Origin of the sequence: Pseudomonas sp. NPDC086581 (genome assembly GCF_044746165.1) — a bacterium.
GTDB lineage: Bacteria > Pseudomonadota > Gammaproteobacteria > Pseudomonadales > Pseudomonadaceae > Pseudomonas.
The window spans coordinates 55,605-110,160 of record NZ_JBIVBR010000010.1 but is presented as its reverse complement, the minus strand read 5'-3'; the positions used below and the strand labels follow the sequence as shown (position 1 = coordinate 110,160).

56 protein-coding genes and 1 pseudogene (1 of these 57 running past the window's edge) are annotated in these 54,556 nt (G+C 65.3%); 29 read left to right on the top strand and 28 right to left on the bottom strand.

Annotation, left to right across the window (positions count from 1 at the left end):
* Positions 1-862: 862 nt before the first annotated feature.
* Entirely contained in the window at positions 863-1,831 is a 969-nt protein-coding gene (locus ACIPK7_RS20485; protein WP_192433300.1) for a sensor domain-containing diguanylate cyclase, read from the bottom strand.
* A gap of 137 nt (positions 1,832-1,968) precedes the next feature.
* Complete coding sequence (desA, locus tag ACIPK7_RS20480; RefSeq protein ID WP_192433302.1) at positions 1,969-3,150, bottom strand: delta-9 fatty acid desaturase DesA; 1,182 nt, start codon at positions 3,148-3,150, stop codon at positions 1,969-1,971.
* Positions 3,151-3,329: 179 nt separating this feature from the next.
* On the opposite strand from desA, the gene ACIPK7_RS20475 reads away from it, so the two are divergent.
* From ACIPK7_RS20475 to ACIPK7_RS20445, 7 genes are all read left to right on the top strand, one after another.
* Positions 3,330-5,603, top strand: a complete 2,274-nt coding sequence (locus ACIPK7_RS20475) for a putative bifunctional diguanylate cyclase/phosphodiesterase (RefSeq protein WP_401089848.1) — start codon at positions 3,330-3,332, stop codon at positions 5,601-5,603.
* A gap of 141 nt (positions 5,604-5,744) precedes the next feature.
* Positions 5,745-5,927, top strand: a complete 183-nt coding sequence (oscA, locus tag ACIPK7_RS20470) for a sulfur starvation response protein OscA (protein ID WP_017520779.1) — start codon at positions 5,745-5,747, stop codon at positions 5,925-5,927.
* 158 nt (positions 5,928-6,085) lie between these two features.
* Positions 6,086-7,084, top strand: coding sequence for a sulfate ABC transporter substrate-binding protein (locus ACIPK7_RS20465; protein ID WP_401089846.1), 999 nt, complete (start codon positions 6,086-6,088; stop codon positions 7,082-7,084).
* Positions 7,085-7,351: 267 nt separating this feature from the next.
* A complete protein-coding gene (gene cysT / locus ACIPK7_RS20460) occupies positions 7,352-8,170 on the top strand; it encodes a sulfate ABC transporter permease subunit CysT (RefSeq protein WP_138213716.1) in 819 nt (272 codons plus the stop codon).
* Between the two features lie 10 nt (positions 8,171-8,180).
* A complete protein-coding gene (cysW, locus tag ACIPK7_RS20455; protein WP_401089844.1) occupies positions 8,181-9,053 on the top strand; it encodes a sulfate ABC transporter permease subunit CysW in 873 nt (290 codons plus the stop codon).
* A gap of 14 nt (positions 9,054-9,067) precedes the next feature.
* Positions 9,068-10,057, top strand: a complete 990-nt coding sequence (locus ACIPK7_RS20450; RefSeq protein WP_192433309.1) for a sulfate/molybdate ABC transporter ATP-binding protein — start codon at positions 9,068-9,070, stop codon at positions 10,055-10,057.
* A 125-nt stretch (positions 10,058-10,182) separates the two neighbouring features.
* Positions 10,183-10,932, top strand: a complete 750-nt coding sequence (locus ACIPK7_RS20445) for a sulfite exporter TauE/SafE family protein (RefSeq protein ID WP_192433311.1) — start codon at positions 10,183-10,185, stop codon at positions 10,930-10,932.
* A 207-nt stretch (positions 10,933-11,139) separates the two neighbouring features.
* On the opposite strand, the gene ACIPK7_RS20440 is transcribed toward ACIPK7_RS20445, so the two are convergent.
* Positions 11,140-11,703, bottom strand: a complete 564-nt coding sequence (locus tag ACIPK7_RS20440; RefSeq protein WP_401089841.1) for a TetR/AcrR family transcriptional regulator — start codon at positions 11,701-11,703, stop codon at positions 11,140-11,142.
* A gap of 103 nt (positions 11,704-11,806) precedes the next feature.
* Here ACIPK7_RS20440 and ACIPK7_RS20435 point away from each other — a divergent pair, with 103 nt between their 5' ends.
* Positions 11,807-12,535, top strand: a complete 729-nt coding sequence (locus tag ACIPK7_RS20435) for an SDR family oxidoreductase (protein ID WP_192433315.1) — start codon at positions 11,807-11,809, stop codon at positions 12,533-12,535.
* Between the two features lie 35 nt (positions 12,536-12,570).
* Positions 12,571-13,161, top strand: a complete 591-nt coding sequence (locus tag ACIPK7_RS20430; protein WP_401089839.1) for a 2-hydroxychromene-2-carboxylate isomerase — start codon at positions 12,571-12,573, stop codon at positions 13,159-13,161.
* Positions 13,162-13,271: 110 nt separating this feature from the next.
* Here the strand turns inward: ACIPK7_RS20430 and ACIPK7_RS20425 are convergent, their stop codons facing one another.
* Entirely contained in the window at positions 13,272-13,673 is a 402-nt protein-coding gene (locus tag ACIPK7_RS20425; RefSeq protein WP_401089837.1) for a hypothetical protein, read from the bottom strand.
* Positions 13,674-13,801: 128 nt separating this feature from the next.
* Between ACIPK7_RS20425 and ACIPK7_RS20420 the strand changes: the two genes are divergently transcribed.
* Positions 13,802-14,605, top strand: coding sequence for a helix-turn-helix domain-containing protein (locus ACIPK7_RS20420; protein WP_192433320.1), 804 nt, complete (start codon positions 13,802-13,804; stop codon positions 14,603-14,605).
* 6 nt (positions 14,606-14,611) lie between these two features.
* Here the strand turns inward: ACIPK7_RS20420 and ACIPK7_RS20415 are convergent, their stop codons facing one another.
* Positions 14,612-15,136 (bottom strand): DUF962 domain-containing protein, encoded by a 525-nt coding sequence (locus ACIPK7_RS20415; protein ID WP_401089835.1) that lies wholly within the window; start codon positions 15,134-15,136, stop codon positions 14,612-14,614.
* Between the two features lie 74 nt (positions 15,137-15,210).
* Here ACIPK7_RS20415 and ACIPK7_RS20410 point away from each other — a divergent pair, with 74 nt between their 5' ends.
* The 3 genes from ACIPK7_RS20410 to ACIPK7_RS20400 all read left to right on the top strand — a co-directional run bounded on the left by ACIPK7_RS20410 (position 15,211) and on the right by ACIPK7_RS20400 (position 17,628).
* A complete protein-coding gene (locus ACIPK7_RS20410) occupies positions 15,211-15,900 on the top strand; it encodes a Crp/Fnr family transcriptional regulator (protein ID WP_401089833.1) in 690 nt (229 codons plus the stop codon).
* Between the two features lie 192 nt (positions 15,901-16,092).
* Positions 16,093-16,590 carry a porin family protein gene (locus ACIPK7_RS20405; protein ID WP_401089831.1) on the top strand — a complete coding sequence of 166 codons (498 nt, stop codon included), beginning with the start codon at positions 16,093-16,095 and terminating at the stop codon, positions 16,588-16,590.
* A gap of 270 nt (positions 16,591-16,860) precedes the next feature.
* Entirely contained in the window at positions 16,861-17,628 is a 768-nt protein-coding gene (locus ACIPK7_RS20400) for a hypothetical protein (protein WP_192433327.1), read from the top strand.
* A gap of 4 nt (positions 17,629-17,632) precedes the next feature.
* On the opposite strand, the gene ppk2 is transcribed toward ACIPK7_RS20400, so the two are convergent.
* Positions 17,633-18,514 (bottom strand): polyphosphate kinase 2, encoded by an 882-nt coding sequence (ppk2, locus tag ACIPK7_RS20395; protein WP_192433460.1) that lies wholly within the window; start codon positions 18,512-18,514, stop codon positions 17,633-17,635.
* Between the two features lie 196 nt (positions 18,515-18,710).
* Positions 18,711-19,676, bottom strand: coding sequence for a magnesium transporter CorA family protein (locus ACIPK7_RS20390; protein WP_192433329.1), 966 nt, complete (start codon positions 19,674-19,676; stop codon positions 18,711-18,713).
* 89 nt (positions 19,677-19,765) lie between these two features.
* Between ACIPK7_RS20390 and ACIPK7_RS20385 the strand changes: the two genes are divergently transcribed.
* The 3 genes from ACIPK7_RS20385 (at position 19,766) to ACIPK7_RS20375 (ending at position 23,304) form a co-directional block, all read left to right on the top strand.
* Positions 19,766-20,047 carry a hypothetical protein gene (locus ACIPK7_RS20385; protein ID WP_401089828.1) on the top strand — a complete coding sequence of 94 codons (282 nt, stop codon included), beginning with the start codon at positions 19,766-19,768 and terminating at the stop codon, positions 20,045-20,047.
* A gap of 81 nt (positions 20,048-20,128) precedes the next feature.
* Positions 20,129-20,362: a TIGR02647 family protein gene (locus ACIPK7_RS20380; RefSeq protein ID WP_081515198.1), complete on the top strand. Its 234-nt coding sequence runs from the start codon at positions 20,129-20,131 to the stop codon at positions 20,360-20,362.
* A 92-nt stretch (positions 20,363-20,454) separates the two neighbouring features.
* On the top strand, positions 20,455-23,304 hold the full coding sequence (locus ACIPK7_RS20375; protein ID WP_401089826.1) for a class I adenylate cyclase: 2,850 nt from the start codon (positions 20,455-20,457) through the stop codon (positions 23,302-23,304).
* A gap of 45 nt (positions 23,305-23,349) precedes the next feature.
* On the opposite strand, the gene rnk is transcribed toward ACIPK7_RS20375, so the two are convergent.
* The 4 genes from rnk to ACIPK7_RS20355 all read right to left on the bottom strand — a co-directional run bounded on the left by rnk (position 23,350) and on the right by ACIPK7_RS20355 (position 25,516).
* Positions 23,350-23,754 (bottom strand): nucleoside diphosphate kinase regulator, encoded by a 405-nt coding sequence (gene rnk, locus ACIPK7_RS20370; protein ID WP_192433335.1) that lies wholly within the window; start codon positions 23,752-23,754, stop codon positions 23,350-23,352.
* Between the two features lie 184 nt (positions 23,755-23,938).
* Positions 23,939-24,145 (bottom strand): DUF1289 domain-containing protein, encoded by a 207-nt coding sequence (locus tag ACIPK7_RS20365; protein ID WP_401089824.1) that lies wholly within the window; start codon positions 24,143-24,145, stop codon positions 23,939-23,941.
* Complete coding sequence (gene cyaY, locus ACIPK7_RS20360; protein WP_401089822.1) at positions 24,123-24,458, bottom strand: iron donor protein CyaY; 336 nt, start codon at positions 24,456-24,458, stop codon at positions 24,123-24,125. Before cyaY ends, ACIPK7_RS20365 begins: the two co-directional genes overlap by 23 nt.
* Positions 24,455-25,516 (bottom strand): AraC family transcriptional regulator, encoded by a 1,062-nt coding sequence (locus ACIPK7_RS20355; RefSeq protein WP_401089820.1) that lies wholly within the window; start codon positions 25,514-25,516, stop codon positions 24,455-24,457. Before ACIPK7_RS20355 ends, cyaY begins: the two co-directional genes overlap by 4 nt.
* 153 nt (positions 25,517-25,669) lie before the next feature.
* Here ACIPK7_RS20355 and ACIPK7_RS20350 point away from each other — a divergent pair, with 153 nt between their 5' ends.
* From ACIPK7_RS20350 to ACIPK7_RS20325, 6 genes and pseudogenes are all read left to right on the top strand, one after another.
* Positions 25,670-25,810 (top strand): lipoprotein, encoded by a 141-nt coding sequence (locus ACIPK7_RS20350; RefSeq protein WP_081515193.1) that lies wholly within the window; start codon positions 25,670-25,672, stop codon positions 25,808-25,810.
* 106 nt (positions 25,811-25,916) lie between these two features.
* A pseudogene (locus tag ACIPK7_RS20345) lies at positions 25,917-26,132 on the top strand (diaminopimelate decarboxylase); the annotation flags it as partial.
* A 13-nt stretch (positions 26,133-26,145) separates the two neighbouring features.
* Positions 26,146-26,976, top strand: coding sequence for a diaminopimelate epimerase (gene dapF / locus ACIPK7_RS20340; RefSeq protein WP_401089818.1), 831 nt, complete (start codon positions 26,146-26,148; stop codon positions 26,974-26,976).
* 11 nt (positions 26,977-26,987) lie between these two features.
* Positions 26,988-27,689, top strand: a complete 702-nt coding sequence (locus ACIPK7_RS20335) for a DUF484 family protein (protein ID WP_045215418.1) — start codon at positions 26,988-26,990, stop codon at positions 27,687-27,689.
* Positions 27,690-27,723: 34 nt separating this feature from the next.
* Positions 27,724-28,629 carry a tyrosine recombinase XerC gene (gene xerC / locus ACIPK7_RS20330; protein ID WP_401089816.1) on the top strand — a complete coding sequence of 302 codons (906 nt, stop codon included), beginning with the start codon at positions 27,724-27,726 and terminating at the stop codon, positions 28,627-28,629.
* Positions 28,626-29,318: an HAD family hydrolase gene (locus ACIPK7_RS20325; protein WP_401089814.1), complete on the top strand. Its 693-nt coding sequence runs from the start codon at positions 28,626-28,628 to the stop codon at positions 29,316-29,318. Before xerC ends, ACIPK7_RS20325 begins: the two co-directional genes overlap by 4 nt.
* A 227-nt stretch (positions 29,319-29,545) precedes the next feature.
* Here the strand turns inward: ACIPK7_RS20325 and sutA are convergent, their stop codons facing one another.
* The 4 genes from sutA to glnK form a co-directional block, all read right to left on the bottom strand.
* Positions 29,546-29,878: a transcriptional regulator SutA gene (gene sutA / locus ACIPK7_RS20320; protein WP_045215410.1), complete on the bottom strand. Its 333-nt coding sequence runs from the start codon at positions 29,876-29,878 to the stop codon at positions 29,546-29,548.
* Positions 29,879-29,956: 78 nt separating this feature from the next.
* Positions 29,957-30,382: a secondary thiamine-phosphate synthase enzyme YjbQ gene (locus ACIPK7_RS20315; protein ID WP_401089812.1), complete on the bottom strand. Its 426-nt coding sequence runs from the start codon at positions 30,380-30,382 to the stop codon at positions 29,957-29,959.
* 107 nt (positions 30,383-30,489) lie between these two features.
* On the bottom strand, positions 30,490-31,824 hold the full coding sequence (locus ACIPK7_RS20310) for an ammonium transporter (protein WP_026079237.1): 1,335 nt from the start codon (positions 31,822-31,824) through the stop codon (positions 30,490-30,492).
* Positions 31,825-31,865: 41 nt separating this feature from the next.
* Entirely contained in the window at positions 31,866-32,204 is a 339-nt protein-coding gene (gene glnK / locus ACIPK7_RS20305; protein ID WP_003457590.1) for a P-II family nitrogen regulator, read from the bottom strand.
* 403 nt (positions 32,205-32,607) lie between these two features.
* Between glnK and ACIPK7_RS20300 the strand changes: the two genes are divergently transcribed.
* Positions 32,608-32,889: an accessory factor UbiK family protein gene (locus ACIPK7_RS20300; protein ID WP_192433348.1), complete on the top strand. Its 282-nt coding sequence runs from the start codon at positions 32,608-32,610 to the stop codon at positions 32,887-32,889.
* A gap of 39 nt (positions 32,890-32,928) precedes the next feature.
* Positions 32,929-34,419 (top strand): YifB family Mg chelatase-like AAA ATPase, encoded by a 1,491-nt coding sequence (locus tag ACIPK7_RS20295; RefSeq protein ID WP_192433350.1) that lies wholly within the window; start codon positions 32,929-32,931, stop codon positions 34,417-34,419.
* On the opposite strand, the gene ACIPK7_RS20290 is transcribed toward ACIPK7_RS20295, so the two are convergent.
* Positions 34,416-34,904: a RidA family protein gene (locus ACIPK7_RS20290; RefSeq protein ID WP_192433352.1), complete on the bottom strand. Its 489-nt coding sequence runs from the start codon at positions 34,902-34,904 to the stop codon at positions 34,416-34,418. The two genes, ACIPK7_RS20295 and ACIPK7_RS20290, sit on opposite strands and share 4 nt — an antisense overlap.
* A 26-nt stretch (positions 34,905-34,930) precedes the next feature.
* The gene (locus ACIPK7_RS20285) at positions 34,931-35,161 is read right to left on the bottom strand and encodes a DUF1127 domain-containing protein (protein WP_192433354.1); all 231 of its coding nucleotides are present in this window, start codon (positions 35,159-35,161) and stop codon (positions 34,931-34,933) included.
* Between the two features lie 184 nt (positions 35,162-35,345).
* Here ACIPK7_RS20285 and ACIPK7_RS20280 point away from each other — a divergent pair, with 184 nt between their 5' ends.
* The gene (locus ACIPK7_RS20280) at positions 35,346-36,794 is read left to right on the top strand and encodes a PLP-dependent aminotransferase family protein (RefSeq protein WP_401089809.1); all 1,449 of its coding nucleotides are present in this window, start codon (positions 35,346-35,348) and stop codon (positions 36,792-36,794) included.
* Between the two features lie 82 nt (positions 36,795-36,876).
* The gene (locus ACIPK7_RS20275; protein WP_401089807.1) at positions 36,877-37,680 is read left to right on the top strand and encodes a prolipoprotein diacylglyceryl transferase family protein; all 804 of its coding nucleotides are present in this window, start codon (positions 36,877-36,879) and stop codon (positions 37,678-37,680) included.
* Between the two features lie 13 nt (positions 37,681-37,693).
* Here the strand turns inward: ACIPK7_RS20275 and ACIPK7_RS20270 are convergent, their stop codons facing one another.
* From ACIPK7_RS20270 to ACIPK7_RS20255, 4 genes are all read right to left on the bottom strand, one after another.
* Complete coding sequence (locus ACIPK7_RS20270) at positions 37,694-39,670, bottom strand: methyl-accepting chemotaxis protein (RefSeq protein WP_401089805.1); 1,977 nt, start codon at positions 39,668-39,670, stop codon at positions 37,694-37,696.
* A 339-nt stretch (positions 39,671-40,009) separates the two neighbouring features.
* On the bottom strand, positions 40,010-41,062 hold the full coding sequence (locus tag ACIPK7_RS20265) for a haloacid dehalogenase-like hydrolase (RefSeq protein ID WP_401089803.1): 1,053 nt from the start codon (positions 41,060-41,062) through the stop codon (positions 40,010-40,012).
* Between the two features lie 184 nt (positions 41,063-41,246).
* Positions 41,247-42,155 (bottom strand): AraC family transcriptional regulator, encoded by a 909-nt coding sequence (locus ACIPK7_RS20260; RefSeq protein WP_401089801.1) that lies wholly within the window; start codon positions 42,153-42,155, stop codon positions 41,247-41,249.
* A gap of 48 nt (positions 42,156-42,203) precedes the next feature.
* The gene (locus tag ACIPK7_RS20255; protein WP_401089799.1) at positions 42,204-43,124 is read right to left on the bottom strand and encodes a LysR substrate-binding domain-containing protein; all 921 of its coding nucleotides are present in this window, start codon (positions 43,122-43,124) and stop codon (positions 42,204-42,206) included.
* A 139-nt stretch (positions 43,125-43,263) separates the two neighbouring features.
* Here ACIPK7_RS20255 and ACIPK7_RS20250 point away from each other — a divergent pair, with 139 nt between their 5' ends.
* Entirely contained in the window at positions 43,264-44,649 is a 1,386-nt protein-coding gene (locus ACIPK7_RS20250; RefSeq protein ID WP_401089797.1) for a NorM family multidrug efflux MATE transporter, read from the top strand.
* On the opposite strand, the gene ACIPK7_RS20245 is transcribed toward ACIPK7_RS20250, so the two are convergent.
* Positions 44,642-46,318, bottom strand: coding sequence for a bifunctional diguanylate cyclase/phosphodiesterase (locus ACIPK7_RS20245; RefSeq protein ID WP_192433368.1), 1,677 nt, complete (start codon positions 46,316-46,318; stop codon positions 44,642-44,644). The genes ACIPK7_RS20250 and ACIPK7_RS20245 overlap by 8 nt on opposite strands.
* 295 nt (positions 46,319-46,613) lie before the next feature.
* Between ACIPK7_RS20245 and rep the strand changes: the two genes are divergently transcribed.
* The gene (gene rep, locus ACIPK7_RS20240; RefSeq protein WP_138217085.1) at positions 46,614-48,623 is read left to right on the top strand and encodes a DNA helicase Rep; all 2,010 of its coding nucleotides are present in this window, start codon (positions 46,614-46,616) and stop codon (positions 48,621-48,623) included.
* 322 nt (positions 48,624-48,945) lie between these two features.
* Positions 48,946-49,521, top strand: coding sequence for a xanthine phosphoribosyltransferase (locus ACIPK7_RS20235; RefSeq protein WP_192433370.1), 576 nt, complete (start codon positions 48,946-48,948; stop codon positions 49,519-49,521).
* Between the two features lie 151 nt (positions 49,522-49,672).
* On the opposite strand, the gene ACIPK7_RS20230 is transcribed toward ACIPK7_RS20235, so the two are convergent.
* The 6 genes from ACIPK7_RS20230 to dadA all read right to left on the bottom strand — a co-directional run.
* A complete protein-coding gene (locus ACIPK7_RS20230; protein ID WP_401090027.1) occupies positions 49,673-51,514 on the bottom strand; it encodes an acetyl-CoA hydrolase/transferase C-terminal domain-containing protein in 1,842 nt (613 codons plus the stop codon).
* 197 nt (positions 51,515-51,711) lie between these two features.
* On the bottom strand, positions 51,712-52,140 hold the full coding sequence (locus ACIPK7_RS20225) for a cytochrome c5 family protein (protein ID WP_045217660.1): 429 nt from the start codon (positions 52,138-52,140) through the stop codon (positions 51,712-51,714).
* A 172-nt stretch (positions 52,141-52,312) separates the two neighbouring features.
* Positions 52,313-52,861, bottom strand: coding sequence for a cupin domain-containing protein (locus tag ACIPK7_RS20220; protein WP_138217086.1), 549 nt, complete (start codon positions 52,859-52,861; stop codon positions 52,313-52,315).
* A 163-nt stretch (positions 52,862-53,024) separates the two neighbouring features.
* The gene (gene alr / locus ACIPK7_RS20215; protein ID WP_401089794.1) at positions 53,025-54,104 is read right to left on the bottom strand and encodes an alanine racemase; all 1,080 of its coding nucleotides are present in this window, start codon (positions 54,102-54,104) and stop codon (positions 53,025-53,027) included.
* Between the two features lie 79 nt (positions 54,105-54,183).
* Complete coding sequence (locus ACIPK7_RS20210) at positions 54,184-54,537, bottom strand: RidA family protein (protein ID WP_192433374.1); 354 nt, start codon at positions 54,535-54,537, stop codon at positions 54,184-54,186.
* On the bottom strand, positions 54,512-54,556 hold the final stretch of the coding sequence (gene dadA, locus ACIPK7_RS20205) for a D-amino acid dehydrogenase (protein WP_192210541.1). It continues 1,251 nt past the right edge of the window; only the last 45 of its 1,296 coding nucleotides appear in the window; its start codon lies off the right edge, out of view; it ends in the stop codon at positions 54,512-54,514. The genes ACIPK7_RS20210 and dadA overlap by 26 nt, the downstream gene beginning before the upstream one ends.

Genomic DNA, 54,556 nt, shown 5'->3' with positions numbered 1-54,556 from the left:
GGCCGAAGTTGCTGTTTCAGGAATGAAACAGAGTGCGTCTGGCGCGGACCTGATTCAGCGGAAAGTTCATGGTTGTTACACCCGGACTTACAACTTGAGAGAGGGGCATAACAAAATCTCGAACTAACGAAATTAGCTCGACTAACCTTCTTATTAACGCCACGGGGATTGGCGTCAAACTTCCGCAGTTTCAGCAGCGAAACACTTCCCGCCTGGGAAGCGTCGTTCTTTTTGCTTGAAAGGACGGACTTGGAAGTTCCGTCACTTTGTATTCTTCCAGCGGCCATCGTCACTCACTCCAGTCCAGGAGGTGCTCTACGCCGGGCCAACTTTAAAATTCGAAGACAAGGCTACCGCCCGAGTTCGAATGACCCGATTCGATTAACGACAATCAACTGTTCGTCCCTGGAGTGGCCGTTACTTTTCGCTGGGCAAAGCTACCGCCCATCGGCCAAGTTCCGAAAATCTGGAAAAACAAAAGCAAAAATCTATCGCGCTTCCGCAGCGAGGTACTGGCGAAAGTTGTCAGGCAGCGATAGGAAAATGACAGGAAGAAGAGGTGGCAGAATCTTCCATGACCTTACTGCTCGTGCGACTGCTCCCTGAGGTGTCTCATCCGGACACCACACGATATTGCTATGTGGATAGTAATAGTGGGGGGGAGGAAGGCATGTCAATGTAGGAAGCCTTCCTACGCCGGGATTCCGACAGAAGGCAAATCACGATTCGTAACTCATTGATTATTAAAGCGCCATAAAGCCGACACGGGCATTTTGACAGCAAAAACATACGGCCCCGAATCTGCGAAAAAGGGATTAATCAGAAAGTATTAATGTTTCCAGCGCGGACAGGCTGGAGTGTTTCATCCCTGAACAATGCGGTCCTTGCCGGTGCGTTTCGCCTGATACAGGGCCGCATCGGAACGGCTGTAGAGCGCGGAAAGATTCTGGTCATCCGGCTGTAACAGTGTCATCCCCTGGCTGATGGTCACGCTGAAGAAATGCTCACCCTCGTTGAAGCGCAGGCGCTGCACCTCGCGCTGCAGGCGCTCGCCGATCTGCCGCGCCATATTCTCATCGCAGCCGGGCAGCAGCACGGCGAACTCCTCGCCGCCGATACGCCCGAACAGGTCGCCGCGACGCAGCGCGCCTGCACCGCTCTGGGCGATGCGCTGCAGGACCACGTCACCGACCTGGTGACCGTAGACGTCGTTGATCTTCTTGAAGTCGTCCACGTCCAGCAGCAGGAAGGCCAGCGGCGTGGAGGTCGCCTTGCAGTCGCGGAAGGCCTGCTCGGCGCTGTCGAAGAAGTAGCGGCGGTTGCTGCTCTGGGTCAGCACGTCAGTGGTGGCCAGTCGGTGCAGCTCGGTTTCCAGGTGCTTCTTGTCGGTGATGTCCTCGGCGATGCCGACGATCATCAGTGGGAGGCCGGCATCGCTGTGCTGGCTGACGAAGCATTTGTCGCTGAGCCAGCGCACTTCGCCGTCGGCACGCAGGATGCGGTATTCGCGCTGCTCGATAGCGCCGCGCTGCAGGACTTCCTGCAGGGTGCTCTGGGCGTAGTCCAGGTCATCGGGGTAGATGCAGTTGCGCCACTCGTTGTAGTCCGCCAGCAGCAGGGCGGCGGAGCGGCCGAAGATGCGCTCGTACGCCGGGCTGACATAGACCATGCGCTGGGCTTGCCAGTCGAAGGCCCAGAGCACCGAGTTCACGCTCGCCAGCAGCGCGCTGAAAAGCTGTTCGCGCTCCTTCAGCCGCGTCACCTCGGCGCGGCTGTGCAGCAGTGCCAGCAAAGCCTCTTCCTGATCGGCCGGCAATTTATTCTCATCCATGTATCAGCGTCCTCCCGCTCATTGACCGGGGCTATGACCGCAAACTACGCCAGGCTGCTGCAAATTAAACGAAAAGCCCGCCGAACGGCGGGCTTTTCTGAGACGCATCTCTCAACGTCCTAGGACGTTTCCGCCAATCAGACGGCCGGACGCAGGGAGTAGGTCTTCAGTTGCTCGGCGAACTCGCGCAGGGACTGGATGCCACTGGCTTCCGCCTCGTGCACCCACTGCTTGATTGCGGCGAGCATGTCGTGGCCGTTGGCACTGGTTTTCACCCAAATCTGCTGCAGGGCCAGGCGCTTCTCGTAGATCACCTGCAGGGACTGGCTCTGCGCGAGCAGGTCCTGGATGCGCGCGTGGTGGCGCTCTTCCAGCAGGCTGGTTTCACGCGAGAGCAGGCGCTTGGCGCGGCGGAACAGGTGGCGCACCGACTCGTCGGCCTTGGCCAGTTCCTGCTTCACCAGCGGGCCGATCACCAGCTTGCGGTACTGGGCCATGATCTGGAAACGGTTGTTGAGGATGGCCATGGCGGTGTCCATGTCCAGGCTTCCCTTGCCTTCCACACGATGTGCGATGGGCGCCACGCGGGCGACCTTGGCCAGTCGCAGGAAGCTGAACACCTTGATCCAGGCCCAGCCCAGGTCGAACTCCCACTTCTTCACCGACAGCTTCGCCGAGTTTGGGTAGGTGTGGTGGTTGTTGTGCAGTTCCTCACCGCCGATCAGGATGCCCCAGGGCACGAGATTGGTCGCGGCGTCGCGGCATTCGAAGTTGCGGTAGCCAACGGCATGGCCCAGGCCGTTGATGACACCGGCAGCCCAGACGGGGATCCACATCATCTGCACGGCCCAGACGGTCATGCCGAGCACGCCGAACAGGGCGAGGTCGATGATCGCCATCAGCACGATGCCACCGATGGGGTAGCGCGAGTAGACGTTGCGCTCGATCCAGTCTTCCGGGCAGTTCTTGCCGTAGATACGCAGGGTGTCGGGGTTCTCCGCCTCCTTGCGATACAGCTCGGCGCCGGTGCGCAGCACGGTGCCCAGGCCCTTGTATACCGGGCTGTGCGGGTCTTCGGCAGTTTCGCACTTGGCGTGGTGCTTGCGGTGGATGGCGGTCCACTCGCGGGTGTTCATGGCGGTGGTCATCCACAGCCAGAAACGGAAGAAATGCTGCAGCGCCGGATGCAGCTCGAGCGCGCGGTGCGCCGAGTAGCGATGCAGATAGACGGTGACGCTGACGATGGTGATATGCGTCAGGACCAGAGTGACTGCCACCAGTTGCCACGGCGACAGGTCAAGGAAACCGTTGTACCACATAGGCGATACTGTACCTCGGAAGGGGTGTAGGACTACGCCCTGCTGGGCGTGCTGTACCGGGAAAAGACAGCCGCATTATCACCAAGCAGGTCCGGATTACCATCCGGTCTTTTAGATACGAATGTGGCCACGTGGCCATCATTTATACTGCACAGCCAATAAATCCAACCCACTACCGCATGAATCCACGCCTTAGCGCCCTGCGCATCAGCTTTCTGTACCTGGTCGCCGCCACCCTCTGGGTCTGGCTGGGTGACCAATGGTTACAAAATGTCCTGCTCGACCCCGCCGAGCTGGCGCGGGCAATGGAGCTGAAGAAATACGGATTCCTCGCGGTTACCTTCCTCGTGCTGTTCTTCCTGCTCTGGCGGCACTTCCGCCGGCAGTACGCCGCCTTCACCGCGCTGGCCGACAACGAGCAGCGCCTGAGCCGCGCTTTCGCGGTGGTCGAGGACGGCATCTGGGACTGGGACCTGGAAACCCAGCGCGTTTATTATTCATCCGGCTACGCCAACTTGCTCGGCCTGCCCCTGGAGCACCTGAGCGATGACGTGCTGCTGTGGGAAAACCGCCTGCATCCGGAAGACCGCGCACGCGTCCTCGCCCTCCACCAGGATTGCCTCCAAGGCCTGCGCACGCGCCTGGAGTGCGTCTACCGCATCCGCCACAGCGACGGTACCTACCGCTGGGTACGCAGCAGCGGCCGCCTGACCCGCGGCGAGGATGGCCGCGCGCTGCGCCTGACCGGCGTCAACCGCGACATCACACACCAACGCAGCAACGAAGATCATCTGCGCCAAGCCGCCGCGGTCTTCGAGGCGACCCAGGAAGGCCTGCTGGTGACCGACGCGGGCGGTGTGATCGTGCACACCAATTCCTCCTTCTCGCGCATCACCGGTTACAGCGCCGAGGACGTGCTCGGCGGGCAGCCGTCGCTGCTCAAGTCGGGCCGCCAGGACGACGCCTTCTATCAGCGCATGTGGACCGCTCTGCGCGAAAACGACGTGTGGAGCGGCGAGATCTGGAATCGCCGCAAGAGCGGCGAGGTGTACCCGCAATGGCAGCACATCCGCGCCGTACGCAATGACGAGGGCGAACTGACCCACTACGTCGCGGTGTTCTCCGACCTCAGCAGCCTCAAGCGCTCGCAGCACGAACTGGATTTTCTCGCCCACCACGACCCGCTGACCGGACTGCCCAATCGCCTGCTACTGCGCGAGCGCATCGAACAGGCGCTGGCTCGCGCCGAGCGCGAACAGGGCGGCGGCGCGCTACTGAGCATCGACCTCGATCACTTCAAGCACATCAACGACAGCCTCGGGCACAACATCGGCGACCTGCTGATCCGCTCGGTGGCCCAACGTCTGGAAAACTGCCTGGACGAACGCTGCTGCCTGGCGCGACTGGGTGGCGACGAGTTTGCCGTAGTCCTCGAAAGCCAGCAGCCGCACCACGCCAGCAGCCTCGCCCAGCGCCTGCTGGAGGCGATGAGTGCGCCCTTCGAGGTCAACGACCAGGTCATCTACATATCGGCGAGCCTGGGCGTCAGCCTGTTCCCCGAAGACGCGCGCAACGTCGACCACCTGCTGCAGCACGCCGACGCCGCGCTGTTCCAGGCCAAGGCCAGCGGACGCAACCTCTACGCCTTCTATACACCCGAGTTGACCGCCCGCGCGCGCTCCCACGTGCAGGTGGAATCCGCTCTGCGCCACGCACTGGACCACGACGAACTGCGCCTGTATTTCCAGCCGGTGCACGACCTGGCCAGCGGCCGCATGGTTGGCGTGGAGTCGCTGGTGCGCTGGCAGCACCCGACCCAGGGGCTGATCCCGCCCAGCGAATTCATCCCGGTGGCCGAGGAAAGCGGCCTGATCACCGCCATCGACGCCTGGGTGCTGGAGCAGGCCTGCCGGCAGATGCGCCAATGGCTGGACGCTGGCGTCAGTCTGGACTTCATCGCGGTCAACGTCTCCAGCCGCCTGTTCGGTCGTGGCGGCCTGGAGGAACGCGTGGCTCTGGCTCTGGAGCAGAGCGGCCTGGAGCCCCATCACCTGGAGCTGGAAGTCACCGAGAGCGCGGTGATGGAAAACTTCGACCAAGCCCTGGAACTGCTCTGCCAGCTGCGCCTGCTGGGCGTTCATCTGGCCATCGACGATTTCGGTACCGGCTATTCGTCGCTGATGCGCCTGAAGCGCATGCCGGTGCACAAGTTGAAGATCGACCAGGGCTTCGTCGCCGGCCTGCCGGACGATTCCGAAGACGCCGCGATCGCCTGCGCGGTGATCGCCCTGGGCCAGAGCATGGGCCTGCAAGTGGTCGCCGAGGGCATCGAGCGCCCTGACCAGGCTGCTTTCCTCCTTACTCACGCCTGCAACTTCGGCCAGGGTTACTGGTACGGTGCCCCGCAGCCGGCCACTACGCTGCTGGCACAATTGCCTCGCGACCCCGCATAAAATCGCGCTAAAAACTTTCGGATATATAAAAATTCTTAAACAGTATTTTTAAGAATATCCAGCTCCTGCCTAAGATGCGCTCACACCGCACGCGCCGTTGGTGAATCGGCCGGTGGTCAACCCTTCTAGGAGCAGATACCCATGAGCGCAACCCTCCGTAGCCTGGACGGCCAGGACGAAGCCAACATCCTGCGCGAAGTGCAGAGCGCCCTGCGTGGCCTGCGTTTCGGCGCCGTCGAGATCACCGTGCACAACGGCCAGGTCGTGCAGATCGAGCGCAAGGAAAAATTCCGCCTGCAACAGAGCCCCGGCAAACCTGCCTGAGCCCTGATCGAACCGACTGGACATCCGGAGCGTCGCCATGACCGAACTGCCCCACCGGTATTGCAGCTGCCAGCCACGAATGCGTGGCTGACACCGCCCCTCCCCCGAAAGACCCTGCCAAACAAACATAAAGAACTGCATTTTTTCAGGAGCTGCACATGTCCATCCGCCGTTTCGCCCTGGCCGCACTGGCCAGCGCATTGATTGCCGGCCCGGTTTCTGCCGCCACCCAACTGCTGAACGTTTCCTACGACCCGACCCGCGAGCTGTACCAGGCCTACAACGCCGCCTTCATTAAGCACTGGAAGGCCCAGGGCGGCGACGACCTGACCGTGCAGCAATCCCACGGTGGCTCGGGCAAGCAGGCCCGCGCCGTGATCGACGGCCTGAAGGCCGACGTGGTGACCCTGGCCCTGGCCGGCGACATCGACGAGCTCAACAAGCTGGGCAAGCTGCTGCCCGCCGACTGGCAGGCCCGCCTGCCCGATAACAGCACCCCTTACACCTCGACCATCGTGTTCCTGGTGCGCAAGGGCAACCCGAAAGGCATCAAGGACTGGGGCGACCTGACCAAGCAGGGCGTGGAAGTCATCACCCCGAACCCGAAGACCTCCGGCGGCGCCCGCTGGAACTTCCTGGCCGCCTGGGCCTGGGCGAAGAAGCAGTACGGCAGCGAAGAGAAAGCCCAGGAATACGTGCAGAACCTGTACAAGCACGTGCCGGTTCTGGACACTGGCGCCCGCGGTTCGACCATCACCTTCGTCAACAACAACATCGGCGACGTGCTGCTGGCCTGGGAGAACGAAGCTTTCCTGGCCAAGAAGGAACAGGGCGGCGAGAACTTCGAGATCGTCGTACCGTCGGTGTCCATCCTGGCAGAGCCGCCGGTGGCCGTGGTCGACAAGACCGTCGACAAGAAAGGCACCCGCAAGGTCGCCGAGGAATACCTGAAGTACCTGTACAGCGAAGAAGGCCAGCGCATCGCCGCGCAGAACTTCTACCGCCCGCGTGATGCCAAGGTCGCTGCCGAGTTCGCCAACCAGTTCCCGAAACTCAACCTGGTGACCATCGACAAGGACTTCGGCGGCTGGAAAGTCGCGCAGCCCAAGTTCTTCAACGACGGCGGCATCTTCGACAAGATCTACCAGGCGCAGTAATGCGCCACCCGCCCGGCCTTGCGCCGGGCGGCCCGATCCGCGCAGGCCGGTGCACAGCCCGCGCGGAACGAAAACCCCCGTCCCATGGCGGGGGGCACAGAACCTGTTTACGATCTTGCGAGCTAGGGCAGGACAAGGCGAAAACAGGCGAGGAAGCGCAGTTTACGAGCTGTAAATGAGCAATCCGAGCCTGTTTTCAACGCAGTCATGCCGACGCGCAGCAGATCGTAATCAGGTTCTCAACGCGTTCACGAGAAAGGACAGCAAATGTCGCGACGCATCTCCCCGGTCATACCCGGCTTCGGGCTGACTCTGGGCTACACCCTGGTGTATCTCAGCCTGTTGGTGCTGATTCCGCTGGGGGCCATGTTCCTGAAGACGACCCAACTCTCCTGGGATCAGTTCTGGACCATCATCACCGCGCCGCGAGTCATCGCCGCGCTCAAGCTGAGCTTCGGCACCGCACTGATCGCCGCCCTGATCAACGGCGTGATCGGCACCCTGCTGGCCTGGGTACTGGTGCGCTACCGCTTCCCGGGGCGCAAGATCATCGATGCGATGATCGACCTGCCCTTCGCCCTCCCCACCGCCGTTGCCGGTATCGCGCTGACCGCGCTGTACGCGCCCAACGGCATGGTCGGTCGCTTCGCCACCGAGTTGGGCTTCAAGATCGCCTACACCCCGCTGGGCATCACCCTGGCGCTGACCTTCGTGGTCCTGCCGTTCGTGGTGCGCACGGTGCAACCGGTGCTGGCGGACATCCCGCGTGAGATCGAAGAAGCCGCCGCCTGCCTGGGCGCCAAGCCGCTGCAGGTATTCCGCCACGTGCTTCTACCGGCGCTGCTGCCGGCCTGGCTGACCGGATTCGCCCTGGCATTCGCCCGTGGCGTCGGCGAGTACGGCTCGGTGATCTTCATCGCCGGCAACATGCCGATGAAGACCGAGATCCTGCCGCTGCTGATCATGGTCAAGCTGGACCAGTACGACTACACCGGCGCCACCGCCATTGGCGTGCTGATGCTGGTCGTCGCCTTCGTCCTACTGCTGCTGATCAACCTGCTGCAGCGCCGCATCGAAACGCCTTGAGGAGCGCGCCATGAGTACCGCAAGCCTTTCCGCCGCGGCCGCTGCCAACGCTGCTCGCCGGGGTAATGTCTGGGGCCGTCGCGCCCTGATCGCACTGGCCTGGCTGGCCTTCGCCGTGTTCCTGCTGCTGCCGCTGTTCGTGGTGCTGAGCGAGGCGCTGAAGCAGGGCTTCGGCACCTTCTTCGACGCCATCATGGAGCCCGACGCGCTGGCCGCGCTGAAGCTGACGCTGATCGCCGTGGGCATCTCGGTGCCCCTGAACCTGGTGTTCGGCGTGGCCGCCGCCTGGTGCGTGACCAAGTTCGAGTTCCCCGGCAAGAGCATCCTGGTCACCCTGATCGACCTGCCGTTCTCGGTCTCGCCGGTGATCGCGGGCCTGATCTACGTGCTGCTGTTCGGCGCCCAGGGCTACTTCGGCGAGTGGCTGAGCGACCACGACATCCAGATCGTCTTCGCCGTGCCCGGCATCGTCCTGGCGACCATCTTCGTTACCTTCCCTTTCGTCGCCCGCGAACTGATCCCGCTGATGCAGGAACAGGGCACCCAGGAGGAAGAGGCCGCGCGCCTACTCGGCGCCAACGGCTGGCAGATGTTCTGGCACGTGACCCTGCCGAACATCAAGTGGGGCCTGATCTACGGCGTGGTGCTGTGCACCGCGAGGGCCATGGGCGAGTTCGGCGCAGTGTCGGTGGTCTCCGGGCACATCCGCGGCGTCACCAACACCCTGCCGCTGCACGTCGAAATCCTCTACAACGAATACAACCACGTCGCCGCTTTCAGCGTTGCCACCCTGTTGCTGCTGATGGCCCTCGTCATCCTGCTGCTCAAGCAGTGGAGCGAGTCGCGCCTGTCCCGCACCAAAGTCAAAGCTGACGATGAATAAGTGAGAGCCACGCCATGAGCATCGAGATCCGTAACGTCAGCAAGAACTTCAACGCCTTCAAGGCGCTGAACGACATCAACCTCGACATCCACAGCGGCGAGCTGGTTGCCCTGCTCGGCCCGTCCGGCTGTGGCAAGACCACCCTGCTACGCATCATCGCCGGCCTGGAAACCCCGGATGCCGGCAACATCGTGTTCCACGGCGAGGACGTCTCGCAGCACGACGTGCGTGACCGAAACGTCGGCTTCGTGTTCCAGCACTACGCGCTGTTCCGCCATATGACCGTATTCGACAACGTCGCCTTCGGCCTGCGCATGAAGCCGAAGAAGGAGCGTCCGAGCGAAGCGCGCATCGCCGAAAAGGTCCACGAACTGCTCAACATGGTGCAGTTGGACTGGCTCTCCGACCGCTACCCCGAGCAGCTCTCCGGCGGCCAGCGCCAGCGTATCGCCCTGGCCCGCGCACTGGCGGTGGAACCGAAGATCCTGCTGCTCGACGAACCCTTCGGCGCCCTCGACGCCAAGGTTCGTAAAGAGCTGCGTCGCTGGCTCGCACGCCTGCACGAGGAGATCAACCTGACCTCCGTGTTCGTCACCCACGACCAGGAAGAAGCGATGGAAGTCGCCGACCGCATCGTGGTGATGAACAAGGGAGTGATCGAGCAGATCGGCTCGCCGGGCGAGGTCTACGAGAACCCGGCCAGCGACTTCGTCTACCACTTCCTCGGCGACTCCAACCGCCTGCACATCGGCGGTGACGAACATGTGCTGTTCCGCCCGCACGAAATCTCGCTGTCGCGCTCCGAAGTGGCCGAACACCGCGCCGCCGAAGTCCGCGACATCCGCCCGCTGGGCGCGATCACCCGCGTGACCCTCAAGGTCGACGGCCAGGACGAGCTGATCGAGGCCGAAGTGGTGAAGGACCACGACAGCCTGACCGGCCTCGCCCGTGGCGAGACGCTGTACTTCAAGCCGAAGGCATACCAACCGGTGGCGAATATCTGATGTATCCGTAGACCTGCAGGATGCGTCCCATGGACGCGCTCGCGGGCATGGCCCGCTCCTGCAGGTTCGCGTCGACCCTCGATCTTCCGTATCCTGCCCCGGTCCTTTTCACGCCAGGCCCGACCATGTTCGACGCCCTCCCCCAGCACCTCGAGCTGATCGTCCTCACCTTCCTCCTCGCCGGTCTGGTGAAGGGCGTGGTGGGGCTCGGCCTGCCCACGGTCGCCGTCGGGCTGCTCGGGCTGGTGATGCCGCCGATGCAGGCGGCCGCCATTCTCGTGGTGCCCTCTACCGTTACCAACATCTGGCAGCTCGCAGCAGGGCCACGCTTCCTCGGGCTGCTCAAGCGCCTATGGGGCATGCTCGTCGGCATCGTCATCGGCACCCTGGTGGTGGGCTGGCTGCTGGCTGGGCGCAACTGGCCGGCGGCGACGCCGTTGCTGGGCGTGGCGCTGATCCTCTATGCACTGCTGGGGCTGTCGAACAAGCGCTTCAGCGTGGCACCGCGGCATGAGCGCTGGCTGTCGCCACTGATCGGCGTGATCACCGGTGGCATCACCGCGGTGACCGGCGTCTTCGTGATTCCCGCCGTGCCTTTCCTGCAGGCGCTCGGGTTGGAAAAGGACGATTTGGTGCAGGCGCTGGGACTGTCCTTCACCATCTCCACGCTGGCCCTGGCAATCACCCTCAGCCAGCATGGCTCGCTGCTGCAGGCGGATGTGCTCGGCCTGTCGCTGCTGGCGCTGTTGCCGGCACTGGCGGGCATGTACCTGGGCACCTGGCTGCGTTCGCGGATCAGCCCGCTGGCGTTTCGCCGCTGCTTCTTCGGCGGCTTGCTGCTGCTCGGCGCCGACCTCGCCATCCGCGGTCTCTGACCCGCGCCGCGGTGCTTTTCGTAGGAGCGAGGGGGACGCCTAGTTATTGCTCGCGAACCCGGCCTCCGCAGCGAAGGCTTGTTCGCGAGCAAGCTCGCTCCTACAGGTTAAGGTCCCGCTCAGCTGTAGGGCGCATAACGCCTACGGCGTTATCCGCCATCCCGGCGGATAACCCGTGCCGGGTTATCCGCCCTACGGGATCGCACCTCACTTCTCATCGAGATGCCGCAGCAAAAACTCCCGGCTCGATTCGATGATCGTCTTCTGGGTCTTTTCGCTGGCAACCATCCGCGCCACCACCAGCGCGCCGACGCACTGTGCCAGTAGCGCCCAGGCATCCTCCGGCGAACCCAGCGCCTCGGCCCAGGCCTGCTGCAACTCCACCAGCGCATCCTCGGCGCTCTGCCGCACGGACTCATCGGCGCGGGCGATCTCCGCGCCCAGCGCCGGAATCGCGCAGCCGGCGCTGGCGTCCTGCACGTGGGCGACGCTCAGGTAGCGCTTCAGGCCGCGCTCCAGGCGCGCACGATCGAGCACCTTGCCCTTGGCCGCGAGGCGCTCGACGCTCTGCTGCAACTCCCGCTCGACGATGGCGGCGAACAGTTCGTCCTTCGACCTGAAGTGGTTGTAGAACGCCCCGCCCGACAAGCCCACCGCCTTCATCAGCGCGTCCACGCCGCTGGTGGCGAAGCCGCCCTGCTTGGCGAGCGCGCCGCTGCTGTCGAGCAGGCGCTGGCGGGTTTCTTCCTTGTGGGAGGCTGAGTAGCGCATTGGGCGACTCCGGCGAAGCGGTTGACGTTGAAGCCGAGAGTAACATAACGTTCGTTTACCTAACGACCGTTTACCCACTTTGCGCACCCCCGAGGAAACGAAAATGTCGAACAAGAAAGTCGTCCTGGTCATCGGCGCCGGCGACGCTACCGGCGGCGCCATCGCCCGCCGCTTCGCCCGTGAAGGCTACGTCGCCTGCGTCACCCGGCGCTCGGCGGACAAACTACAGCCGCTGGTGGAGCAGATCCGCGCCGAGGGCGGCGAGGCACACGGTTTCGCCTCCGACGCGCGCAAGGAAGAGGCGGTGGTCGAATTGGTGGAAACCATCGAGCGCGACATCGGCCCCATCGAAGCCTTTGTCTTCAACATCGGCGCCAACGTACCCTGCAGCATTCTCGAAGAGACCGCGCGCAAGTACTTCAAGATCTGGGAAATGGCCTGCTTCTCCGGCTTCCTCACCGGTCGTGAAGTAGCCAAGCGCATGGTCAAGCGCCAGCGCGGCACGATCCTCTTCACCGGCGCCACCGCCGGCCTGCGCGGCGCCTCGGGCTTCGCCGCCTTTGCCGGGGCCAAGCACGGCATCCGCGCACTGGCCCAGAGCATGGCCCGCGAGTTGGGGCCGATGGGCCTGCACGTCGCCCACGTGGTGGTGGATGGCGCCATCGACACCGAATTCATCCGCGAAACCTTCCCCGAGCGCTACGCGCTGAAGGACCAGGACGGCATCCTCGACCCCGAGCACATCGCCGACAGCTACTGGTACCTGCACAGCCAACCGCGCGACGCCTGGACCTTCGAACTCGACTTGCGCCCGTGGATCGAGCGCTGGTGATCCACCCATAACGACAACAAGAAAGAGAGCCACTCATGAGCAAGAGCGTCGAGTTCTACTTCGATTTCGGCAGCCCGACTTCCTACCTCGCCTATACCCAGCTGCCGGCAATCTGCGCCGAGACCGGCGCCGCGCTGGTCTATCGCCCGGTGCTGCTGGGCGGCGTGTTCCAGGCCACCGGCAATGCCTCGCCCATCGCCATTCCGGCCAAGGGCCGCTACACGATGATCGACATGCTGCGCTTCGCCCGCCGCTACGGCGTGCCGCTGAAGATGAACCCGCATTTCCCGATCAACACCCTCACCCTGATGCGCGCCGCCACCGGCGTGCAGCTGCGCCAGCCGGAGCGCTTCGAGGCGCTGCTGGCCTGCGTGTTCAAGGGCATGTGGGTGGACGCGCTAAACCTGGGCGACCCGTCGGTACTCGGCCCGTTGCTGGCCGAGGCGGGTTTCGAACCGCAGGTGCTGCTGGCGCTGACTGCTGAGCAGGAAGTGAAGGACGCGCTGAAGGCCAACACCGAGGCGGCAATCAAACGCGGGATGTTCGGCGCACCGACCATGTTCGTCGCTGACGAAATGTTCTTCGGCCAAGATCGCCTCGATTTCGTTCGCGAAGCCCTGGCATAAGGCGTTCCGTATCCCGCAGCACCGTAGGGCGCATAACCTGGAACAGGTTATCCGCCGGATTCAGTCCAGCGGATAACGCTGGCGCGTTATGCGCCCTACGGGTGGTGCAGTCACAGGGCCAGAACAGTCGACCGGCGCAGTCCGAAGAACTCCAGCTCCGCCAGCAGCAGCAGCACCAGCGCCTGGCCGATGACGAAGGCATAGCCCAGGGCAGTCGGCTGCACGTAGCCAGTCACCAGCAGGGCGACACTCTCCACCACCCACAGCGCGTTCAGGGCGATGACCGCCCAGACGCCGGTGCGTGACAGCAGCGTCTGGTTGCTCATCCAGTAGAGCACCAGCGCCAACGGCAGGAGCACGATGCCGGCTACCAGCAACAGGACGAACGGCAGGCCCAGCAGCGTGCCCAGCGGTTGTGCGGCGAGGGCCATCAGCAGGCCCATGGCGCCACCGGCGATGGCATCGACTTTCAGGGTCAGGCGAAGCAGCGGGGAGGGTTGCAGCAGAGTCATGGCGAAGCTCCTTCAGAGGTCACCGCCGGTTGGCGGCGTGTGGCTGAAGAATCCGCCCGGGACGTAGGCGCGTCGATTACCTGCCAGATAATGGCCGTTACCGGGCGACAGGTCTATCGTTCGATGCCATGAACAGATCAGCCCACGAAAACCCTGCCCAACCGGTCGGCGCCCTCCTCCGCCAATGGCGCCAGCGCCGCCGGCTCAGCCAGCTCGACCTCGCCTGCGACGCGGAGATATCCACGCGCCACCTGAGCTTCGTCGAAACCGGCCGCGCCCTCCCCAGCCGCGAGATGCTGCTGCATCTGGCAGAACAGCTGGACATTCCCCTGCGCGAACGCAACCGCCTGCTCAGTGCCGCCGGCTACGCCCCGGTGTATTCGGAGAAGGGCCTGGACGACCCAGCACTGACCGTGGCCCGGCAGGCCATCGACCAGCTGCTCAAGGCCCATGAGCCGAACCCGGCAATGGTCGTGGACCGCCACTGGAACCTGCTGGCGTCCAACCGCACGGTGGACATCTTCCTGATCGGCGTCGACCCGGAGCTGCTGCAGCCGCCGATCAACGTGCTGCGCATGAGCCTGCACCCCAAGGGCCTGGCGCCGCGCATTCTCAATCTCGGGCCGTGGAAGGCGCATGTGGTGGAGCGCCTGCAGCGCGACTTCGAGGCCAGCGGCGACCCCGCGCTAGCGGCGCTGCGCGATGAGGTGGCGGCCTACCCGGCGCCGCCATACGACGAAGCGGCCAGCGGCGACATGGTGCTGATCCCGGTGCAACTGCAGACGGAGCTGGGCGTGTGCAGCTTGATCGGCACCATCACGGTGTTCGGCACACCTGTGGACGTGACGCTGTCGGAGCTGGCCCTGGAAACCTTCTTCCCGGCCGACCCCGACAGCGCACGAATCCTGCGTCAGCTCAGCGGTACGGACTGAAGCGAATCAGGCAGCCGCGTTCTTCTCGCGGATACAGGTGGGGCCGGCGCGCTCTTCCACGGCGCGGCGCACTTCATCGCGCAGGCCGAGCAGGAAGGCCGCTTCGGCAGCGACGAACAGCGGGCCGACGATCAGCCCGGTAAGGTCATCGACGAACGCCGGCTTGCGTCCTTCGTACCAGTGGCCAACGAACTGGATGATCCAGCCCACCACGAACAGGCCGATGCCCCAGGTGAGCCAGTAGGTGGTGCTCCCGGCGGCAAAGCCGGCGCCCAGCCATAGCGACAGCGCCAGCAGCACGGTCATCAGCAAGCCGAAGCGCAGGTCCAAGCGCAGGTAGAAGACCACCGAGGCCAGCGCCAGCAGCGTGGCGGGCGAGACCAGCAGACCGGCCAGCTCAAAGCCGGGACGCGACAGCAGGGTAGCGATAGCCAGCACGATCATCGGAATCCCGATGAAATGGCTGACGATGTTCCGCCGGTCACGGTGGTAGGCGGCATATTGGGCAAGGTGATCGACCAGAGTTTTCATTGTTGTTCTCCCGCAAGGTACTGGCATGATGGCGATCTGTGCCTTGCCACTCTGTCAGCTAGCCGACATTGCCCATGACCGACGCCAAGCCCTACCTCGCCTGCCTGCAAGATGGCCGCTGGTTCCAGACCCTCCCCGAGGGCCTGCGCCAGGCGCTGTGCAATGCCGCCGTGGTGCGCCGCCTGCCCGCCGGCCAGCGCCTGTTCGCCCGTGGCGATGCGCCGTGCGGCCTGTATTGCGTAGTGGAGGGCGCAATGCGCGTCAGCGTGGTCGGCGAGACCGGCAAGGAAGCGCTGCTGGCGCTGGTGGAAGCGCCCAACTGGTTCGGCGAAATCTGCCTGTTCGACGGCCAGCCGCGCACCCACGACGCCTACGCCGAGGGCGCCACCGTACTCCTGCAGGTACCTCTGGCGCCGCTGCAGGCGCTGCTGGCGCAGCACCCGGAATACTGGCGCGACTTCGCCCTCTTGATGACCCATAAGCTGCGCATCACCTTCGCCGTGCTGGAGGAGCTTTCGCTGCTGCCGGCCGCGCCGCGTCTGGCCCGGCGCCTGCTGATGATCGCCGAGGGCTACGGCGAGTCGGCCACCGCCAAGCGCGAGCTGCACCTGCCGCAGGAGCAGCTCGCAGCCATGCTGTCGCTATCGCGGCAGACCACCAACCAGATCCTCAAGGAGTTGGAAGCCCAGGGCATCGTGCGCCTGAGCTACGGTGGCATCGAGATACTGGATCGCGAACGCCTACGCCTGGCTGCCCACGCCTGATCCTGCCCCGCTGCCTCTAGAACAAAAGCCAGGCGAGTCTCGACAGGCTTCGATGGTCGCGCACGCTACCGCTCCGTTCTAATGCCCCCCGCCGCCGTGCCGACGCCGAAAAGTCCGCGCCAGGGCGGCAACCCAAACCCTCCGCAACACCGCAAGGCGGCCGGTGCTCGATGCCGGCCGCAAGGGAATCCTATGCGCCTTTCGAAACTCCTCTGCGCCCTCGCCCTGACCGCTCCGACCTTGGCCATGGCCGACGACAGCGGTCTCTACGTCGGTGGCGGCGTCACCCGCCTCGAGATCGACGACCGCTCCTTCGACGACCAGGACGACAGCTACAAGCTGTACGCCGGCTACCGCCTGAACAACTATCTGTCCCTGGAAGGCGCGGTGGTCGACTTCGGCGACATGAGCGACGGCAAGAAGCACTTCGACGGCGAATCGCTGCAGGCCAATGTGCACCTGGGCTTCCCCATCGGCCAGCGCATCCGCCTGTACGGAATTGCAGGCGTGCACGCCTGGCATGCCGATGACGATGTCGCCGGCAAGTCCGACGACGTGGACGCGCTCTACGGCTTCGGCGGCGAAATGGACGTGCTCGGCGGCCTGGGCGTGCGCCTGGAACAGGAATACCTGGACGTCGGCGACATCGACCTCGATCAGACCACGCTTTCCGCCTACTGGCGCTTCTGAAGCCAGCCGGCCACTCAAGCCCGGCGGAAGGCCCGGCTCTCTCCCCAGGGCAGTCCTCCTTCCCGACCTTCCGCCGGCACTTTCACTCGTACAGAGCGTCACCCGCGCAGAGCGTCATCCGTACAGGACATCGCCTGCACAAATCACTCTTTCGGTCGGTTGCAGGGACCTCGTTCGCGACTAGCCTAGAGATAGCTGCGTTTCTGGCGCCAAAAAGACACATATCCGGCGAATCGCGCGGCTCACAATAACAATAAGGACGCCTCCGCCATGCTCCGGAATCTCGATGTCGTTCGTGGGTTCATGCTGTGCTGTTTCGGACTCTTCGCCCTCGCCGCCCAGGCCAATCTCCCCAGCGAGGAACTGCAGTTGCAGACCCTGCAGGTGTACACCTGCCGCTCGATCAACAGCCTGTTGCTGCTGCGCGGCGAAGGCTTCCAGGAAACCCATGCCGCCCAGTTGGAAAAGGACCTGGCTACGCTGGACAACGCCATCAAGGGCTTTCCCAAGGCCGATGACGCGCTGAAGAAGGCGCACGATGCCTTCGTTACCCAGATTCGCAACGGCGTTTCCTACGGCCCCAAGGAAGAAGACCTGCCCTGGCGCTACAACCAGGACCTGAGCCGCTCCCTGCGCGACCTGCTCAACCAGATCGAGCGTTACATCCCCGCCAGCGCCGACGCCAGCCAGATCCCGCTGTGGGAGTTGCCCGTGCGCGTGGAATACCTCGCCACCCAGTACCTGGGCCGTACTTACATGAGCGGCTTGGAGCTGGCCCGCGAGCAGCCGCAGGAATACCTCGGCCAGGACGAGAGCGTATTGGTGCCGCTGCTATCCCAACGCATCAGCCAATTGCCCGACAACGATGCGACCAAGAAGCTGCGCACCCGCTGGGAGTACCTGAGCAAGGCGCTGCTGGACATGAACAGCAAGAGCAACGCGCTGGTCAGCGCATCGGGTCGGCCCTGGGCGCCGATCATCGTCGATCGCAACGCCCGCGCCGTCTCCGGCCAGCTCATGCTGATCAGCCAGCAGTAGTGCCTCAGGCCGGGATGGGCTCTGCTTCCGGCACCTGCACCGCCCCCATTGCTTGCGCCGGGCGCTCCAGCTCGTCGCGGTCCATCAGCGCGGCGCGCCCCGTCAGCAGCGCATCCGGCGCGCGGGCGATCTTCGGGTTCTTGTCCGGGTAATCCAGGCTGTGCAGGAAGTGCCGCAGGCAGTTGAGCCGCGCGCGCTTCTTGTCGTCGGACTTGACCACCACCCAGGGCGCATCGGCGGTGTCGGTGTGGAAGAACATCGCTTCCTTGGCCTGGGTGTAGTCGTCCCAGCGGTCCAGCGACTGGATGTCGATGGGCGACAGCTTCCAATGCTTGAGCGGGTCGTCGCGGCGCGAGACGAAGCGGCGCAGCTGCTCCTCGCGGCTCACCGAGAACCAGAACTTGAACAGGTGGATGCCATTGCGCACCAGCATGCGCTCCAGCTCCGGCGTCTGCTGCATGAACTCCAGGTACTGGCGCGGCGAGCAGAAGCCCATCACCCGCTCGACCCCAGCGCGGTTGTACCAGGAGCGGTCGAAGAAGACGATTTCACCAGCCGTGGGCAAGTGCTGGATGTAGCGCTGGAAGTACCACTGGCCGCGCTCGGCGTCGCTGGGTTTCTCCAGCGCCACCACGCGGGCACCGCGCGGGTTGAGGTGCTCGGTGAAGCGCTTGATGGTGCCGCCCTTGCCGGCGGCGTCGCGGCCCTCGAAGAGCAGGACGATGCGCTGGCCGGTCTCTTTCACCCAGTTCTGCACCTTCAGCAGCTCGATCTGCAGTTCGGCCTTGGCCTTCTCGTATTCCCTGCGCTGCAGGCGCTTGCGGTAGGGATAGCTGGCGGGCAACTGGGCGGAGCCGGAGTCCTCGTTGCTGCCGCGCGGGGCCATGGCAACGGTCAGCGCGACCGGGCCGCGGCTCTGCGCCTGGATCTGCGCGCCGCCCTCGGTGGTGGCTTCGGGCAGTGCGGCGATGGCGGGTTTGTTCGCTTCGGGTTGCGGCATGGTCTCCTCCTGTGAGACGTGGGGACGGCCCTCCACTGTGCTACCCGTGCCGCTAGCCTTTCTTGACCCGCATCAACCCCGTCTAGAGCCAGCCTTTGTACTTGAACCAGTAGTAGGGAATGATCGCCGAGATCACCATCGCCACCAGTGCCATCGGGTAGCCGGCCAACCACTGCAGTTCCGGCATGTGCGCGAAGTTCATGCCGTACACCGTGCCCACCAGGGTCGGCGGCAGGAACAGCACGGCAGCGATGGAGAACACCTTGATGATGCTGTTCTGCTCGATGTTGATCAGGCCCAGGGTGGCGTCCAGCAGGAAGGTAATTTCCCCGGCCATCTTCGTCTGGTACTCGCTGAGCGAGCGTACGTCGCGCTCCACGGACTTCATGCCCAGCTTCACCTCGTCGCTGATCCAGCCGTTGCTGCCCTGGCGGAAGTAGGACAGCGGCCGGCTGATGCTCAAAAGGCTCTCGTTGAGCTTGGACAGCAGCGAGTTACCCCGCCCCAACTGCTTGACCACTTCCTGCAGGTCGGCCTTCTCGCTGGCTGGGCCCTCGCGGAAGATGCTGGTGCCGAGGCTGTCGAGCTGCTTCTGCACGTTCTCCAGCACGTCGGCGATACGGTCCACCACGCTGTCCATCAGGGTCACGAATAGCTGGTCGCTGCGCCCCTCGCAGCCGCCTCGCTGGGTCCGCGACTCGAAGGTACGGAAGGCCAGCAGGTCGGCGTAGCGCACCGTCACCAGCCAGTGAGGGGTCAGCACGCAGGTGACTTCCGAGCTGCTTGGTTTGTGCTCGCGGATGCCGCCGACCACCGTGGTGGTCATATACAACGCGCCATTGCTCTCGTAGAAGCGAGAGGAGTCCTCGATCTCGGCCATCTCCTCCTGGGTCGGTACATCCACCTCGATGATCGACTCCAGCAGCTGCTCCTCCTCCGCCGTGGGCCGGAACAGGTCGATCCACAGCGTGTCCTTGGGCATGCCGTGGCACTCGTTGCCGTTGTGGCGCACCAGCCGGTCGCCGACGAGGGTGTAATAGGTGATCATGTCGCCCGACGATCCTTTTACGCACCTGAAGTTGCCCCGCAGGTTGGCCAACTTCCCGGCGCTTCACAAGTCCAGCGGAGCATCCCGTGATGAGCGAGCATGACGACAGCGAAGAAACCTTCGCCGAAGACACCCTGATCCAGGCCATCGAGAACCAGATCGAAAGCGAGAGCCCGGCGGCGGCCCGCGCAGTGTTCAACAAGCTGACCCTGGTCGGCTACGAACGCGAGGACGCCCTGCACCTGATGGCCCTGGTGCTCGCCCACGAGATCGAGGCGATGCTCGCCGAAGACCGCCCGTTCAACGGCGAGTGGTACGAGCAGGCCCTGCGCGCGCTGCCGACCCTGCCCGACGGCACAGTTGCCGAATAAGTCAGCGACATAACAGCGCTTGCCGAACCGGTCGGACTTGAGACTACACTGAAGCCTCATTGACCATCGGGAGTTAGGCGAATGGCTTTCACGAAAGAAATGGTTGAGGAACTGGACCTGCTGGCGCTCTTTGACCTGGAGAACAGCCAGGCGGGATTGAAAGTCCACCACGATGCTTCCGCCGAAGCCGTGGCGGCTGCCGGCCGGCTTCACGCCAAGGGCCTGATCGACAAGCAGGACGGCGGCTATCTCACCGGTCTGGGGCTCGACGCCGCCGAGCACGCCCAGGTCCTGCTCGGCATCCTGCGCAGCTGACCTCAAGTTCCCCCGCGAGCGGGCGATAAACTGGCACACTTCCGAGCGCCGCATTCCCTGATGCGGCGCCGCTGGCCAGACAGCAGTACGCCATGACGCTCACCCCCGAGATCCGCCCGGACATCGACGACGGCATCGACCGAAAGGTGCTGACGCAGCTGCGTCAGCGCTTCCTCAAGGTCAACGCCGCGCGGCTGCATCGGGCCAGCGAAGCGCTTTCCACGCGACAGCAGCTTGTCCTGAAGCTGCTGCCGCTGCTGCTGGACGTGAACCATCCGCTGCTGCCCGGCTACGTCTCGGCCGGCACGCCCGCCGGGCTGTCCAACTTTGTCCCGGACGACGACATCCTTGCCGAAGCCCAGCGCCTCACCCGTTCCTTCAGCTACAAGACCCGCCGCGGCAACCCGTCGTTGCCGATCCACGGGCTGTTCCTGATGGGCAGCCTGGGCACTGTCGCCCAGGCCGAGCAGAGCGACCTGGACCTTTGGGTCTGCCACGCCTCCGACCTCACCGAGCGGGAACTGACGGAGCTGCGCCGCAAGTGCGAACTGCTCGAGCAATGGGCCGCGACCCAGGGCGCCGAGGTGCACTGCTTCCTCGTCGACCCGCAGCACTACACCCAGGGCGCCCGCGAGGCCCGACTGACCTCCGACGACTGCGGCACCAGCCAGCACTACCTGCTGCTGGACGAGTTCTACCGCACCGCCATCTGGCTCGGCGGCCGCACGCCCCTGTGGTGGCTGGTGCCGGTCTATGAAGAGAACCGCTACGCCGAGTACTGCCAGACGCTGCTGAACAAGCGCTTCATCCGTGCCGACGACGTCCTCGACCTCGGCCACCTGGCGCGCATCCCGCCGGGCGAGTTCATCGGTGCCGGCATGTGGCAGCTGTTCAAAGGCATCGAGTCGCCCTACAAATCGGTGCTCAAGTTGCTGCTCACCGAGGTCTACGCCAGCGAACACCCGCAGGTGTCCTGCCTGAGCCTGCGCTACAAACAGGCGATCTACGCCGGGCGCCTGGATGTGGAGGAGCTGGACCCCTACGTCATGCTCTACCGCCGCCTGGAGGAATACCTCAAGGAGCGCGGCGAAACCGAGCGCCTGGAGCTTATCCGCCGCTGCCTCTACCTGAAGGTCGGCAAGAAGCTCAGCCGCCCGCCGCGCCAGGGTCACAAGAGCTGGCAGCGCAAGGTGATGGAGCGCGTCTCGGCGCCCTGGAAGTGGGACAGCCGCGCCTTCGCCCAGCTCGACAGCCGCAGTCAGTGGAAGGTCCGCCAGGTGCTGCTGGAGCGCCGCGCGCTGGTCAACGAACTGACCCACAGTTACCGCTTCCTCTCGCAGTTCGCCCGCCTGCAGCACGCCGCCAGCGGCATCAACCCGCGGGACATGGGCATCCTCGGCCGGCGCCTGTACGCCGCCTTCGAGCGCAAGGCCGGCAAGGTCGAATTCATCAACCCGGGCATCGCCCCGGACATGGCCGAAGACATCCTCACCCTCGCCCAGCTGCCCGGCGGCGAGGCGGGCAAGCCACCGTACTGGGCGCTGTTCGGCGGCAACCTGTCGCTGCAGGAAATGGCCGACTTCGCCCCGCTGCGCCGCGCACGCGACCTCATGGAGCTGCTCACCTGGAGCCATCGCAATGGGGTGATCGACGCCAGCACGCGGCTGTCCCTGCAACCGGGCAGCAGCGACCTGACCGAGTTCGAGCTGCAGAACCTGCTGGGTTGCCTGCAGCAGGCCGTACCACTGCCGCTCAACGAAGTGCCGGAAAGCGCCCTGCTGCGCAGCACGGTGCCTTCGCAGGTGTTGCTGCTGGTGAACGTCGGCGTCGATCCTCTGCGCCAGCACAGCCAGATGAACGTGCACATGACCACCGAGCGCACCGACTCGCTGGGCTATTCCGGGGTGCGCGACAACCTGGTGCTGACCCTGGAGCAGATCACCCTGAACAGCTGGAACGAACTGCTGGTCAGCCGTTACTCCGGGCCCCACGCGCTGCTCGACTGCCTGCGTGAATTCCTCAACAACGTGCCCTCCGACGCGCCGCCGCCGCGCCTGATGGTCCGCTGCTTCTGCCGCAACCGCGCCACGGCCATCGCCCAGCGCGTGGAAGACCTGTTCCGTGACGCCCACGCGCAGCTTGCCAGCGGCAAGGGCGGGCGTTACCTGCTGCAGGTGCGGCAGCACTTCCACCTGCTGCACCTGGTGCCGGGCAGCGTCAGCCATCGGGTGATCGACGGGTTGCCGGCACTGGTCGAGCACCTGGGCGACACCCAGGACGACAGCGGCTTCCTGCAACTGGACCGGCACGCGCTGGAGGGCGACGACCTCGCCATGATCCTGCCGCTGGGCCGAGCCAACACCGTGCAGGTGTTCTACCGCCTGGACGAAGGCAGCGCGGAAATCACCATCCTCGACGAGCGCAACGCCCTCTGGCGGCGCCGCCAGGAATACGACACCGAGGAAGGCCTGCTGCTGCCGCTGCAGCGTTTCCTGCAATCAGTGCAGTACCGCCGCAACGCCGTTATCTCGCTACTGGAGATCCAGGGCCCGGTCGGGGCGGACATCCTTTTTTATGAAGTGGTGACCAACGGCCACCAGCGCGCGCAACGCATCGAACGGCGCAACGCGCCGCAGCCCCTGGAAGCCTTGCCATTCTATAACGTGCAGGCGATCGTCGAACCGGGCGAAGGCCAGCGCGCGCGGACCACGCTGTTCTGCAACCACCGCGAATTCTCAGAACTGGAGTTCGGCAGCGAGCTGTTCCAGGCCGTGGCCCGGCACATCCTCGATCGGCGTCGCGGTCAGGAGCGCTACCCCTGCTACATCACCGACCTGGACCTGTCGGCCATGCGTGAGGGTGGAGAACTGCAGACGGTGCATTTCCTGCGCTACAAGCAGAGCCTGGAGCAGGCGCTGAACCGGGCGCTGACCGAAGCCTGAAGGGCTCGACCGGGCACCCGGGGAGAGAGATTCCCGAAGGGGAACTCAGCGATCGAAGTCGCCGGCCGCTTCCGGCTGGTATTCCACTTCCAGCAGAGTCAGTTTCAGCGTCTTGCCGCTGGGCGCCGGCCAGTCGATGGTCTGCCCGGTGGTCAGGCCGAGCAGCGCCGTGCCCACCGGGGCGAGGATCGAGACCTTGCCCTCACCCTTCATGTCGGTCGGGTAGGCCAGGGTCAGGTGGTACTCCTTGCCGCTGCCTTCCTCGCGGCAACGCACCGTGGAGTTCATCGTGACCACACCCGGCGGTATCTCGTCGTGGCCGACCACGGTGGCACGGGCCAGCTCGGCCTCCAGCGCCTCGGCCGCGGGGCCGTACTCATCCAGGCTGTCGAGCATGCGCTCCAGACGTTGCAGGTCGAGTCGAGTAACGGTGATCGGTGTCGTGGTCATGATGGTTGGCAGTCTCCTTACAGGAGAGCCCCGGACGCTCACGCGCTCGGGGCCCTGGGTATTCTGGCAGTAAAGACGCTCGGAAACCGAACGTATAGTGAAATTCGAAAAATGAAAAACCCCGCCCTAAGGCGGGGTTTTTCCGGACACTAACACAGCACAGAAAATAATCAACACCGACCGGTCACCACTTCGGTGAGTGGTTGTTTCGGCGCTTTTCGCAGTCCGCCAGGATCGCCAGGCGCCGCTCGCAGTCGGCCTCGTTCCACTCCAGGATCTCGCCCAGCGTGCGCCCGCAGCCGACGCAGATGTCCGCATCGTCCAGGCAGCAGCGCCGGCAGCAGGGCGAGGCGACGCTCGCCTGCGGCTCAGATGCCGGGGAAGTCGACATCCTCGCCTGCCTGCTCCAGGGTTGCGCGGTTGAGCAGCGCGCCCAGCGGTTCGCGGGTGCTGTCGCAGATCCACAGCGAGCCGGATTCGTCGTAGTCGAAATGGAAGCCGCCGGAGCGCGCCGCCACCCACAGCTGGCGCAGCGCCGGCTGGCGGCTGAGGATCAGCTGGGTGCCGTTCTCGAAGCGCACGGTCAGCACGCCGCTGGAGTTCTCCAGGTCCAGGTCCAGGTCGCTGTCGTCGAAGGCGTCCTCCACCGTTACCTGTATGGCGTCCACCAAGTCGTGGAAGCGGGCTTCGCTCAAAGTGCTCATGCATCGTCCTCGGGATCAGTCAAAGGCACCAGTTTACGCCGGTATTCGCCCAGACTCTGCCCCGTCCAGCGCCGGAATGCGCGGGCGAGCGAGCCGGCCTCGCTGAAGCCGAGCAGGTAGGCAATATCGGCAGCGTCCAGCGCCGGGTCGCGCAGGTAGTGCAGCACCAGTTGCTGGCGGGTTTCGTCCACCAGCTGGCTGAACGACAGGCCGGTCTCGCGCAGCCGCCGTTGCAGGGTGCGCGGGCTCAGCGCCAAGGTCTGCGACAGGCGTTCCAGATCGGCGCCCTGCTCCGGCAACTGGCGCGCCAGCTCCAGGCGCGCGCGGTCGAGCACGGTGTCGCCCTTGTTGATTTCCACCAGCAGGCGTTCGGCGTAAGCATCCAGGGTGCGCTGCACCTGGGCGTCGGCCTGGCCGAGCGGTAGCGAAAGCAGGCGCCTGGGGAAGACCAGGGCGTTGTCCGGCTGATCGAACAGCACCGGGCAGCGGAAGATGCGCTGGTGCTCGCTGACATCCGTCGGGGCGCTGTGGCTGAAGCGCACTTCGAACGGCGACTCGTCCACGCCGCTGACCCAATGGCCGAAGCTGACCCAACCAGCCAGCGTCTCCTCGCTCATCTGTCGTTGCTGTTGTGGCAGCAGCGGCTCCCAACTGTGCTTCACCAGCGCTTCGCAGCCCGCCCGCGGCGGCTCGTCGGCCAGCTCGACGCGCCCCAGGTTGCCCACCAGCGAGGCATAGCGTGCCTGGCGATGCAGGGCATCGGAGAGGGTCGCAGAGCTCATGATCAGATAACCGAGCACGCCGTAATAGCCGGGGCGCACCGCCTCGCCCAAATGCAGGCCGAGATTGTCGTCACCGCTCAGGCGCACGCCGGCACCCACCAGCTCCAGGTAGGCGCTGGCGGCGATGCGCTGGTCGCGCTGGGCGAGGATCGAGGGCTCCAGGTGCACCGTCGCCAGCAGCTGCGCCGGGGCCACGCCCTGGCGCTGCAGGTGCTCCACGAGGCCCTGCAGGTAGGCCACCGACACCGAACTAGGCAGGGGATCGCGATAGTCCATCAGGCATTCCATTTTTTGCCCGCCATCATAGGGCCACCGGCCCTTTCGGCGCGAGCCGCAAGCCCCGCCGGGCGGGAGTCCGCTTGAATAGGCAAGCCGGCGGGGGGTCGGTATACTCCGGGGCAATTGACGCTTTTCTACAAGGATTCCGCCATGAAGCGACTGCTGCTTCCCTTCGTCGCGCTCGCCGTCTTCACCGCCGCGCTGGCCGGCTGTGGCCAGAAAGGCCCGCTGTACCTGCCGGACGACCAGAAGGCCAAGAGCGAGCACAGCAAGGACCGCTACGGTCTCTGAGGGCGTTCCCATGGACGCCTTCGACGTCCGCGACGGGCAACTTTTCGCGGCAGACGCGCCGACGCAGCCAATCACCGGGTGCTGCGGCATGCCGCAAGGCGGTAACGGCGATTTCCTCGCCCGACTCCGCACCCCCGTCCGCGAAGATGGTGACCTGCTGGCCGTGCATTCGGCCGGCGCCTATGGTTTCGTCATGAATTCCAACGACAACACCCGGGGCCGCGCCGCCGAGGTGCTGGTGGATAGCTCGGCCGCGCACTGGATGCGTCGCCACGGAACACGACACGAGCTGTTCGCCGGCGAAAGCCTGCTGCCGGACTGAGGCCGAGACGACGATGCTTCTGCGCTTTACCAAGATGCATGGGCTGGGCAATGACTTCATGGTCCTCGACCTGGTCAGCCAGCACGCCCATGTGCAACCACGCCACGTCAAACAGTGGGGCGACCGCAACTTCGGGGTCGGCTTCGATCAACTACTGATCGTCGAGCCGCCGAGCACGCCGGACGCCGACTTCCGCTACCGGATCTTCAACTGCGACGGCACCGAGGTCGAACAGTGCGGCAACGGCGCGCGCTGCTTCGCCCGTTTCGTGGTCGACAAGCGCCTGACCGCGAAAAAGACCATCCGCGTGGAAACCAAGGGCGGCATGATCGAGCTGACCATGGCCAACGATGGTCAGGTTATCGTCGATATGGGTCCGCCGCGCCTGCAACCCGAGCAGGTGCCGTTCCAGGCCGGGGCCGAAGCACTGAGCTACCCCGTCGAAGTAGACGGCCAGCAGTACCAGCTGGCTGCCATCTCCATGGGCAACCCGCACGGCGTGCTGCGCGTGGATGATGTGGACAACGCTCCGGTGCGCACCCTGGGACCGAAGCTGGAAATTCACGAAAGCTTCCCGCAGAAGGCCAACATCGGCTTCCTGCAGATCGTCAATCCGCACCAGGCGCGCCTGCGCGTGTGGGAGCGCGGCGCCGGCGAGACACTGGCCTGCGGCACCGGCGCCTGCGCCGCCGCCGTCGCCGGAATCCGCCAGGGCTGGCTGCAATCGCCGGTACAAATCGACCTTCCCGGCGGGCGGTTGTCCATCGAGTGGGCAGGACCGGGTCAGCCCGTTATGATGACCGGGCCCGCCGTGCGGGTGTTCGAAGGCCAGGTACGTCTATAACCGGGACGCTTATGACCGATACTCCGCAGGACCCCACCGTTACGCTCGAAGCCGAACAGGTCGCCGACTATCTTCGCCGGCACCCTGAATTCTTCGTCGATCATGACGAGCTGATCCCGGAGATGCGCATTCCGCACCAGCCGGGCGACGCCGTGTCGCTGGTGGAGCGCCAGGTCCGCCTGCTGCGCGAGCGCAACATCGAGATGCGCCATCGGCTGTCGCAGCTGATGGACGTGGCCCGCGACAACGACCGCCTGTTCGACAAGACCCGCCGCCTGGTACTCGACCTGCTCGATGCCACCAGCCTGGAGGAAATCGTCAGCACAGTGGAAGACAGCCTGCGCCATGAATTCCTCGTGCCCTACGTCAGCCTGATCCTGTTCAGCGACAACAACCTGCCGGTGGGCCGCTCGGTGAGCAGCGCCGAGGCGCACCAGGCCATTGGCGGCCTGCTGTCAGGCGGCAAGACCGTCTGCGGCGTGCTGCGTCCCCACGAACTGGCCTTCCTGTTCTGCGAAAGCGAACGCGAGCAGGTCGGCTCCGCCGCCGTGGTGCCGCTGACTTTCCAGGGCCTGCACGGCGTGCTGGCGATCGGCAGCCCCGACCCGCAGCACTACAAGAGCTCGTTGGGCACGCTGTTCCTGGGCTACGTCGCCGAAGTCCTCGCACGGACCCTGCCGCGCTTCTCCACGCCACTGCGCTCGGTACGCTGACCCCGCTGGGCCGTCACCGCTGGGAGCTGATCGCTTGTCGCTCGAAGCCGATCTGGATGCCTACCTGGAACACCTGCGCAGCGAACGCCAGGTGTCCGTTCATACCCTCGACGGCTATCGCCGCGACCTGTTGCGCCTTGCTGCCCTCTGCGAAAAGTCCTCGCTGAACGAATGGCCCGCGCTGCAGGTTCGTGACCTGCGAATGTTCATCGCCCGCCTGCACCAGCAGGGCCTTGCCAGTCGCAGCCTGGCGCGCCTGCTGTCGGCCACACGCGGGCTGTACCAGTACCTTATCCGCGAAGGCCGCTGCCGGCACAACCCCGCCGACGGACTCGCCGCGCCCAAGGGCGCACGCAAGCTGCCACGCACACTGGATACCGACCGCACCGCGCAACTGCTCGATGGCGGCGTCGAGGACGACTTCCTCGCTCGCCGCGACCAGGCGCTGCTGGAGCTGTTCTATTCCTCGGGCCTGCGCCTCTCCGAACTGGTCGGCCTCGACCTGGAATGGCTGGACCTCAAGGACGGTCTGGTGCGCGTGCACGGCAAGGGCAACAAGGTGCGCGAGCTGCCGGTCGGCCGCGCCGCGCGGCAGGCCATCGAGAACTGGCTGCCGCTGCGGGCCCTCGCCTCGCCGCAGGACAACGCCGTGTTCATCGGCCGCAGCGGCAAGCGCCTGACGCCCCGCGCGATCCAGCTGCGCGTGCGCGAAGCCGGGGTGCGCGAGCTGGGTCAGCACCTGCATCCGCACATGCTGCGGCACTCCTTCGCCAGCCATATGCTGGAGTCGTCTCAGGACCTGCGCGCGGTGCAGGAACTGCTCGGCCACGCCGACATCGCCACCACGCAGATCTATACCCACCTGGACTTCCAGCACCTCGCCACGGTCTACGACCAGGCGCACCCTCGGGCACGCCGTAAACCCGGAGCAGAAGAATGAGTATCCGCCTGGTCACCTTCGACCTCGACGACACGCTGTGGGACGTTGCCCCGGTGATGAACAGCGCAGAAGCCACCCTGCGCGACTGGCTGGCGGTGAATGCCGCGCAGCTGGGCCCGGTGCCCATCGAACACCTGTGGGCGATCCGCTCGCGGCTGATGGAGCAGGACCCGATGCTCCGGCATCGCCTGAGCGAGCTGCGCCGGCGCATCCTGTTCCACGCCCTGCTCGACGCGGGTTATCCACAAGCCGAAGCCAGCGATCTGGCTGAGGCCGGGTTTCAGACCTTCCTCCAGGCGCGGCACCAGGTGGCGCTGTTCCCCGAGGTGCACCCGACCCTGGAGCAATTGGCCAACCGTTTCATCCTCGGCGTTCTCACCAACGGCAATGCCGACGTGCGCCGCCTGGGCCTGGCCGATTACTTCCAATTCGCCCTGTGCGCGGAAGAGCTGGGCGTCGGCAAACCCGACCCGCATCCCTTCCAGGAAGCGCTCAAGCGTGGCGGCGTGGCGGCGGAACACGCCGTGCATATCGGCGACCACCCCAGCGATGACATCGCCGGCGCGCGGCGTGCGGGCATGAAGGCGATCTGGTTCAACCCGGCGCACAAGGCGTGGGATGGCGAAGAGGCGCCCAGCGCGATCATCCATAACCTTGCCGAGTTGCCGGGGGTTCTAGCGAAGCTCTAATGCTCCTGCTCCGCGGGCAACACTGACGCTCAGGCATCCACCCTCTACCCACGACCGTAAGGTGCATAACCCGGAACGGGTTATCCGCCGATTGCGTCGCGGCGGATAACGCTGGCGCGTTATGCGCCCTACGATCTGCTCGCTCCCACAAGACCCTTACCAACGGACATGAAAAAGCCCCGCCGCTCCGAGGGAGCGGCGGGGCCTTTTTTATAAAGCGTCAGATATCAGATAGGGCGGCTGCCGTATTTGCTATCCGGCTTCTTGGGCGGGTCGGCCACGACGTTCGGCTCGATCTCCTGCACCTTGCCGCCGCGAGTGAGGAATTCCTCCATCGCGCGGGCAAGCGCATCACGATCCTTCTGCTTGGCTTCGACCGAGGGCAGTTCCTCTTCTTCCGCAGCGGCCTTGGCTTTCTTGCCACCGCCCTTGGGAGAAGGGGCTTCATCCCCATCGCCGCTGTCTGCTTCGGCGTCGCTGTCGTCCGCTGCGGCGAGTTCCTCGCCATCGTCCTCGTCAGCGCCGTCCAGCTCGTCCTGTTCCAGTTCTTCGTCGCTCATTGTTCAACCTCTGTGGTGCTGCAAAGCACGTTAGTTATAGCCCAGCTGCGCGCTTTGACGAACGCAGCCGGAAAAAATTCATACAAGCTCGCCCTGCCAGGTCGCCACGATCTTTCGCGGCCCGCCGTGGTCGCGGTGCTCGCCCAGATAGATACCTTGCCAAGTGCCCATTGCCAAGTCTCCCTCCTGTATCGGCAGCGTCAGCTGGCAGCCCAGCAGGCTCGACTTGAAATGCGCCGGAAGGTCATCCGGACCTTCGTAGTCATGTTCATAGCCGCTCTCGCCCTGGGGCACCAGGCGATTGAAGAATCGCTCGAAATCGCGGCGCACCGAGGGATCGGCATTCTCATTGACCGTCAGCGAAGCGGAGGTGTGCTGCAACAGCAGGTGCAGCAGGCCGACCCGGCACTTCGACAACTCCGGCAGCGCGGCCAGGATCTCGTCGGTGACCAGGTGGAATCCTCGCGGGCGAGGGCGCAGGGTGATGGTCTTCTGCTGCCACATGGCGGGCAATCCTTCCGTCGCTAACGGTGATGCGCGCGCATTCTAGCGTGCTGCCAAAAAAAACAAAGGGCGCCTGAGGGCGCCCTTCGTCGAACTTGCGCGAACCCTTACAGGTTGTAGCCGCGCTCGTTGTGCAGGGAGAGGTCCAGACCCACGGTTTCCTCTTCCTCGGTGACGCGCAGGCCCATGACCAGGTCCAGAACCTTGAGGATCACGAAGCTGACGATACCGGTGTAGACGATGGTGAAGGCCACGCCCTTGAACTGGGTGAACAGCTGCGCGCCGATGTCGGTCACGGTGCCGAAGCCGCCCAGAGCCGGAGCTGCGAACACGCCGGTGAGCAGGGCGCCGACGATGCCGCCGACCGCATGCACGCCGAAGGCGTCCAGGGAGTCGTCATAGCCGACGGCACGCTTGAGGCTGGTGGCGGCGAAGAAGCAGATCACGCCGGCCGCCAGGCCGATGACGATGGCGCCCATCGGGCCGCAGGTACCGGCGGCCGGGGTGATGGCGACCAGGCCGGCAACCACGCCGGAAGCGATGCCCAGGGCGCTTGGCTTACCGTGGGTGATCCACTCGGCGAACATCCAGCCCAGGGCAGCGGCGGCGGTAGCGATCTGGGTGACCAGCATGGCCATGCCGGCGGTGCCGTTGGCAGCGGCGGCGGAACCGGCGTTGAAGCCGAACCAGCCCACCCACAGCAGCGCAGCGCCGATCAGGGTGTAGCCCAGGTTGTGCGGGGCCATGGCCGCGGTCGGGTAGCCTTTGCGCTTGCCGAGCACGATGCACGCCACCAGGCCGGCGATACCGGCGTTGATGTGCACCACGGTGCCGCCAGCGAAGTCCAGCACGCCCCAGTCCCACAACAGGCCGCCGTCACCGCTCCAGACCATGTGGGCGATCGGTGCGTAGACCAGGGTGAACCACAGCGCGGTGAAGATCAGCATGGCCGAGAACTTCATGCGCTCGGCGAAGGCGCCGACAATCAGGGCCGGAGTGATGATCGCGAAGGTCATCTGGAACATCACGAAGACGCTCTCAGGGAACAGCGCGGCGGCGGAAGTCAGGCCGCTGGTGGTCAGGCCGCTGAGGAAGGCCTTGTCCAGTCCGCCGACGAAGGAAGCGAAGTTGACCACGCCCTTTTCCATGCCAACGGTATCGAAGGCCAGGCTGTAGCCGTAGACGACCCAGAGGATGCTGATCAGCGCGGTGATCGCGAAGCATTGCATCATGATCGACAGGACGTTCTTGGCGCGCACCATGCCGCCGTAGAACAGGGCCAGGCCGGGGATGGTCATCAGCAGCACCAGGGCGCTGGAAATCAGCATCCAGGCGGTGTCACCGCTGTTCAGGACGGGGGCCGCGGCCTCGTCGGCCAAGGCCAGACCGGGCATTGCGAGGGGCAATAGGGCGCCTAGCCCTGCGTATTTGCGCAGAGTCATTGTTGTTTCTCCTGGGGCGTGGGGTTCGGTGTGGGCTTGGCTTAGATCGCGTCGGTGCCGGTTTCGCCGGTACGGATACGAATGGCCTGTTCCAGATTTACGACAAAGATCTTGCCGTCACCGATCTTCCCGGTGTTGGCGGCCTTGGTGATGGCTTCGATAACACGATCCAGCTGGTCATCGGCGATGGCGACGTCGATCTTCACCTTCGGCAGGAAATCGACAACGTATTCCGCGCCACGGTACAGCTCGGTGTGACCCTTCTGCCGGCCGAAGCCTTTGACTTCGGTCACAGTGATGCCCTGCACGCCGATCTCGGACAGCGACTCACGAACGTCGTCCAGCTTGAACGGCTTGATGATGGCTGTGACTAGCTTCATGTAACTCTCTCCCGTGTTTTGGTGGACCCGCCCCAGGAAGAACGAACCCGGAGACAAGTCTAAGCGCAGTGTCTGGCTTTTGTAATGCGCCGGCCGCCCTACCTCAGCACTCCGACTGCCTTGATCGAAGCAATCCACCGCCTCGCCTGCCGCACCGGAACTGCATCGGTGCACGCCATATCTGCCCCAAAGCATGAAGCTTGCCAGTTCATGAAAACGCCCGCTGCATCAGGCACTTGGCCTGAAATGGTGCTTTCTGGCGATTCGCCAGCGCCGCTCTGGCGCACCGAAAGCGCGCACGCCAAGCGGGCACACTGCTCAAAAAGCGTGCAACCCCGCGCGCCGCAGCCGGTACCGGCTGCGTGTTAGACTGCGCTCTGATTCAATCCGGAACCCATGAACCATGCTGCCGCCCAAAGCCTTCCTCGATGCCATCAGCCAACAAGCCGGACGCCTGTTCGGTGGCGAATCGCCCCTGCCGAAGGCCGAGCTGGAAGCCCAGTTCAAGGTTCTGATGCAGAGTGCCTTCAGCAAACTCGACCTGGTCAGCCGCGACGAGTTCGACAGCCAGATGGTCGTCCTCGCGCGCACCCGCGCTCGCCTCGAAGCACTGGAAGCCAAGGTCGCGGAGATGGAAGCCAAGTTCTCACCGCCCGCCGCACCAGCCCCCGCCGCCGAAGACTGATCCCCGCCTGGCGGGCGGCATGGAATCCAGGAGTGATCCATGTCCCTCGCCATCGTCCATAGCCGCGCCCAGGTCGGCGTGGAAGCGCCCGGCGTCACAGTCGAGTCGCATCTCGCCAACGGCTTGCCGTCGCTGACCCTCGTCGGCTTGCCCGAGGGCGCCGTAAAGGAGAGCAAGGACCGCGTACGCAGCGCCCTGCTCAACTCGGGCTTCGATTTCCCCAACCGACGCATCACCCTTAACCTCGCCCCGGCTGACTTGCCGAAAGACGGCGGACGCTTCGACCTGGCCATCGCCCTGGGCATTCTCGCCGCCAGCGGCCAGTTGGCCGATGCCGCCGGGCTGGATGAGCTGGAATGCCTGGGTGAACTGGCGCTCTCCGGTACGCTGCGACCGGTCCCCGGTGTACTGCCCGCAGCACTGGCGGCCCGCGCCGCCGGGCGCGCCCTGGTGGTGCCCAGGGAGAACGCTGAGGAAGCCAGCCTCGCCAGCGGCCTGACCGTCTATGCCGTCGGCCACCTGCTCGAGCTGGCCGCGCACTTCAGCGGCCAGGAGCGCCTGCGCCCCTATGAAGCCAATGGTCTGATGCGGGTAACGCCGCCCTATCCCGACCTGTCGGAAGTCCAGGGGCAGGCCGCCGCCAAGCGTGCGCTGCTGGTCGCCGCCGCCGGCGCGCACAACCTGTTGCTCAGCGGACCACCCGGCACCGGCAAGACTCTGCTCGCCAGCCGCCTGCCCGGCCTGATGCCACCACTGGATGAGGACGAGGCGCTGCAGGTGGCAGCGATCCATTCCGTCGCTGGGCGCGGGCCGCTGACCCACTGGCCGCAACGCCCATTCCGCCAGCCCCACCACACCGCTTCCGCACCCGCTCTGGTCGGTGGCGGCAGTCGCCCGCAGCCGGGGGAAATCACCCTGGCCCATGAAGGGGTCCTGTTCCTCGATGAGCTGCCGGAGTTCGATCGCAAGGTATTGGAGGTGCTGCGCGAGCCGCTGGAAGGTGGCGAAATCGTCATCGCCCGGGCCAACGGCCGCGTACGTTTCCCGGCGCGTTTCCAACTGGTGGCGGCGATGAACCCCTGCCCCTGCGGCTATCTTGGCGACCCGAGCGGCCGTTGCCGCTGCTCGCAGGAACAGGTCCAGCGCTATCGCGCCAAGCTCTCCGGGCCGCTGCTGGACCGCATAGACCTGCACCTCACCGTCAGCCGGGAAAGCACCAGCCTCGCCCCCAGTGGGCCGAGTACCAGCAGCGCCGAACTCGCCGTCCAGGTCGCCGCCGCCCGCCACCGCCAGCTCACCCGCCAGGGTTGCGCCAACGCCTTTCTGACGTTGAAGAAGATGCACCAATATTGTGCATTGAGCCCGGAAGACCAGGCCTGGCTGGAGAAGGCCGGCGAGCGCCTGAACCTGTCACTGCGGGCCCTGCACCGGATTCTCAAGGTCGCCCGCACCCTCGCCGACCTGCAGCAGGTCGACAATATCGCCCGCCCGCATCTGGCCGAAGCGCTGCAATACCGCGCGGGGCATTAGCGGGGGCGATCGAGCGCAACCGCCAGGAGGTTCAGCTCGACCGTCGCGCCCTTCGGCAACTGGTAGACGCCGACCGAAGTGCGCGTGTGCACGCCGGCCGCACCCAGCACCTCATACAGCACCGCCGAAGCGCCATCGGCCACCTCGCTAAGCTGAGTGAAGTGCTCGGCGCACTGCACGAACACATTGAGCTGCAGCACCTTGCGCACACGGTCGAGGTCGCCCAGCGCCTGCTGCAGCAACGCCAGCGCCCGCATCACGCAGACCTTCGCGGCGAGCTGGGCCTCGACCAACGAGACCTCGCTGCCCGCCCGGCCGCGTACGACGATCTCATCGCCCACTCGAGGAATCTGCCCACTGAGGTGCACCTCGTTCCCCTCAATGAGGAAGGGCACGTAGTTACCGCCGAGCTTCATTTCACCGCTGAAGTCGTAGCCGAGTTCGGCGGCGACCCGCTCAAACGCGGTAGCGCGCGTCTCGCTCATTAAGCATTCCCTGTTGAGCCGTTTTATCAGCAGCGCCAGAACGGCCGCATCGCTTCCAGTTTCGCCTGCTCGCGACTGATGCCGATGTCGCGCAGTTGCTCGTCGCTCAACTCCAGTAATTGCTTGCGAGTGCGCACTCGACGCCAGAACTGCTGCCAGCGGTTTTCACCGGGAACACGCAGATCGATGCGCGCGCCGGGGATATCCAGTAGTTCCTGTTGATAAAGGGTCAGCCGCACATCACTCAGGCCGCTCATGTCGTCGCTCCTCCAGTCGGGTATTCCAGACGTGTGACTAGCGTGTTGAATCGGCGGAAATCATTACAGATTCAACTCGGTAAAGTTTTTTCCATACAGACTCGAGCGAAATCCTTCTGAATGGCGTATTTTTTCCTAATCTGTACTGCATTCCGCCGAGAGATTCCGGCACCGGAGATCTGTCATGAAACGCTACGCGCAGCTGGCCGCCACACTCGGCGAACGCATCGAGCAGGGCCTGTATCGTCCCGGTGACCGCCTGCCTTCGGTACGTGCGCTGAGCGAGGAGCACGGCGTCAGCATCAGCACCGTGCAGCAGGCTTACCGCGTACTGGAGGATTCCGGGCTGGTGGAGCCCAGGCCAAAATCCGGCTACTTCGTGCCCGAACGCCGCGAGCTGCCGCCGATGCCGGCGATGACCCGCCCGGCGCAGCGGCCGGTGGATGTGTCGCAGTGGGACCAGGTGCTGGAACAGGTCCGCCGCGCGCCGGGCGGCGATTTCGTCCAGCTCGGGCGCGGCACGCCGGATATCGCCAGCCTGTCGCTCAAGCCGCTGCAGCGGGCGATGGTCCACGCCGCGCGCCGCACCGACCTGCAGAGCCTCGGTTACGAAGGCATCCAGGGTTCGCTGCCGCTGCGCGAACAGATAGCCCGGCTGATGCTGGATTCCGGCTGCCAGGTGCCGCCCAGCGAGATCGTCATCACCACCGGCTGCCAGGAGGCGCTGGCGATCACCCTGCGCGCCATCTGCGAGCCGGGTGACATCATCGCCATCGACTCACCGAGCTTCCACGGCGCCATGCAGGCGCTAAAAGCTTACGGCCTCAAAGCGCTGGAAATCCCCACCGATCCCACCAACGGTATCAGCCTGGAAGCGCTGGAGCTGGCCATGGAGCAGTGGCCGGTGAAGCTCATCCTGCTCACCCCCAACTGCAACAACCCACTGGGCTACATCATGCCCGACGCCCGCAAGCGCGCCCTGCTCACGCTGGCGGCGCGCTACGACGTGCCAATCCTCGAAGACGACGTCTACGGCGAACTGGCCTACGCCTTCCCGCGCCCGCGCAGCATCAAGTCCTTCGACACCGACGACCGTGTGTTGCTGGCCAGCTCCTTCTCCAAGACCGTGGCGCCCGGCCTGCGCACCGGCTGGGTGGTGCCGGGGCGCTACCTGGACCGCATCCTCCACTTCAAGTACATCGCCAGCGGCACCTGCGCGCCGCAACCGCAGATGGCCCTGGCCGAGTTCATCGGCGGCGGCCACTACGAGCCGCACATCCGTCGCATGCGCGCGCAGTACCAGCGCCATCGCGACCTGATGACCGAATGGGTCGGCCGCTACTTCCCCGAAGGTGCGCGGGTCACCCGACCTCGCGGCGGCTTCATGCTCTGGGTCGAGTTCGACCCGTTGTTCGACAGTGTGCGACTGAACCAGGAGCTGCGCCGCGACAACGTGCAGGTGGCGGCGGGCAACATCTTTTCCGCCTCGGGCAAGTACCGTAACTGCATCCGCATGAACTACTCCAACCGCGACCTGGCGGTGATCGAGGATGCCGTGCGCAAGGTCGGCGCCTGCGCCCGGCGGCTGACCACAGAACTGCGCGAGCAGCAGGCTGAGCCGCTGCCGGCCTGAGGCGAAACATTTATCCACAGCCCGGCGCTGCCGCGCGGCAGCGCCCTGCTGTACCTTGGTTTTCTTTTGCCAGGCATCCGCTTTGACCAGTCTCACCCTCGGCCCGCTGGCCCTTCCCCTGCCCCACGTGCTGCTCTACCTCGGCTTCTTCGGCGCCCTGCTGGCCGGCTGGCTGGCCGGGCGCAAGCGCGGCGCCAACCCCGAAGGCGCGCTGTTCGCCATGCTCATCAGTGGCCTGCTGGTGGCGCGGCTGACCTTCGTCGCGCGCTATTTCGAGCAGTACGCGGCGACGCCGCTGAGCATCGTGGATATCCGCGATGGCGGCTTTCTCGCCCTGCCGGGAGTGATCGCCGCCGCTCTGATCGGCGCGCTGCTGGCCTGGAAGCGGGCAGAGCTGCGCCGCCCGCTGGCCGTCGCGGCCGTGGTCGGTGTGTGCCTGTGGGGTGGCGGCAAGGCCGTGACCTCGGCGCTGGACCGCAGCCAGCAGATTCCCGAACTCACGGTGATGGACCTGCGCGGTGCCGCCGTGGACCTGCGCGCGCTGGATGGCCGGCCCATGGTGGTGAACCTCTGGGCGACCTGGTGCCCGCCGTGTCGACGCGAGATGCCGGTGCTGGAGGCCGCCCAGCAGCAGCGCAGCGATGTGCGCTTCCTGCTGGTCAACCAGGGCGAGAACGCCGAAGCCGTGCAGCGCTTCCTGCGCGACCAGGGCCTGAGCGAAGCGGCGGTGCTGCTCGACAGCGGCAACCGTCTCGGCCAGGCCACCGGCTCCTACGGCATGCCCACCACGCTGTTCTACGACGCCCAGGGGCGGCTGAAGCACAGCCAGATGGGCGAGCTGTCCGCCGCGAGCCTGGAGTACGGGCTGGGCCAGCTCAAGGACTGACCCGCCCGGCGCTTCAGCGGAAGCGCCCGACCTCGTCGCGCAGGCCGGCGGCCAGGCTGTCCAGCTCGCGCACGGTCTGCGCCAGATCGGCCACCACCTGACGCTGCTCGCTGTTGGCCTGGGCGATGCCCTGCAGGTTGCTGCTGAGCAGGGTCGCGGTGCGGCTCTGCTCCTGGGTCGCGGTGGTGATGGCGGCGAACTGCTCGCCGGCCGCGCTGCTCTGCTGGGAGATTTCCGCCAGTGCCGCGGCGACCTTCTCGTTCAATGCCAGCCCGTGCTGCATCAGCTGGCTGCCCTGCTCGATGGTCTCGGTGGCGCTACCGGTGTCCTGCTGGATGGCGCCGATCATCTGCGAGATTTCCGTGGTGGCGGCCTGGGTGCGCGCCGCCAGGCTGCGCACTTCATCGGCGACCACGGCAAAGCCGCGGCCCTGCTCGCCGGCGCGAGCGGCCTCGATGGCGGCGTTGAGCGCCAGCAGGTTGGTCTGCTCGGCAATCGAAGTGATCACCCCTACGATGCTGCCGATCTCCTGGGAACGCGCGCCCAGGCGGTTCACCCGCTCAACGGTCTGCTCTAGCGCGCCGGCGATCTGCGCCAACGCGGCGGAGGCGTCGTCCATGGACTGCAAGCCGATGCGCGTTTGCTTGGTGTTCTCGCTGGCCATGCGCTCGGTGCTGCGCATGTTGTCGGCGATGTCCATCGAGGTGGCGCTGAACTCTTCCACCGCGCCGGCCATGCTGTTGATCTCGCCGGACTGCTGCTCCATGCCGGCATACGCGCCGCTGGACAGGCCCGACAGCGAACGCGAGCAATGCCCCACTTCCTCCGCCGCGCCGCGTACCCGCGAGACCATTCGGGAGAGCGCTTCGCCCATCTGGTTGAAGCTGCGCGCCAGGTCGCCGATCTCGTCATGGCTGGCAACCGACAGGCGCGCGCCCAGGTCGCCGGCGCCCAGCGCATGGGCCTGGCGCACCAGGTCGCCCAGCGGGCGCAGGCGGCGCTGCAGCAGCCAGGTGGTGGCGATCACCGCCAGCAGCATGGCAATCAGGCTACCCATGGCCAGTTGACCACCTACGCGCCAGGTCACCGCGCGGATTTCGTCCTTCGGCATGCTCGCCAAAACGGTCCATGGGCCACCGGCGAAGGGCTGCGCCACGCTGTAGAAGTCGTTCTGGCCGTCGCTCCAGAATCGGCCACGGCCGGGGCTTTCCAGCAGGCCGGCGAGGCCGTCGGCGGCGCGCTCGGGGTTGCGCGCGCCAGCTGGCGGAACCAGCCAGTGGTGTTGTTCATCCAGCAGCGCCAGCGAGCCGCCCTGACCGAGGCGGAAGCGGCCGAGGTTGTCGAACTGGCGCTTCTGCGCGTCGGTGTAATCAAAGCCGACAAACAGCACGGCGATCACCCGCCCGCTGCCATCGCGCACCGGGGTGTACTGGGTCATGTAGAAGCGCTCGAACAGCAACGCGCGACCGACATAGCTCTCGCCGCGCATCAGCAGCGGGTAGGCCGGGCTGTTGTGGTCGAGCACGGTGCCCATGGCGCGGCTGCCGTCCTGCTTCATCAGCGAGGTGGTGATGCGCACGAAGTCCTCGCCATCGCGCACGAACACGGTGGCGACGCCGGCGGTGAGCTGGCGGAATTCGTCGACCAGGGTGAAGTCGCCGTTCAGGCGGGTGTCGCCCAGGTACAGCGCCGGAGCTTGCAGCGCGGCGACCGGCACGCGTACATCGGTGTGCGCTTTCAGGCCAGCGGCGAAGCGCTTCTCGAACAGGCCGGCGAGGCGCTGGGTGCTCTCGCGCAGGGTGCCGTGGAAGGTTTCCAGCTGGTCCGCCAGCAGGCGCGCTTCGCTGGCGAGGTGTTCTTCGCGGGTGGTCAGGGTAGCGCTGTCTAGCGAGCGCAAGGCAAACAGCGTGCTGCCGCTGATCAACAGGATCAGGAGCACGGCCAGGGCCATCGCCAACTGGAGGGCGATGCGGGATCGGGGCTGGTTCATTTTTCTGGTTCTGCACGCAACGGCGGGCCGTCGCCCGTGGTTCGAGGAGCGGCCTGCTTCGGTTCGAGGGGAGTGCCGGCGTGGCTCGCCGGTCTGCACAGGCTATCGGCGGGGCGGGAGAATACTTGAGTCATTCACCCGGATTTGGCTTGGGGCGGGGGCTCCAGTCCGGGCAACGGCGCTCCTACAGTGTGAATCCGGAGTCAGTCCGCAGGATGGCGCAGGGCCGTAGGGCGCATAACCCGAAACGGGTTATGCGCCGATAGCACCACGGCGGATAACGCTGGCGCGTTAAGCGCCCTACCAGAGCGCCCGCGCTCCTACGCAAGCGCTACGCGCCTACTGGATCTCTTCGGGCGTGACGATCACCCAGTTCTTGTCGGCGGTGACCGGCTGGCCGAGCTTGGCCTGGGCTTCGGCATTCTTCTTGATCATGCCATTGAGCTGGTCCATGTACTTGGCCTTGCGGTTGATCCACAGGTGCACGCCATTCTCGGCGGTGCCGTTGAACAGCATGTAGCCATCGCTGCTGGGGGTGTCGCCGCCGACCAGGATGGGCTTCTTCCACTGGTCGATGTAGGTGAGGATCGCCGCCTGCTTGCCGGCCATCCAGGTCGCCGGGGTCCACAGGTAGGGGGTGATCTCCAGGTCCTGGTTGGCCTTGGGATCGTACTTGCCTTCGCTGATCTGCTTGCGCGCGGTGGTCAGCGCACCACTCTGGCGGTCCTTGAGCAGGGTGGTGACGCCGATGACGTTCTCGGGCTTCACGTTGTAGCCGTACTTGGGATCGCTGGCGACCATGCGCACCAGTTCCTCGTGGGCGGCGGTCATCACGTAGACCTCGATGCCGTTCTCCATCAGCTTGTTGTACAGCTCGGTCTGGCCGGTGAAGACCTTGGGCGGGTTGATCTCGATGGTCTTGACCACGTCGCCTTCGTAGTAGGTGCTGGGCACCGGCTTGCCGTAGGCCATCAGCTCGTCGACGTAGCCCTTGAGCTCCTTGAGGGTGAAGCCGGAGAACACCTGGGCGACCCAGGGGTAGCAGACCAGGTCGTCGACTTCGCAGAGGCGGTAGTAGTAGCTGTTGAGGCTTTCCTTGTGGCCGTTGACGTCCTTGAAGGGGATCAGCTTGAGCGAGGGGTCGAGCTTCTCGCGAGTCAGCACGCCTTTCATTTCGAGGAAGGGCAGCAGCGATTCCTCGAGGTCGTAGCGGTAGCTGGTGTTGTCCATGTCGAAGACCGCGAAGGCGCCCTTGTTCGCGTTGGCGGCGATCAGGGCATCGAGCTGCTTGGCGGCCGGCGCCGGCCAGTGTTTCAGCTCGGTCGCGGCGAAAGAGGTGCTGGCGAGGCCGGCCAGGATCAGGCCGGCAAGCAAGGTGCGCATGGGCTTCATGGAATTCCCCCGAGTGGTCTTGTGGGTATGGGGAAGGCCCATGACGGGCCTTCACTGGACTAGTCCAGCAATGACCCTAGCAAAGCGCTGTTTCAGCTCTGCGACGGCAGCGACGTAAAGCGTCGCGAAGGCGGCAGGACATATCCATACGCGCCACGTGGCTTTGCTGGCGACGACGGCTGGTCTAGTTCACCGCGCGACGCAGGCGACCGGGGGCGTCGCCGTACGTTTCCTTGAACTTCTTGGTGAAGGACGCCTGGGACTGGTAGCCGACCTGGGCGGCAATGTCGGTGAGGCTCAGCTGCGAGCTGCTCAACAGGCGGTAGGCCAGCTCCATGCGCACTTTCGTCAGCAGCGCCCAGGGCGACAGCCCGGCCACCTGAGTGAACAGGCGCATGAAGGTGGCGCGGGACATGCTGGCGCGCTCGGCCAACATCTCGATGGTCCACTCGTGGGCGGGGTCGTCGAGCATCGCTTGCCAGGCGCGGCTCAGGCGCTTGTCGGTGAGCAGCGCCAGGGTGCCGCTGCTGGGCGCGTGCTCCTGCAGGTAGACGCGCAGGATCAGGGTGAACAACGCCGAGGACAGCGCATCGACCAGGAAGCGCGCGCCAGCCTGATTGCCATCTGCCTCGGCACGCAGGAGGCCGACCAGTGCGGCCAGTTGCTCGCTCAGGGCCGGCGCCTGGCTGGAGATGTTAAGGAACGCCGGCAGTGCGCCGATCAGCAGCGAGTCACGCTGATAGTGGAAGCTACCGCATAGGATATCCAGCGCCTCACCTTCGCCGCCGATGCGATGCACCGGCAGCAGGCCGTCCTGGCTGACCTGCGGGGGCACCGGGATGACCTTCGGCCCCTGGCTGCGCAACAGGTGCGCGCCTCCGCGGGGGAAGACCAGGACGTCGCCGGCTTTCAGCTGAAGGACTTGGCCGTCAGGCATTTCCGCCTGGCAACGCCCCGACAACAGGATGTGGTACTGCGCCACGCCACCCGGCGCCTGTTCATGGTCTAGCGCCCAGTCGCCCTGGAGTTGGCAGCGCAGGTCGAGGCTGCCACGCAGGCCGGCGAGCTGGATCAGGCGGTCGATGGAGTTCATGGCATTCCGACTGAAGGCAGAGGCTGACAGATTATTCATTAGGACACTTCAATCGAGGTATTCCACCTGCGGTAGTTGCATGGCCTGCATCTCCGCCTGCAGGAAGTCGCGCAGCCGACGCAGCCGCTCCTGATGCCGGCGCGAACGGGGCCAGACCAGGTAGTAACTCTCGCCGCTGGCCACCGCGCAGGGCCAGGGCAGCGCCAGCCGGCCCTGGTTGGCGTCCTCGGCGACCATCACCAGGTCGCCGATGGAAACCCCGTAGCCGCGGGTCGCGGCGACGATGCCCAGCTCCAGTGTGTCGAACACCTGCCCACCCTTGAGCGAGACCTTTTCCCCGAGCCCCATGCGTTGCAGCCACCGCCGCCAGTCACGGCGGTCGGGCGTAGGGTGCAGCAGCTCGGCGTCGACCAGCCGCTCGGCGTCCCAGGGACCGTCCGCCAACAGCGCGGGCGCGCCGACCGGAATCAGCCATTCGGGGAACAGCAGGGTGGCTTCCCAATCCGGCGGGAAGTGCCCGGAGCTCAGCAGTACCGCGCAGTCGAAGGGCTCGTGGACAAAGTCCACGCGGTCCACGTCCATCCAGGCGCTGGTCAGCTGCACCTCGATATCGCTGTGCTGCATGCGGAACTTGCTCAGCCGCGCCAGCAGCCAGCGCATGGTCAGGGTCGAGGGCGCCTTCAGACGCAGCACGCCCTCCTCGGCGCGCAGGCTGGCGCACGCGCGCTCCAGGGCATCGAAGCCATCGCGTAGGCCGGGCAGCAGCATCCGCGCGGTTTCGGTCAACTCCAGCTGACGGCCCCGCCGCTGGAACAGGCGGCAGGCGAAGTGCTCCTCCAGGGTCTTGATGTGCCGGCTCACCGCGCTCTGGGTGATCGCCAGTTCCTCGGCGGCGCGGGTGAAGGACGCATGCCGGGCGGCCGCCTCGAAGGCGCGCAGGGCATAAAGGGGCGGCAACTGGCGGTTCATGGCGGGCTCCAAAGGGCTTTACTCATGAGTATGACTCATGGATGGCATCGCATTTTTCCTTTTGTGCCCGCCTCCACGGTGGCCGGAGAATGGGCGACTCCCTATCGATGCGGCGCCTGCCGCTTGCTGAGCCTGACTCATGAAACGCCTGTACCGTTACGAACTTGCCGCCATCCTTCGCCTCGCCGGCCCGCTGATCGCGGCGCAGCTGGCCTACGTCGCCATGGTGTTCACCGACACCGTGATGATGGGCAAGCTCGGCCGCGAGGCGCTGGCCGCTGGCGGGCTGGGCGCGTCGACCTATGCGCTGGTGTCGACCTTCTGCGTCGGTGTGGTAGCGGCCACCGGCAACCTGGTGGCGATCCGGCATGGCGCAAAGGATACACGCGGCGTGGTGGAAGCGACCCAGGCCGGCCTGTGGATCGGCGGCGCCCTGGCGCTGCTGGCGGGCCTGCTGCTGTGGAACCTCGGGCCAATCCTGATCGCCTTCGGCCAGGCGCCGGAAACGGTCGCGGGCACCATGAGTTTTCTGCACAGCATCGTCTTCGCCCTGCCCGGCTACATGGCTTTCATGGTGCTGCGCGGCTTCACCAGCGCCATCGAGCGGCCGGGTCCGGTCATGGCCATCAGCCTGATCGGCGCGCTGGCCAACTTCGCCCTCAACTATGCCTTCATCGAAGGCCGGTTCGGCCTACCGCGCCTGGGGCTGGCGGGGATCGGCATGGTCACCGCGGTGGTGATGAATGCGCTGCCGGTGATCTTCGCGCTGTACCTGCGCTGGCACCGCGCCTATGCGCCTTACCCGCTGCTGGCCGGGCTGTCGAAACCTGACTTCAAGGTGATCGGCGAATCCCTGCGCCTGGGCATTTCCATCGGCGGCACCTATGCGGTGGAGTCGGGGATGTTCACCGTGGCGACCCTGTGCATGGGCGTGATCGGCAGCACCGCGCTGGCGGCGCACCAGATCGCCATCCAGTCGGTATACGTGGCCTTCATGGTGCCGATGGGGATTTCCTACGCGGTGACCTTCCGTATCGGCCAGCACTACGGCGCCGGCCGGCTGGTCGAGGCGCGCCGCGCCGGGCGGCTGGGCATCGGCTTCGGCGCCAGCTGCATGTTCGCTTTCGCCGCGCTGTTCTGGCTCGCGCCGGAGCTGGTCATCGGCCTGTTCATCGACCACAACGACCCGGCCAACCGCGAAGTGGTGAAGCTGGCCGTCAGCCTGCTGGCCATCGCCGCGTGGTTCGAGCTGTTCGACGGCACCCAGTGCATCGCCATGGGCGCGATCCGTGGTCTGAAAGACGCGCGCACCACCTTCCTCGTCGGGCTGGCGGGCTACTGGCTGGTGGGCGTGCCGATGGCGCTGCTGCTGGCCTTCGCGCTGGACTGGGGGCCGAGTGGTGTCTGGTGGGGATTGGCCTCCGGGCTGGCCTGCGCGGCCATCGGGCTGACACTGGCTTTCGAGGCGAAGACCTCCCGCCTGCTGCGCCCGCGTACGGCCGGCGTGGCGCTGGCCGTTAGCTGACCGAGTCCTGCATGCGCAGCGCGCGGTTGGCGCCGAACACCAGGAAGCGCGCCAGCTCGGCCAGCGGCAGCGGGCGGCTGATCCAGTAGCCCTGCACCTGGTCGCAACCGAACTGGCGCAACTCGTCCTGCTGGGCGATGGTTTCGACGCCCTCGGCGACCACTTCCAGGTTCAGGTTGTGCGCCAGGTTGATCATGGCCTTCACCAGTTGCAGGTTTTCCGGGCGCTCGTGCATGTCGCCGACGAAGCTCTTGTCGATCTTCAGCAGGGTGATGGGCAGGCTGCTCAGGTGCACGAAAGACGAGAAGCCGGTGCCGAAATCGTCCAGCGAGAAACGCACGCCCAGCCGGCCCAGGGCCTGCATGGTCTGCTGGACCTGGTCGCTGCGGCGCATCACGGCGGTTTCGGTGAGTTCGAATTCCAGCCACTGGGCGTCGACGCCGCGCTCGCGGATCAGGCGCTCCAGGGTCGGCAGCAACTGGCTGTCCTGGAACTGGCGGAACGACAGGTTCACCGCCATGTGCAGCGGCGGCAGGCCGCGCCCGCGCAGCCACTGCATGTCGCGCAGGGCGCGGGAGATGACCCAGTAGCCCAGCGGCACGATCAGCCCGCTTTCCTCGGCCAGCGGGACGAAGTCGCCCGGCGTCAGCAGGCCGCGCTCGGGATGGCGCCAGCGCACCAGCGCTTCGAGGCCGACGATCTGCCCGCTGTGCAGGTCCAGGCGCGGCTGGTAGTGCAGTTCCAGTTCATCGCGGCGCAGCGCCCGGCGCAGTTCGCTTTCCAGGTCGGCAAGGCTGCGCGCGCCCCGGTTGATGCGTTCGTCGAAGACGTGGAAGGTGCAGCCTTGGCGCGACTTGGCCTGCTGCATGGCAATGTGCGCGTGCCACAACAAAGGGTCGGCGGCTTCGCCGGCGCGGGCATGGGCCACACCCAGGCTGCAGCCCAACAACAGGCTTTCGCCCTCGACCCAGTAAGGTTCGCCCAGGGATTCGACGATCAGCTCGGCAATCTTCTCGACCCGCGCCGGGTCGCGGCGGGTGTCCAGCAGCAGGGCGAACTCGTCGCTACCCAGGCGGGCAATGTCGTCGCCGTTGTCCAGGTGCGCTTTCAAGCGCGCCACCACTTGCAGGATCAGGCGGTCGCCGGCCTGGTGGCCGAGGGCGTCGTTGACGTGGCGGAAGTTGTCCAGGTCCAGGTGGCCCAGCGCCAGGCCGCGCCCTTCGCTCTCGCTCAAGCGGGCGGCGAGCAGGGTCTGGAAGCCCTGGCGGTTGGCGATGCCGGTCAGCGGGTCCTGTTCGGCCAGGCTCTGCAGGGTGTTCTGCAGCGAGGTGCGTTCACGCACGTAACGCAGGGTGCGGCGCAGGACTTCGGCGCTGAGGGATTCGGCCACAAGATAATCGGCGACGCCGACCGGCTCTTGCGCGGGCTCGCGCTCCAGCAGCAGGACCAGCGGCAGATGGCATTGGTGGGCGGACGGCAATTTGCCGGGCGTGGCGAGCACCAGGCCGACCTGGTCTTCATCGAACAGGCTGCTGGCGGCCTGCCACGACGGGGCCGTGATCAGCGAATAGCCCTGCCCCAACGCGGCCAGATGCCCGCGCAGTAGCTGGGCCCACTGCGGCGCTTCCGCCAGCAGGAGCAGGCGCGTTGGTTCGACCGACGCTGCCAAGTGACCCCCATGTATCTCTAAAAAAGGGGAGAAACTCCAGGCACCATCCCTGCGCCCACTTCTCCCGGTTTTGAAGCAACGCCATCCGGACATCCCACGGATGTAGACGAAACTTCAGAGAAACTCTTAAGAGTTTTCTTCAAGTAATGCTGTCACAAGCCTAATACATGTACAGATTTATCCAAAACACATAAGTACGATCGTGTCACAGATCGCCGCTATTCCGAGCGGCACCCCGACGCCCGGCACGGCCTGTTAGAATACGCGCCCGCTCCACTACAGACCCCCGCCTTTCATGTCCCGACTCAATCCCCGGCAGCAAGAGGCCGTGAACTACGTCGGCGGCCCGCTCCTGGTGCTGGCCGGCGCCGGCTCCGGCAAGACCAGCGTGATCACCCGCAAGATCGCCTACCTGGTCCAGCAGTGCGGCATCCGCGCCCAGTACATCGTCGCCGTGACCTTCACCAACAAGGCCGCCCGCGAGATGAAGGAGCGCGTCAGCACCCTGCTGCGCCCCGGCGAGGGCAAAGGCCTGACCGTCTCCACCTTCCACAACCTGGGCCTGAACATCATCCGCAAGGAACACGCGGCCCTGGGCTACAAGCCCGGCTTCTCGATCTTCGACGAGAGCGATGTGAAGGCGCTGATGACCGACATCATGCAGAAGGAATATTCCGGCGATGACGGCCTGGACGAGATCAAGGGCCTGATCGGCAGCTGGAAGAACGACCTGATCCTTCCGGAAGAGGCGCTGGAAAAGGCGCGCAACCCCAAGGAACAGACCGCTGCGATGGTCTACCTGCACTACCAGCGCACGCTCAAGGCGTACAACGCGGTGGACTTCGACGACCTTATCCTGCAGCCGGTGAAGCTGTTCCAGGAGCACCCGGAGATCCTCGACAAGTGGCGCAACCGCGTGCGCTACATGCTGGTGGACGAATACCAGGACACCAACGCCAGCCAGTACCTGCTGGTGAAAATGCTGGTGCAGCAGCGCGCGCACTTCACCGTGGTGGGCGACGACGACCAGTCGATCTACGCCTGGCGCGGCGCGCGCCCGGAAAACCTGATGCAGCTCAAGGAAGACTTCCCTTCGCTGAAGGTGGTGATGCTGGAGCAGAACTACCGCTCCACCAGCCGCATCCTCAAATGCGCCAACATCCTCATCGCCAACAACCCCCACGTGTTCGAGAAGCAGCTGTGGAGCGAGATGGGCGAAGGCGACCCGATCCGGGTGATCCGTTGCCGCAACGAGGAGTCCGAGGCAGAGCGGGTGGCGATGGAAATCCTCACCATCCACCTGAAGACGCAGCGGCCCTACAGCGAATTCGCCATCCTCTACCGGGGCAACTATCAGGCGAAGCTGATCGAGCTGAAACTTCAGCATCACCAGATTCCCTACCACCTGTCAGGCGGCACCAGCTTCTTCGGACGCCAGGAAGTGAAGGACCTGATGTCCTACTTCCGCCTGCTGGTGAACCCGGACGATGACAACGCCTTCCTCCGAGTGATCAACGTGCCGCGCCGCGAGATCGGCTCCACCACCCTGGAGAAGCTCGGCAACTACGCCACCGAGCGCGGCTGCTCGATGTTCAACGCCTCCGGCGAGCTGGGCCTGTCCGAACACCTGGACGCCCGCTACATCGAGCGCCTGCAGCGCTTCAAGCGCTTCATCGACAAGGTCCGCGAGCAGTGCGCTGGCAGCGACCCGATCGGTGCGCTGCGCAGCATGGTGATGGACATCGACTACGAGAACTGGCTGCGGCAGAACGCCTCCAGCGACAAGATCGCCGACTTCCGCATGGGCAACGTCTGGTTCCTCATCGAAGCGCTGAAGAACACCCTGGAGCGCGACGAAGAAGGCGACATGACCATCGAGCAGGCCATCGCCAAGCTGGTGCTGCGCGACATGCTCGAGCGCCAGCAGGAAGAGGAAGAAGGCGCCGACGGCGTGCAGATGATGACCCTGCACGCCTCCAAGGGCCTGGAATTCCCCTACGTGTTCATTCTCGGCGTGGAAGAGGAAATCCTCCCGCACCGCTCCAGCATCGAGGCCGACACCATCGAGGAAGAGCGGCGCCTGGCCTACGTGGGCATCACCCGGGCGAAGAAGAACCTGGCGATGACCTTTGCCGCCAAGCGCAAGCAGTACGGCGAGATCATCGACTGCTCGCCCAGCCGCTTCCTCGACGAACTGCCGCCGGAGGACCTGGTCTGGGAAGGCCAGGAAGACGCGCCGCAGGAGGTCAAGGTGGCCAAGGGCAACTCGGCGCTGGCGGATATCCGGGCGATGCTCAAGCGTTGAGCCTGACGGGCGTTACCTGTCGATTTCGTGCCGGGGCTCCCTCTCCCCCGCCCTCTCCCTAAAGGGAGAGGGAGTTGTCCGATGTTGCCGGTCAGCTCGGTGTTTTGCTTGAGGCCGAGCAGTCCCCTCTCCCTTCAGGGAGAGGGTTAGGGATAGGGCCAATCGCCAGTACAGATACCCGGCAGACAATCCCCACGCCTCCACCCATCGAAAAACTGTCCACTCGATCAGCAATTGCATTGGTCGGAACGTCGCGCAGAGGGGCTATGGCGTTGTAGAATTACGCGCTTCATCAGCGACAGTCGCTTTCGGAAGCACCCCCGTGAACACTCTCAAAGACAAAATCCGCAGCGAAGGCATCGTTCTTTCCGAACAGGTCCTCAAGGTAGACGCCTTCCTCAACCACCAGATCGACCCGGCGCTGATGAAGTTGATTGGCCATGAGTTCGCCGAACGCTTCAAAAACCAGGGCATCACCAAGATCGTCACCATCGAGGCATCGGGTATCGCTCCGGCGATCATGGCCGGCCTGGAACTGGGGATCCCGGTAATCTTCGCCCGCAAGTTCCAGTCGCTGACGCTGAAGAATGACCTGCTGATCTCCAAGGTCTTCTCCTTCACCAAGCAGACCGAAAGCACCATCGCCATCTCCGCCAAGCACCTGACCGCCGCCGACCACGTGCTGGTGGTGGACGACTTCCTCGCCAACGGCCATGCCGCCAAGGCGCTGATCGACCTGATCCAGCAGGCGGGCGCCAGCATCGCCGGCCTGGGCATCGTCATCGAGAAGTCCTTCCAGGAAGGCCGCGCCCTGCTGGAAAGCGAAGGCTACCGCGTGGAATCCCTGGCTCGCGTGAAGTCCCTGGCGGGCGGTCAGGTCCAGTTCCTCGAGGACTGATCCAGCGCGTTCCACGAAAAAGGCGGGCACCGACAGGGCCCGCCTTTTTCATGCCTGCACGAGGGATCCGGCATGTCCTGTAGGAGCGAGCTTGCTCGCGAAGCTCTTCTGGCCATAGAACGTGCCATGCGGTTCGCGAGCAAGCTCGCTCCTACCCCCCCTGCTCAGCGCTGGCCTTGAGGCCGGCCAGGACGAGGCGCTGATAGAGCTCCTCGCGCAACCCCTCCGGCTTCGCCAGCCCCATGCGCTCCAGGTGCGCGGGGAAAGCCTCCGGCTCCGGCGCATCCAGGGTCGCCTTGCCCAGTTCGAGAATCTCGCTCAGGCGCAGCTTGCTCTTCAGCCAGCCCAGCGCCCGCAGCAGGTCGCGCTCGTGATCGGTGAAATCGCAGCCCAGCGGGAATTCCGGCAGCAACTTGCGCAGCCCCCGGGTCGCCTCGCGCAGGCGCTCCGGGGTGTTGTGGCGGTAACGCGCGTCCAGCTCGAAATCCTTCGGCAGCTTGCCGGCCTCCTGGGCCTGGGCGATCAGCTCGTCCTGGAAGCGCGAATCGGCGATGGCCAGCAGCGCGGCGATGACCTCGGCGTCATTCCTGCCGCGCAGGTCGGCCACGCCGTACTCGGTCACCACCATGTCACGCAGATGCCGGGGGATGGTGGTGTGGCCGTAGTTCCAGACGATGTTGGAACTCAGCTCGCCCTCGGATTCGCGCCAGCTGCGCAGCATCAGGATCGAGCGCGCGCCCTCCAGTTCATGGGCCTGGGCGACGAAGTTGTACTGCCCGCCAACGCCGCTGAGCACCCGGCCGTCTTCCAGCTGGTCGGCCACGCCGGCGCCCAGCAGGGTGACGGTGAAGGCGCTGTTGATGAAGCGTGCATCGCGGCGCTGCGAGCGCTTGAACTCCTCGTCGCGGTAGAGGTTGTTGACGAAGCCGATGCCGGTCATGCCGATTCCGGCCAGCTCCTCGCGGGGCATTTCGCGCAGGCGCTGGTAAAAAGCCTGCGGGCCGAGGAAGAAACCGCCGTGCAGCCAGACCCCCGGTTCGGTGGGCGATGAGTCAGGCCGCGCCGCGACCCGCCGGCTCAACACGCCTGCCTCAGCCAACGCCAGCAGGCCGGGGACGAACATCTCGCTACAGCCATACAACCCTTGCTCGAAAGGAGTTAGACCGCCGTCGCGTTCGATCAGTCCAGCGTGGCGGGCGGTGGAATCGAGGCTGTCGAGCAGTGCACGGTACCCGTCGTTGTCGCGCTGGCGGGTGAGCAGTGCCGAGGTGAGGGCGTCGCCCATGGAGCCGATGCCGACCTGCAGGGTGCCGCCGTCACGCACCAGGGCGCTGGCGTGCAGACCGATGCAATGGTCCTGCAGGCCCACCGGCAGGTTGGGCGTGGAGAACAGCGTGCTGCTGTCGCCCGGCGCATCCACCAGCAGGTCGAAGAAGTCTTCGTCCACCTCGGCGTCGCCAGGCATGTAAGGCAGTTGGTCGTGGACGACGCCGATGGTGACGATGGTTTCCCCCGCCGCGCGGCGGCGCTGCAGCATCGGCAGCAGGTCGAGGGTGATGTCCGGGTTGCAGGCCAGGCTGAGCTTGCCCGGCCGCGCCGGGTCTCGGGCCACCAACTGAGCAACGGCGTTGACGCCCTTGGCGTTGATGTCGCGCGCCACGTGGCTGTAGTTGCAGCTGATGTAATTCTGCTGCGCAGGGGCGCTGTCCAGCAGGCTGCCAGGCTGCAGGTAGAACTCCTCGACGCGGATGTTCTCGGGCAGGCTGCCGCTGCGCAGGTCGTGCAGGTAGTCCAGTTCGGGATAGTCCCCGTAGATGCGCTCGACGAAGGGTTCGAGGAAACGCCGCTGCAGCTCGCCGCCGGCCTGCGGGCGACCCAGCGACAGTGCGGTGTAGAGCGTCAGCTGCCGGCGCGGGTTCTCGCGGATGTGCCGGTACAGCGCGTTGGCCAGTTGATTGGGCTTGCCCAGCCCGAGCGGCAGGCCGAGGCGGATATGCCCGTCCAGGCGTTGCAGCAGTTCTTCGACGGCAGTTTCGATCGAGCAGGATTGCACCGGGCATCCCTCCTGGTTCGTTTCAACGACAGGAGTTTGGACCGGCTTTACGCAAAAGTTGCTCCCGCGACGCACCAGGTGACAAATCGCGGGCATGAAAAAGCCGCCCTTAGGCGGCTTTTCGCACAGGTCGGCTGTTACAGGCCGGACATGTGGTGAATCGCAGCTTTCAGCTCGTCGTCGGAGCAATCAGCGCAAGTGCCCTTGGGCGGCATGGCGTTGATACCCGAGATGGCCTTGGCCAGCAGACCGTCAAGGCCGCCCTGCTCTTTCGCACGCTTACCCCAGTCAGCCTTATCGCCGACTTTCGGCGCGCCCAGCAGGCCGCTGCCGTGGCAGTTGGTGCAGACCTTGCCGACAATCTCTTCGCCCGAACGCGGAGCACCGCCACCGCCGGCAGCTGCTACGGCGCCAACGCCTTCGCATTCCTTGCCCTGGACGCAGACTTTGCCGACAGGTTCGAGACGCTTGGCAATGGCGTCATCGTTGGTCGCGGCCTGAACGCTCACTGCCCACAGGGCCAGTACGGCAGCTTGGGCTGCCAGGATTTTTCTAATCAGGTTCACCCTTTCACCCTCATCGTGGCTTATCACGCCCGGTCGCGGTGCAGTCACAGTCTCGGGCCGCGCGAGCGGGCGCAAGTATAACGGCAAAGCCGGGAAGCTCGAAACAATTGCGCCACCTAGCCGGCGTTTGCGGCATTAGGTCGCAGCTGATCTGGCCGGTCCTACCGGCTGTTCAAAAATTTGCCGGTGTGGTCGCGCTGATCAGCCGCGCCGGGGCTTCGAACGGATTGCGGAAGCGGTGCGGCTTGGTGCTGTCGAAATAGTAGCTGTCGCCGCATTCGAGGACGAAGGTCTCGTCGCCGACGGTCAGTTCCAGGCGGCCTTCGACCAGTACGCCGGTCTCTTCGCCTTCATGGGCGTACATGTCGTCACCGGTGTCGGAGCCCGGCGGGTAGGTCTCGTCGAGCAGGGTGATGGCGCGGCTGGGGTAGTCCTTGCCGATCAGCTTCATGATGATCGAGCCGCTGGACAGGTCGCTGAGTTCGTCTGCCTTGTAGACCACCGGAGTGTTGCTGCTCTGTTCCAGGTCCAGGGAGAAGAACTCCACGAGGGACATCGGAATACCACCCAGCACTTTCTTCAGCGAGCTGATGGAGGGGCTGACGCTGTTTTTCTCGATCATCGAGATTGTGCTGTTGGTCACACCCGCCCGCTTGGCGAGTTCGCGCTGGGACAAACCTTTGACTTTACGGATGGCTTGCAGACGAGCACCGACGTCCAAGGGTGGGGTCCTCCTTATTCTTGTGATCAGGCAGGCTCTGAAAGGCAGAACCCGCAACGGCTTGAGCCGAGCGGGTTCCAAGTGCCACGTATCATGGCAACACCGTTCAGTATTTACAACAGATCGCCCGTCGATCCTGCGCAAACTTTACGGGCGGTATCCGTCACTCGCCCGAGTAGACCCGCGGGACCCGCTTGAGGTTGCAGAACAGCTGGTAGGGGATGCTGCCGCACAGGGCGGCGAGCTGGCTGGCGGGGACGTGGGGGCCCCAGAGCTCGACGCGGCTGCCCAGCCCGGCCTGCGGCAGGTCGGTCAGGTCCACGGTGAGCATGTCCATGGAAACGCGGCCGATAATGCGGCTTGGCTTGCCGTCGATGAATACCGGCGTGCCGTCCGGCGCGTGGCGCGGATAGCCGTCGGCATAACCCATGGCAACCACGCCGACGCGCACCGGGCGGTCGGCGATGAAGCGTGCGCCGTAGCCCACCGGCTCGCCGGCCGGCAGTTCGCGAATGCTGATGACCTGCGATTCCAAGGTCATCACCGGGCGCAGCTGGTCGGCCAGCGGGTGCGCCTGCTCGAAGGGGGTGGCGCCGTAGAGCATGATGCCGGGGCGCACCCAGTCGCTGGGCACCTCGGACCAGCCGAGGATGCCGGGGGAATTGCGCAGGCTGATCTCATGGCCCTGGCCCGCGGCTTCGCGCACGGCCTGGAAGGCGACGACCTGCTCCCCGGTGCGCGCGCAGTCCAGCTCGTCGGCACGGGAGAAGTGGCTCATCAGCACGACCTTGGCCACGTGGGGCAGCGCCTTCAGGCGCGCCAGCGCGGCGGCGTAGTCCTGCGGGAAGAAACCGACGCGGTGCATGCCCGAGTCCATCTTCAGCCAGACCGTCAGCGGCTTGCGCGGGCGTGCGCGCTCGATGGCTTCCAGCTGCCAGGCCGAGTGCACCACGCACCAGAAGTCATGGGCGTCGATCAGTTCCAGTTCGCTGGTTTCGAAGAAGCCCTCGAGCAGCAGGATCGGTGCGCGGATGCCGGCCTCGCGCAGCTCCAGCGCTTCCTCGATGCAGGCCACGGCGAAGCCGTCGGCCTCGGCTTCCAGTGCTCGGGCACAGACCACCGCACCATGGCCGTAGGCGTCGGCCTTGACCACCGCCAACGCTCGGGCGCCGGTGACTTCACGGGCCAGGCGATAGTTGTGGCGCAGGGCGGCGAGGTCGATCAGGGCACGGGCGGGACGCATGGCGAGGCTCTCTTATGGTGGTGGAACAGAAACGACGGACGAAAAAAACCCGGCGCTCCGGCCGGGCCACGCAAAACGATCAGGGCAGTGCGGCGACGATGGAGACCTCGACGAGGATCTCCGGGTAGCACAGCGCCGCCTGGACGGTGGCGCGCGCCGGGGCGCAGCCCTGCGGGACCCACTGGTCCCAGACGCCGTTCATGCCGGCGAAGTCGGCGGCGACGTCTTTAAGGTAAATGGTTGCCGAGAGAATCCGCGACTTGTCAGTACCGGCTTCTTCGAGCAGGCGCTCGACGCTGGCAAGGACTTCGCGGGTCTGTTGCTCGACGCCGGCGGAGAGGTCGTCTGCCACCTGGCCGGCGAGGTAGACCGTGCCGTTGTGGACGACGACCTGGCTCATCCGCTGGTTAGTGTGCAGGCGCAGGATGGCCATCATGGACCTCCGAGGCAGA

Bases quoted from the DNA above. Each gene is read 5' to 3' on its own strand.
- ACIPK7_RS20485 (WP_192433300.1), bottom strand. From the start codon at position 1,831: ATGGATGAGAATAAATTGCCGGCCGATCAGGAAGAGGCTTTGCTGGCA.
- desA (WP_192433302.1), bottom strand. From the start codon at position 3,150: ATGTGGTACAACGGTTTCCTTGACCTGTCGCCGTGGCAACTGGTGGCA.
- ACIPK7_RS20475 (WP_401089848.1), top strand. From the start codon at position 3,330: ATGAATCCACGCCTTAGCGCCCTGCGCATCAGCTTTCTGTACCTGGTC.
- oscA (WP_017520779.1), top strand. From the start codon at position 5,745: ATGAGCGCAACCCTCCGTAGCCTGGACGGCCAGGACGAAGCCAACATC.
- ACIPK7_RS20465 (WP_401089846.1), top strand. From the start codon at position 6,086: ATGTCCATCCGCCGTTTCGCCCTGGCCGCACTGGCCAGCGCATTGATT.
- cysT (WP_138213716.1), top strand. From the start codon at position 7,352: ATGTCGCGACGCATCTCCCCGGTCATACCCGGCTTCGGGCTGACTCTG.
- cysW (WP_401089844.1), top strand. From the start codon at position 8,181: ATGAGTACCGCAAGCCTTTCCGCCGCGGCCGCTGCCAACGCTGCTCGC.
- ACIPK7_RS20450 (WP_192433309.1), top strand. From the start codon at position 9,068: ATGAGCATCGAGATCCGTAACGTCAGCAAGAACTTCAACGCCTTCAAG.
- ACIPK7_RS20445 (WP_192433311.1), top strand. From the start codon at position 10,183: ATGTTCGACGCCCTCCCCCAGCACCTCGAGCTGATCGTCCTCACCTTC.
- ACIPK7_RS20440 (WP_401089841.1), bottom strand. From the start codon at position 11,703: ATGCGCTACTCAGCCTCCCACAAGGAAGAAACCCGCCAGCGCCTGCTC.
- ACIPK7_RS20435 (WP_192433315.1), top strand. From the start codon at position 11,807: ATGTCGAACAAGAAAGTCGTCCTGGTCATCGGCGCCGGCGACGCTACC.
- ACIPK7_RS20430 (WP_401089839.1), top strand. From the start codon at position 12,571: ATGAGCAAGAGCGTCGAGTTCTACTTCGATTTCGGCAGCCCGACTTCC.
- ACIPK7_RS20425 (WP_401089837.1), bottom strand. From the start codon at position 13,673: ATGACTCTGCTGCAACCCTCCCCGCTGCTTCGCCTGACCCTGAAAGTC.
- ACIPK7_RS20420 (WP_192433320.1), top strand. From the start codon at position 13,802: ATGAACAGATCAGCCCACGAAAACCCTGCCCAACCGGTCGGCGCCCTC.
- ACIPK7_RS20415 (WP_401089835.1), bottom strand. From the start codon at position 15,136: ATGAAAACTCTGGTCGATCACCTTGCCCAATATGCCGCCTACCACCGT.
- ACIPK7_RS20410 (WP_401089833.1), top strand. From the start codon at position 15,211: ATGACCGACGCCAAGCCCTACCTCGCCTGCCTGCAAGATGGCCGCTGG.
- ACIPK7_RS20405 (WP_401089831.1), top strand. From the start codon at position 16,093: ATGCGCCTTTCGAAACTCCTCTGCGCCCTCGCCCTGACCGCTCCGACC.
- ACIPK7_RS20400 (WP_192433327.1), top strand. From the start codon at position 16,861: ATGCTCCGGAATCTCGATGTCGTTCGTGGGTTCATGCTGTGCTGTTTC.
- ppk2 (WP_192433460.1), bottom strand. From the start codon at position 18,514: ATGGCCCCGCGCGGCAGCAACGAGGACTCCGGCTCCGCCCAGTTGCCC.
- ACIPK7_RS20390 (WP_192433329.1), bottom strand. From the start codon at position 19,676: ATGATCACCTATTACACCCTCGTCGGCGACCGGCTGGTGCGCCACAAC.
- ACIPK7_RS20385 (WP_401089828.1), top strand. From the start codon at position 19,766: ATGAGCGAGCATGACGACAGCGAAGAAACCTTCGCCGAAGACACCCTG.
- ACIPK7_RS20380 (WP_081515198.1), top strand. From the start codon at position 20,129: ATGGCTTTCACGAAAGAAATGGTTGAGGAACTGGACCTGCTGGCGCTC.
- ACIPK7_RS20375 (WP_401089826.1), top strand. From the start codon at position 20,455: ATGACGCTCACCCCCGAGATCCGCCCGGACATCGACGACGGCATCGAC.
- rnk (WP_192433335.1), bottom strand. From the start codon at position 23,754: ATGACCACGACACCGATCACCGTTACTCGACTCGACCTGCAACGTCTG.
- ACIPK7_RS20365 (WP_401089824.1), bottom strand. From the start codon at position 24,145: ATGTCGACTTCCCCGGCATCTGAGCCGCAGGCGAGCGTCGCCTCGCCC.
- cyaY (WP_401089822.1), bottom strand. From the start codon at position 24,458: ATGAGCACTTTGAGCGAAGCCCGCTTCCACGACTTGGTGGACGCCATA.
- ACIPK7_RS20355 (WP_401089820.1), bottom strand. From the start codon at position 25,516: ATGGACTATCGCGATCCCCTGCCTAGTTCGGTGTCGGTGGCCTACCTG.
- ACIPK7_RS20350 (WP_081515193.1), top strand. From the start codon at position 25,670: ATGAAGCGACTGCTGCTTCCCTTCGTCGCGCTCGCCGTCTTCACCGCC.
- dapF (WP_401089818.1), top strand. From the start codon at position 26,146: ATGCTTCTGCGCTTTACCAAGATGCATGGGCTGGGCAATGACTTCATG.
- ACIPK7_RS20335 (WP_045215418.1), top strand. From the start codon at position 26,988: ATGACCGATACTCCGCAGGACCCCACCGTTACGCTCGAAGCCGAACAG.
- ACIPK7_RS20325 (WP_401089814.1), top strand. From the start codon at position 28,626: ATGAGTATCCGCCTGGTCACCTTCGACCTCGACGACACGCTGTGGGAC.
- sutA (WP_045215410.1), bottom strand. From the start codon at position 29,878: ATGAGCGACGAAGAACTGGAACAGGACGAGCTGGACGGCGCTGACGAG.
- ACIPK7_RS20315 (WP_401089812.1), bottom strand. From the start codon at position 30,382: ATGTGGCAGCAGAAGACCATCACCCTGCGCCCTCGCCCGCGAGGATTC.
- ACIPK7_RS20310 (WP_026079237.1), bottom strand. From the start codon at position 31,824: ATGACTCTGCGCAAATACGCAGGGCTAGGCGCCCTATTGCCCCTCGCA.
- glnK (WP_003457590.1), bottom strand. From the start codon at position 32,204: ATGAAGCTAGTCACAGCCATCATCAAGCCGTTCAAGCTGGACGACGTT.
- ACIPK7_RS20300 (WP_192433348.1), top strand. From the start codon at position 32,608: ATGCTGCCGCCCAAAGCCTTCCTCGATGCCATCAGCCAACAAGCCGGA.
- ACIPK7_RS20295 (WP_192433350.1), top strand. From the start codon at position 32,929: ATGTCCCTCGCCATCGTCCATAGCCGCGCCCAGGTCGGCGTGGAAGCG.
- ACIPK7_RS20290 (WP_192433352.1), bottom strand. From the start codon at position 34,904: ATGAGCGAGACGCGCGCTACCGCGTTTGAGCGGGTCGCCGCCGAACTC.
- ACIPK7_RS20285 (WP_192433354.1), bottom strand. From the start codon at position 35,161: ATGAGCGGCCTGAGTGATGTGCGGCTGACCCTTTATCAACAGGAACTA.
- ACIPK7_RS20280 (WP_401089809.1), top strand. From the start codon at position 35,346: ATGAAACGCTACGCGCAGCTGGCCGCCACACTCGGCGAACGCATCGAG.
- ACIPK7_RS20270 (WP_401089805.1), bottom strand. From the start codon at position 39,670: ATGAACCAGCCCCGATCCCGCATCGCCCTCCAGTTGGCGATGGCCCTG.
- ACIPK7_RS20265 (WP_401089803.1), bottom strand. From the start codon at position 41,062: ATGAAGCCCATGCGCACCTTGCTTGCCGGCCTGATCCTGGCCGGCCTC.
- ACIPK7_RS20260 (WP_401089801.1), bottom strand. From the start codon at position 42,155: ATGAACTCCATCGACCGCCTGATCCAGCTCGCCGGCCTGCGTGGCAGC.
- ACIPK7_RS20255 (WP_401089799.1), bottom strand. From the start codon at position 43,124: ATGAACCGCCAGTTGCCGCCCCTTTATGCCCTGCGCGCCTTCGAGGCG.
- ACIPK7_RS20250 (WP_401089797.1), top strand. From the start codon at position 43,264: ATGAAACGCCTGTACCGTTACGAACTTGCCGCCATCCTTCGCCTCGCC.
- rep (WP_138217085.1), top strand. From the start codon at position 46,614: ATGTCCCGACTCAATCCCCGGCAGCAAGAGGCCGTGAACTACGTCGGC.
- alr (WP_401089794.1), bottom strand. From the start codon at position 54,104: ATGCGTCCCGCCCGTGCCCTGATCGACCTCGCCGCCCTGCGCCACAAC.
- ACIPK7_RS20210 (WP_192433374.1), bottom strand. From the start codon at position 54,537: ATGGCCATCCTGCGCCTGCACACTAACCAGCGGATGAGCCAGGTCGTC.